The organism is Lentzea roselyniae (assembly GCF_039537795.1).
GTDB classification, from domain to species: domain Bacteria; phylum Actinomycetota; class Actinomycetes; order Mycobacteriales; family Pseudonocardiaceae; genus Lentzea; species Lentzea atacamensis.
The window spans coordinates 1-53,467 of the sequence record NZ_BAABBE010000015.1; the positions used below are offsets into that span (position 1 = coordinate 1).

At 68.1% G+C, this 53,467-nt stretch carries 63 protein-coding genes, 6 tRNA genes and 2 pseudogenes (1 of these 71 cut by a window edge); 42 read left to right on the forward strand and 29 right to left on the reverse strand.

The genetic code is table 11. The annotated features are described in order from the left end of the window. Positions 1-191 precede the first annotated feature (191 nt). From ABFX45_RS25840 to ABFX45_RS25855, 4 genes are all read left to right on the forward strand, one after another. The gene (locus ABFX45_RS25840) at positions 192-419 is read left to right on the forward strand and encodes a hypothetical protein (RefSeq protein WP_346132492.1); all 228 of its coding nucleotides are present in this window, start codon (positions 192-194) and stop codon (positions 417-419) included. Positions 420-590: 171 nt separating this feature from the next. Then, positions 591-941 carry a hypothetical protein gene (locus ABFX45_RS25845; RefSeq protein ID WP_346132494.1) on the forward strand — a complete coding sequence of 117 codons (351 nt, stop codon included), beginning with the start codon at positions 591-593 and terminating at the stop codon, positions 939-941. A 128-nt stretch (positions 942-1,069) separates the two neighbouring features. Beyond that, entirely contained in the window at positions 1,070-1,180 is a 111-nt protein-coding gene (locus ABFX45_RS25850) for a tetratricopeptide repeat protein (protein ID WP_346132496.1), read from the forward strand. A 122-nt stretch (positions 1,181-1,302) separates the two neighbouring features. Further along, positions 1,303-2,096 (forward strand): IS5 family transposase gene (locus ABFX45_RS25855; protein WP_428834191.1). Its coding sequence is split into 2 segments (ribosomal slippage): positions 1,303-1,636 and positions 1,636-2,096, totalling 795 coding nucleotides; the frame shifts between segments, so codons are not numbered across the junction. A gap of 14 nt (positions 2,097-2,110) precedes the next feature. Here ABFX45_RS25855 and ABFX45_RS25860 read toward each other — a convergent pair. The 3 genes from ABFX45_RS25860 to ABFX45_RS25865 are packed head-to-tail and all read right to left on the reverse strand — an operon-like array spanning position 2,111 to position 3,334. After that, the gene (locus ABFX45_RS25860; protein WP_346132500.1) at positions 2,111-2,548 is read right to left on the reverse strand and encodes a DDE-type integrase/transposase/recombinase; all 438 of its coding nucleotides are present in this window, start codon (positions 2,546-2,548) and stop codon (positions 2,111-2,113) included. Then, on the reverse strand, positions 2,440-2,967 hold the full coding sequence (locus tag ABFX45_RS46555; protein ID WP_428834187.1) for an IS3 family transposase: 528 nt from the start codon (positions 2,965-2,967) through the stop codon (positions 2,440-2,442). Before ABFX45_RS46555 ends, ABFX45_RS25860 begins: the two co-directional genes overlap by 109 nt. 43 nt (positions 2,968-3,010) lie before the next feature. Continuing rightward, positions 3,011-3,334, reverse strand: a complete 324-nt coding sequence (locus ABFX45_RS25865; protein ID WP_346132502.1) for a transposase — start codon at positions 3,332-3,334, stop codon at positions 3,011-3,013. A gap of 350 nt (positions 3,335-3,684) precedes the next feature. Here ABFX45_RS25865 and ABFX45_RS25870 point away from each other — a divergent pair, with 350 nt between their 5' ends. Both ABFX45_RS25870 and ABFX45_RS25875 read left to right on the forward strand, forming a co-directional pair. Beyond that, the gene (locus tag ABFX45_RS25870) at positions 3,685-4,761 is read left to right on the forward strand and encodes a tyrosine-type recombinase/integrase (RefSeq protein ID WP_346132504.1); all 1,077 of its coding nucleotides are present in this window, start codon (positions 3,685-3,687) and stop codon (positions 4,759-4,761) included. A gap of 678 nt (positions 4,762-5,439) precedes the next feature. Continuing rightward, positions 5,440-6,003 (forward strand): dihydrofolate reductase family protein, encoded by a 564-nt coding sequence (locus tag ABFX45_RS25875; protein ID WP_346132506.1) that lies wholly within the window; start codon positions 5,440-5,442, stop codon positions 6,001-6,003. Between the two features lie 339 nt (positions 6,004-6,342). On the opposite strand, the gene ABFX45_RS25880 is transcribed toward ABFX45_RS25875, so the two are convergent. Further along, positions 6,343-7,185: an SAM-dependent methyltransferase gene (locus ABFX45_RS25880; protein ID WP_109637742.1), complete on the reverse strand. Its 843-nt coding sequence runs from the start codon at positions 7,183-7,185 to the stop codon at positions 6,343-6,345. 188 nt (positions 7,186-7,373) lie between these two features. On the opposite strand from ABFX45_RS25880, the gene ABFX45_RS25885 reads away from it, so the two are divergent. The 5 genes and pseudogenes from ABFX45_RS25885 to ABFX45_RS25905 all read left to right on the forward strand — a co-directional run bounded on the left by ABFX45_RS25885 (position 7,374) and on the right by ABFX45_RS25905 (position 10,046). Further along, positions 7,374-8,258 carry a helix-turn-helix domain-containing protein gene (locus tag ABFX45_RS25885; RefSeq protein ID WP_109637743.1) on the forward strand — a complete coding sequence of 295 codons (885 nt, stop codon included), beginning with the start codon at positions 7,374-7,376 and terminating at the stop codon, positions 8,256-8,258. Positions 8,259-8,378: 120 nt separating this feature from the next. Next, positions 8,379-8,618 carry a DUF397 domain-containing protein gene (locus ABFX45_RS25890; RefSeq protein ID WP_346132509.1) on the forward strand — a complete coding sequence of 80 codons (240 nt, stop codon included), beginning with the start codon at positions 8,379-8,381 and terminating at the stop codon, positions 8,616-8,618. Continuing rightward, positions 8,602-8,907: a hypothetical protein gene (locus ABFX45_RS25895; protein ID WP_109637745.1), complete on the forward strand. Its 306-nt coding sequence runs from the start codon at positions 8,602-8,604 to the stop codon at positions 8,905-8,907. The genes ABFX45_RS25890 and ABFX45_RS25895 overlap by 17 nt, the downstream gene beginning before the upstream one ends. A gap of 274 nt (positions 8,908-9,181) precedes the next feature. After that, a pseudogene (locus ABFX45_RS25900) lies at positions 9,182-9,377 on the forward strand (transposase); the annotation flags it as partial. A gap of 54 nt (positions 9,378-9,431) precedes the next feature. Then, positions 9,432-10,046: a tyrosine-type recombinase/integrase gene (locus ABFX45_RS25905; protein ID WP_346132743.1), complete on the forward strand. Its 615-nt coding sequence runs from the start codon at positions 9,432-9,434 to the stop codon at positions 10,044-10,046. A 117-nt stretch (positions 10,047-10,163) separates the two neighbouring features. Here ABFX45_RS25905 and ABFX45_RS25910 read toward each other — a convergent pair. The 4 genes from ABFX45_RS25910 to ABFX45_RS25925 all read right to left on the reverse strand — a co-directional run bounded on the left by ABFX45_RS25910 (position 10,164) and on the right by ABFX45_RS25925 (position 12,136). Then, positions 10,164-10,235 (reverse strand) — tRNA-Val (locus ABFX45_RS25910). 56 nt (positions 10,236-10,291) lie between these two features. Continuing rightward, positions 10,292-10,714 (reverse strand): TIGR02611 family protein, encoded by a 423-nt coding sequence (locus tag ABFX45_RS25915; protein ID WP_109637748.1) that lies wholly within the window; start codon positions 10,712-10,714, stop codon positions 10,292-10,294. A 22-nt stretch (positions 10,715-10,736) separates the two neighbouring features. Beyond that, entirely contained in the window at positions 10,737-11,519 is a 783-nt protein-coding gene (locus tag ABFX45_RS25920) for an anti-sigma factor (RefSeq protein ID WP_346132512.1), read from the reverse strand. Then, the gene (locus ABFX45_RS25925) at positions 11,516-12,136 is read right to left on the reverse strand and encodes an RNA polymerase sigma factor (RefSeq protein WP_346132514.1); all 621 of its coding nucleotides are present in this window, start codon (positions 12,134-12,136) and stop codon (positions 11,516-11,518) included. The genes ABFX45_RS25920 and ABFX45_RS25925 overlap by 4 nt, the downstream gene beginning before the upstream one ends. 255 nt (positions 12,137-12,391) lie before the next feature. On the opposite strand from ABFX45_RS25925, the gene ABFX45_RS25930 reads away from it, so the two are divergent. The 6 genes from ABFX45_RS25930 (at position 12,392) to ABFX45_RS25955 (ending at position 13,547) form a co-directional block, all read left to right on the forward strand. Next, positions 12,392-12,817, forward strand: coding sequence for an SsgA family sporulation/cell division regulator (locus tag ABFX45_RS25930; RefSeq protein WP_030466274.1), 426 nt, complete (start codon positions 12,392-12,394; stop codon positions 12,815-12,817). Between the two features lie 107 nt (positions 12,818-12,924). After that, positions 12,925-12,997, forward strand: a tRNA-Gly gene (locus ABFX45_RS25935). 41 nt (positions 12,998-13,038) lie between these two features. Continuing rightward, positions 13,039-13,110 (forward strand) — tRNA-Cys (locus ABFX45_RS25940). Between the two features lies 1 nt (position 13,111). After that, a tRNA-Val gene (locus tag ABFX45_RS25945) sits at positions 13,112-13,183 on the forward strand. Positions 13,184-13,401: 218 nt separating this feature from the next. Beyond that, positions 13,402-13,474 (forward strand) — tRNA-Gly (locus tag ABFX45_RS25950). A 1-nt stretch (position 13,475) separates the two neighbouring features. After that, positions 13,476-13,547, forward strand: a tRNA-Val gene (locus ABFX45_RS25955). 75 nt (positions 13,548-13,622) lie between these two features. Here ABFX45_RS25955 and ABFX45_RS25960 read toward each other — a convergent pair. From ABFX45_RS25960 to ABFX45_RS25970, 3 genes are read right to left on the reverse strand one after another with little or no spacing between them, the layout of a single operon-like run. After that, positions 13,623-14,039 (reverse strand): PPOX class F420-dependent oxidoreductase, encoded by a 417-nt coding sequence (locus ABFX45_RS25960; RefSeq protein ID WP_346132516.1) that lies wholly within the window; start codon positions 14,037-14,039, stop codon positions 13,623-13,625. A gap of 42 nt (positions 14,040-14,081) precedes the next feature. Continuing rightward, positions 14,082-14,585 carry a hypothetical protein gene (locus ABFX45_RS25965; RefSeq protein WP_346132518.1) on the reverse strand — a complete coding sequence of 168 codons (504 nt, stop codon included), beginning with the start codon at positions 14,583-14,585 and terminating at the stop codon, positions 14,082-14,084. Positions 14,586-14,614: 29 nt separating this feature from the next. Beyond that, a complete protein-coding gene (locus ABFX45_RS25970; protein ID WP_346132520.1) occupies positions 14,615-14,950 on the reverse strand; it encodes a hypothetical protein in 336 nt (111 codons plus the stop codon). 17 nt (positions 14,951-14,967) lie between these two features. On the opposite strand from ABFX45_RS25970, the gene ABFX45_RS25975 reads away from it, so the two are divergent. The 8 genes from ABFX45_RS25975 (at position 14,968) to ABFX45_RS26010 (ending at position 22,052) form a co-directional block, all read left to right on the forward strand. Beyond that, on the forward strand, positions 14,968-15,456 hold the full coding sequence (locus tag ABFX45_RS25975) for an HAD domain-containing protein (RefSeq protein WP_112231506.1): 489 nt from the start codon (positions 14,968-14,970) through the stop codon (positions 15,454-15,456). Between the two features lie 89 nt (positions 15,457-15,545). Beyond that, on the forward strand, positions 15,546-16,667 hold the full coding sequence (locus ABFX45_RS25980) for an ABC transporter substrate-binding protein (protein WP_233442518.1): 1,122 nt from the start codon (positions 15,546-15,548) through the stop codon (positions 16,665-16,667). After that, on the forward strand, positions 16,664-17,578 hold the full coding sequence (locus ABFX45_RS25985; RefSeq protein WP_346132523.1) for an ABC transporter permease: 915 nt from the start codon (positions 16,664-16,666) through the stop codon (positions 17,576-17,578). The genes ABFX45_RS25980 and ABFX45_RS25985 overlap by 4 nt, the downstream gene beginning before the upstream one ends. After that, entirely contained in the window at positions 17,566-18,348 is a 783-nt protein-coding gene (locus ABFX45_RS25990; protein WP_233439611.1) for an ABC transporter permease, read from the forward strand. Before ABFX45_RS25985 ends, ABFX45_RS25990 begins: the two co-directional genes overlap by 13 nt. A 6-nt stretch (positions 18,349-18,354) precedes the next feature. Beyond that, entirely contained in the window at positions 18,355-19,386 is a 1,032-nt protein-coding gene (locus ABFX45_RS25995; protein WP_109637756.1) for an ABC transporter ATP-binding protein, read from the forward strand. Further along, entirely contained in the window at positions 19,383-20,492 is a 1,110-nt protein-coding gene (locus ABFX45_RS26000) for a low temperature requirement protein A (RefSeq protein ID WP_346132526.1), read from the forward strand. Before ABFX45_RS25995 ends, ABFX45_RS26000 begins: the two co-directional genes overlap by 4 nt. A gap of 7 nt (positions 20,493-20,499) precedes the next feature. Continuing rightward, complete coding sequence (locus tag ABFX45_RS26005) at positions 20,500-20,895, forward strand: VOC family protein (protein WP_346132528.1); 396 nt, start codon at positions 20,500-20,502, stop codon at positions 20,893-20,895. Continuing rightward, the gene (locus tag ABFX45_RS26010) at positions 20,892-22,052 is read left to right on the forward strand and encodes an MFS transporter (protein ID WP_211337392.1); all 1,161 of its coding nucleotides are present in this window, start codon (positions 20,892-20,894) and stop codon (positions 22,050-22,052) included. The genes ABFX45_RS26005 and ABFX45_RS26010 overlap by 4 nt, the downstream gene beginning before the upstream one ends. A gap of 12 nt (positions 22,053-22,064) precedes the next feature. Here the strand turns inward: ABFX45_RS26010 and ABFX45_RS26015 are convergent, their stop codons facing one another. Further along, positions 22,065-23,546 (reverse strand): LVIVD repeat-containing protein, encoded by a 1,482-nt coding sequence (locus ABFX45_RS26015; protein ID WP_428834188.1) that lies wholly within the window; start codon positions 23,544-23,546, stop codon positions 22,065-22,067. 92 nt (positions 23,547-23,638) lie between these two features. Here ABFX45_RS26015 and ABFX45_RS26020 point away from each other — a divergent pair, with 92 nt between their 5' ends. Continuing rightward, positions 23,639-24,244 (forward strand): DUF305 domain-containing protein, encoded by a 606-nt coding sequence (locus ABFX45_RS26020; protein ID WP_346132531.1) that lies wholly within the window; start codon positions 23,639-23,641, stop codon positions 24,242-24,244. A gap of 23 nt (positions 24,245-24,267) precedes the next feature. Here the strand turns inward: ABFX45_RS26020 and ABFX45_RS26025 are convergent, their stop codons facing one another. Continuing rightward, positions 24,268-24,597 carry an antibiotic biosynthesis monooxygenase family protein gene (locus ABFX45_RS26025; protein ID WP_109637761.1) on the reverse strand — a complete coding sequence of 110 codons (330 nt, stop codon included), beginning with the start codon at positions 24,595-24,597 and terminating at the stop codon, positions 24,268-24,270. A 79-nt stretch (positions 24,598-24,676) separates the two neighbouring features. Here ABFX45_RS26025 and ABFX45_RS26030 point away from each other — a divergent pair, with 79 nt between their 5' ends. Then, positions 24,677-25,267, forward strand: coding sequence for a TetR/AcrR family transcriptional regulator (locus tag ABFX45_RS26030; RefSeq protein ID WP_109637762.1), 591 nt, complete (start codon positions 24,677-24,679; stop codon positions 25,265-25,267). On the opposite strand, the gene ABFX45_RS26035 is transcribed toward ABFX45_RS26030, so the two are convergent. Continuing rightward, entirely contained in the window at positions 25,260-26,081 is an 822-nt protein-coding gene (locus ABFX45_RS26035; protein ID WP_346132533.1) for an SDR family NAD(P)-dependent oxidoreductase, read from the reverse strand. The two genes, ABFX45_RS26030 and ABFX45_RS26035, sit on opposite strands and share 8 nt — an antisense overlap. Before the next feature lie 70 nt (positions 26,082-26,151). Between ABFX45_RS26035 and ABFX45_RS26040 the strand changes: the two genes are divergently transcribed. The 5 genes from ABFX45_RS26040 to ABFX45_RS26060 all read left to right on the forward strand — a co-directional run bounded on the left by ABFX45_RS26040 (position 26,152) and on the right by ABFX45_RS26060 (position 30,522). Next, entirely contained in the window at positions 26,152-27,057 is a 906-nt protein-coding gene (locus tag ABFX45_RS26040) for a LysR family transcriptional regulator (protein WP_346132535.1), read from the forward strand. 78 nt (positions 27,058-27,135) lie between these two features. Next, positions 27,136-28,029 (forward strand): ABC transporter ATP-binding protein, encoded by an 894-nt coding sequence (locus ABFX45_RS26045; protein ID WP_109637765.1) that lies wholly within the window; start codon positions 27,136-27,138, stop codon positions 28,027-28,029. Further along, entirely contained in the window at positions 28,013-28,738 is a 726-nt protein-coding gene (locus ABFX45_RS26050; protein ID WP_109637766.1) for an ABC transporter permease, read from the forward strand. The genes ABFX45_RS26045 and ABFX45_RS26050 overlap by 17 nt, the downstream gene beginning before the upstream one ends. Positions 28,739-28,747: 9 nt before the next feature. After that, complete coding sequence (locus ABFX45_RS26055) at positions 28,748-29,902, forward strand: sensor histidine kinase (protein ID WP_346132538.1); 1,155 nt, start codon at positions 28,748-28,750, stop codon at positions 29,900-29,902. Then, positions 29,899-30,522 (forward strand): response regulator, encoded by a 624-nt coding sequence (locus ABFX45_RS26060; RefSeq protein ID WP_346132540.1) that lies wholly within the window; start codon positions 29,899-29,901, stop codon positions 30,520-30,522. The genes ABFX45_RS26055 and ABFX45_RS26060 overlap by 4 nt, the downstream gene beginning before the upstream one ends. Positions 30,523-30,694: 172 nt before the next feature. Here the strand turns inward: ABFX45_RS26060 and ABFX45_RS26065 are convergent, their stop codons facing one another. The 10 genes from ABFX45_RS26065 to uraH all read right to left on the reverse strand — a co-directional run bounded on the left by ABFX45_RS26065 (position 30,695) and on the right by uraH (position 40,753). Next, complete coding sequence (locus ABFX45_RS26065) at positions 30,695-32,056, reverse strand: hypothetical protein (RefSeq protein WP_346132542.1); 1,362 nt, start codon at positions 32,054-32,056, stop codon at positions 30,695-30,697. A 22-nt stretch (positions 32,057-32,078) separates the two neighbouring features. Then, complete coding sequence (locus tag ABFX45_RS26070) at positions 32,079-32,447, reverse strand: allophanate hydrolase-related protein (protein WP_109637769.1); 369 nt, start codon at positions 32,445-32,447, stop codon at positions 32,079-32,081. 104 nt (positions 32,448-32,551) lie between these two features. Continuing rightward, on the reverse strand, positions 32,552-33,502 hold the full coding sequence (locus ABFX45_RS26075) for an XdhC family protein (RefSeq protein WP_346132544.1): 951 nt from the start codon (positions 33,500-33,502) through the stop codon (positions 32,552-32,554). Positions 33,503-33,590: 88 nt separating this feature from the next. Next, a complete protein-coding gene (locus ABFX45_RS26080; protein ID WP_109637771.1) occupies positions 33,591-34,994 on the reverse strand; it encodes an NCS2 family permease in 1,404 nt (467 codons plus the stop codon). A gap of 102 nt (positions 34,995-35,096) precedes the next feature. Next, positions 35,097-35,558, reverse strand: coding sequence for a nucleoside deaminase (locus ABFX45_RS26085; protein WP_211337394.1), 462 nt, complete (start codon positions 35,556-35,558; stop codon positions 35,097-35,099). Positions 35,559-35,576: 18 nt separating this feature from the next. Continuing rightward, entirely contained in the window at positions 35,577-37,763 is a 2,187-nt protein-coding gene (locus ABFX45_RS26090) for a molybdopterin cofactor-binding domain-containing protein (protein ID WP_109637773.1), read from the reverse strand. Next, a complete protein-coding gene (locus ABFX45_RS26095) occupies positions 37,760-39,112 on the reverse strand; it encodes an 8-oxoguanine deaminase (RefSeq protein WP_109637774.1) in 1,353 nt (450 codons plus the stop codon). The genes ABFX45_RS26090 and ABFX45_RS26095 overlap by 4 nt, the downstream gene beginning before the upstream one ends. After that, positions 39,109-39,570, reverse strand: a complete 462-nt coding sequence (locus ABFX45_RS26100; protein ID WP_109637775.1) for a (2Fe-2S)-binding protein — start codon at positions 39,568-39,570, stop codon at positions 39,109-39,111. Before ABFX45_RS26100 ends, ABFX45_RS26095 begins: the two co-directional genes overlap by 4 nt. Beyond that, a complete protein-coding gene (locus ABFX45_RS26105; protein ID WP_109637776.1) occupies positions 39,561-40,436 on the reverse strand; it encodes an FAD binding domain-containing protein in 876 nt (291 codons plus the stop codon). The genes ABFX45_RS26100 and ABFX45_RS26105 overlap by 10 nt, the downstream gene beginning before the upstream one ends. 2 nt (positions 40,437-40,438) lie before the next feature. Further along, positions 40,439-40,753 carry a hydroxyisourate hydrolase gene (gene uraH / locus ABFX45_RS26110; RefSeq protein ID WP_346132548.1) on the reverse strand — a complete coding sequence of 105 codons (315 nt, stop codon included), beginning with the start codon at positions 40,751-40,753 and terminating at the stop codon, positions 40,439-40,441. Between the two features lie 128 nt (positions 40,754-40,881). Between uraH and ABFX45_RS26115 the strand changes: the two genes are divergently transcribed. The 10 genes from ABFX45_RS26115 (at position 40,882) to ABFX45_RS26160 (ending at position 49,834) form a co-directional block, all read left to right on the forward strand. Further along, complete coding sequence (locus ABFX45_RS26115; RefSeq protein ID WP_346132550.1) at positions 40,882-42,321, forward strand: PucR family transcriptional regulator; 1,440 nt, start codon at positions 40,882-40,884, stop codon at positions 42,319-42,321. A 9-nt stretch (positions 42,322-42,330) separates the two neighbouring features. Next, on the forward strand, positions 42,331-42,708 hold the full coding sequence (locus ABFX45_RS26120) for a hypothetical protein (protein ID WP_109637778.1): 378 nt from the start codon (positions 42,331-42,333) through the stop codon (positions 42,706-42,708). A 66-nt stretch (positions 42,709-42,774) separates the two neighbouring features. After that, positions 42,775-43,098 (forward strand): hypothetical protein, encoded by a 324-nt coding sequence (locus ABFX45_RS26125; protein WP_146231601.1) that lies wholly within the window; start codon positions 42,775-42,777, stop codon positions 43,096-43,098. A gap of 50 nt (positions 43,099-43,148) precedes the next feature. Next, entirely contained in the window at positions 43,149-43,892 is a 744-nt protein-coding gene (locus ABFX45_RS26130; protein ID WP_146231602.1) for a hypothetical protein, read from the forward strand. Positions 43,893-44,012: 120 nt separating this feature from the next. Further along, positions 44,013-44,855, forward strand: a complete 843-nt coding sequence (locus ABFX45_RS26135) for a helix-turn-helix domain-containing protein (protein WP_112231543.1) — start codon at positions 44,013-44,015, stop codon at positions 44,853-44,855. A 171-nt stretch (positions 44,856-45,026) separates the two neighbouring features. After that, positions 45,027-45,944, forward strand: a complete 918-nt coding sequence (locus tag ABFX45_RS26140) for an SMP-30/gluconolactonase/LRE family protein (RefSeq protein ID WP_346132553.1) — start codon at positions 45,027-45,029, stop codon at positions 45,942-45,944. A gap of 345 nt (positions 45,945-46,289) precedes the next feature. Next, positions 46,290-48,476 carry a sensor histidine kinase gene (locus tag ABFX45_RS26145; RefSeq protein ID WP_233439612.1) on the forward strand — a complete coding sequence of 729 codons (2,187 nt, stop codon included), beginning with the start codon at positions 46,290-46,292 and terminating at the stop codon, positions 48,474-48,476. Next, the gene (locus ABFX45_RS26150) at positions 48,473-48,907 is read left to right on the forward strand and encodes a roadblock/LC7 domain-containing protein (protein WP_089913172.1); all 435 of its coding nucleotides are present in this window, start codon (positions 48,473-48,475) and stop codon (positions 48,905-48,907) included. The genes ABFX45_RS26145 and ABFX45_RS26150 overlap by 4 nt, the downstream gene beginning before the upstream one ends. Then, complete coding sequence (locus ABFX45_RS26155) at positions 48,907-49,272, forward strand: DUF742 domain-containing protein (protein ID WP_109637783.1); 366 nt, start codon at positions 48,907-48,909, stop codon at positions 49,270-49,272. Before ABFX45_RS26150 ends, ABFX45_RS26155 begins: the two co-directional genes overlap by 1 nt. After that, complete coding sequence (locus ABFX45_RS26160; RefSeq protein ID WP_109637784.1) at positions 49,253-49,834, forward strand: GTP-binding protein; 582 nt, start codon at positions 49,253-49,255, stop codon at positions 49,832-49,834. Before ABFX45_RS26155 ends, ABFX45_RS26160 begins: the two co-directional genes overlap by 20 nt. Positions 49,835-49,846: 12 nt before the next feature. Here the strand turns inward: ABFX45_RS26160 and ABFX45_RS26165 are convergent, their stop codons facing one another. From ABFX45_RS26165 to eat, 5 genes and pseudogenes are all read right to left on the reverse strand, one after another. Further along, positions 49,847-50,371, reverse strand: coding sequence for a hypothetical protein (locus tag ABFX45_RS26165; RefSeq protein WP_346132556.1), 525 nt, complete (start codon positions 50,369-50,371; stop codon positions 49,847-49,849). Positions 50,372-50,383: 12 nt separating this feature from the next. Then, positions 50,384-51,081, reverse strand: a pseudogene (locus ABFX45_RS26170) (class I SAM-dependent methyltransferase). Positions 51,082-51,140: 59 nt separating this feature from the next. After that, positions 51,141-52,004: a 3-hydroxybutyryl-CoA dehydrogenase gene (locus ABFX45_RS26175; RefSeq protein ID WP_112231552.1), complete on the reverse strand. Its 864-nt coding sequence runs from the start codon at positions 52,002-52,004 to the stop codon at positions 51,141-51,143. After that, on the reverse strand, positions 51,997-52,908 hold the full coding sequence (locus ABFX45_RS26180; RefSeq protein WP_346132559.1) for an NAD-dependent epimerase/dehydratase family protein: 912 nt from the start codon (positions 52,906-52,908) through the stop codon (positions 51,997-51,999). Before ABFX45_RS26180 ends, ABFX45_RS26175 begins: the two co-directional genes overlap by 8 nt. Next, positions 52,905-53,467: the 3' end of an ethanolamine permease gene (gene eat, locus ABFX45_RS26185; protein WP_109637787.1), read on the reverse strand. It continues 862 nt past the right edge of the window; 563 of the gene's 1,425 nt are visible here — the last part of the coding sequence; its start codon lies beyond the right edge, outside the window; the stop codon is at positions 52,905-52,907. Before eat ends, ABFX45_RS26180 begins: the two co-directional genes overlap by 4 nt.

A 53,467-nucleotide genomic window follows, 5' to 3' on the forward strand; every position in this document is an offset into this window, starting at 1 on the left:
ATCGACCATCGGGCCGATCGCCCTGGCGGCGGCATACGGGGACTCGAACTCATCGAGACGCTCAAGGGCCAGGCGCACGGCCTTCTCACGAACCTCGGGCGGGTAACGCTTCGACATGATGACGACCGTCTTCCTCAAGAACGGAAGCGGTCTCAAATCCGTGACGGTTCACCGGCGACCCGACCGACGCCGTGGACGTTCTCGTGGAGCTGTCACAACCTCTCGCGCAGGGCAACGGCCTACCGGTCCGCACCGTCGCCCTGCGCTACCTGCTCGACATCGGCGTGATCGACGATCGCATCCGTTCGACAGCCCAAGCCATCATCGACAACCCGCAGCGGATCGCCTCCTCCGGAGGATGGCGCACCTTCACCGACGACGAGCAAGTCAGAGCCGCCGCGTTCGCGATACTGCGCTAACCACCCGACCGAATACGAACAAACAAGTCGTCATCCTCGATCTCGCGACCGCAAAGATCGACCAAGTGGCCAAGTGGCCCAACGTCCGCTCATGCCGCCGAGCGGGCGGTCCCATGGCGCGGCGCGTCGTGAGGTGGGCTGCCCATGTCGCCGCGCCGCTACGGTTGTCGGGTGGGCGAGCGGCGGACCGAGAACGAGGCCACCAACGTGATCGGAGCAGTGGTAGAGGCCGGTGACGTTCACGGAGATGTCCGGGTCAGGGTGTCGCAGCCGTGGCGACCGGCGGTGCAGACCCCTCGCCAGTTGCCAGCGGATGTCGTGGGTTTCTCTGGGCGTGAAGCCGAGATCGAAGTGCTGGACAGCCTGCTGGAGAATGCGCAGGACACCGGCCCTGTGGTTATCTCGGCGGTGTCCGGGATGCCAGGGGCGGGAAGACAGCGCTGGCCGTGCATTGGGCGCATCGCGTACGCCACCGATTCCCGGACGGTGACCTTTACCTTGACCTGCAGGGTTACGACCTAGGACAACCGGTCTCCGCCGAGGACGCGTTGGCTTCGCTACTGCGAACGGTCGTGGAAGGTGACGAGCCGCTGCCTCCCAGTCTGTCTGAGCGGGCGGCTCGGTTTCGCACCGCGCTGGCGAACCGCCGGATGCTGATCTCGCGGAACAACCTGGCCAGCGCCTACGAGTCGGCGGGTGATCTGGGCCGGGCGATCCCGCTGTACGAGGCAACCCTCACCGACTGCGAGCGGGTGCTGTGAGGTTCACCCCGAACGGTGGACAGGGGCTTAAGAGCTCCTAACAAAATGATCAAGGTGATGGCATCGGTCCGCTCCGATGTGGATCATGTTTGACCGTGAGGAGGGGTGAGCTACCGCCGTGGATCGTCTCGGACGATCTGTGGGAGCGGATCGAGCCATTGCTGCCGGTGGTGCCGCGCAGGCCGCGGAACCCAGGACGTCGGCGGCTGCCCGATCGGCAGGTGCTGTGCGGGATCTTGTTCGTGCTGCACACCGGGATCCAGTGGGAGTTCCTGCCGCAGGAGCTGGGCTTCGGCTCGGGGATGACCTGCTGGCGCCGGCTCGAGGAATGGAACCGCGCTGGGGTGTGGACACGGCTGCACGCGGTGCTGCTGGCCGAGTTGCACGCGGCCGACAGGCTCGACTGGGACCGCTGCGTGATCGACTCCTCGCATGTCCGCGCCGCCCGGCGTGGCCCAAAAGCGGTCCGAGCCCGGTCGACCGCGCCCGACCGGGCTCCAAGCACCACTTCCTGACCGAGGGCGGCGGAATCCCGCTGGCGGCCACGCTCACCGGCGGCAACCGGCACGACGTCACGCAACTCGAGCCGCTGCTCGACGCCGTACCGGACGTACGTGGCCGGCGCGGCCGGCCTCGCCGCCGCCCCGGCGCCGTCTACGGAGATCGCGCCTACGACCACGACAAGTACCGCCGACGCCTGCGCGCCAAGGGAATCGCCACCCAGATCGCCCGCCGTGGAGAACCCCATGGCTCCGGCCTCGGCAAGGTCCGCTGGGTCGTCGAACGCACTATCGCCTGGTACCACGGCATGAAACGGCTACGCATCCGCTGGGAACGCCGCGACGACATCCACGAAGCCTTCCTCGGCCTCGCCACCTGCATCATCTGCTACCGCCACGTCCAGCGATTCTGTTAGGACCTTTAAGAAGTTCAGGCAGCTGCTCGGAGTGACTTCTCGTAGTCGCGGGGACTGCGCATGCCGAGCTTGGAGTGCCGCCGCGTACTGTTGTAGAAACGGATCCAATTGTCAATCGCGGCAACAAGTTCCGTCTTCGTGCCGTAGACGTGCCGGTAGAACTCCTCGTGCTTGAACGTCGACCAGAACGACTCGGCGGGGCTGTTGTCCCAGCAGATCCCGGCCGCGCCCATCGACCGGCGCAGGCCGTGCCGGAAACACGCCTGCGTGGTCAGATTCGCCGTGTACTCGCCGCCGCGGTCGGAATGCAGGACCGTGCCACGACAGTCACCGCCGCGGGCGGTCACCGCGGCCTCGATCGCGGTGGTGACCATCTCGGCATTGATGTGGTCGGCGACGCTGTAGCCGAGAACCGTGCGGGAGTGTCCGTCCCGGATCGCGCACAGGAACACTCGCCCTCACCACAAGACAAATACGTGATGCCGGTCAGCCACACGGCGTCCGGCTGGCCTTGGTCGAACCGGCGGTCGACCAGATCCGGCGGGAACGACGCGGACGGGTCGGTCACGGTTGTTCTGACTTTGAACGTGCGCGGGCTGATGCCTTCGATCCCGATGTCGGCCATGACTTTGGCGACGGTCTTGGCGCTGACCACCTCGCCCTGATCCCGCAACTCGGCGGTGATCCGCGGCGACCCGTAGGTGCCGCGGGAGAGTCCTTGTGCGCCTGGGTGATCTTCACCTCCAGGTCCGCGCGGCGCTGCTGACGAGGTGTCAACGCCGTTGCGGCACACCGTTTCACATGTGCGTAGTAGCCGGAGGTGGACACCTTCAGCAGTCGCGCCATGCGCCGGACCGCGAAGCGTTCGCACTCGGTCACGCCGGCGATGTCGTCGGGGCCGGCGTACTTGGCCATCAGAGCGAACCGGGCCGGTTCTTCTGCATCGCGGCAAAGTACGCCGAGGCTTTTACCAGGAACGCGTTGTCCTTCTCCAGCTCGGCCACCTGTTTGCGCAACCGCAGCAGCTCGGCCCGCTCCGCCACCTCCAGCGGGCTCTCCCCGTGGGCCTCGGCCGCGGCGACCCGGCGCCGCTCGTCCTTGACCCAGACGCTCAACATTCCCGCGTCGATCCCCAGCTCGCGGGCAACCTCGCTGATCGTCCGACCGGAATCGATCACACGATGCGCAGCCTCGACCTTGTACTCCGCCGTGTACGACCGGCGCTTACGAGGAGGCATACGGACATCCTTCCAGCAAGACCCGTGGTCCTGCTAACTCGGTGTCCACTGCCCGGGGTGAACCTCATTCAGCGGATCGCGTCCGACGCCGCGCGACCGGTAGTCGCTGACCGTGGCCGGGCTGATCGCAGGCGCCGTAGTCGGAGCCTCAGATCGAGCCACGCTAGCGGCGGCGCGAACCGCTCTACCTGTGAAGAACACATTTAGTTTGCCCTTCTCCCTAAAACGAGCGTCCATATGCACTGCGTCGATCAGGCGTAGTCATAAAACTCTGTGGAGGGCAAACTGTGGCTTGGGTAGAGAAACACGGATGCGATTGGCGCGTCCGCTACCGGCTTGACGATGGAACCATGTTCTCGGAAAAGGGGTTCGAGACCGAAGCGGCGGCCAACAATCGTGCGGCCGACGTGGAGTCCGACCAGCGGCGCCAGCAGTTCGCTGATCCCCGGCTGGCGAAGACCAGAATCGACGAGTGGATTCGGGAGTGGTCGGATGCACACGGGGGCACCGCGATGACGTGGTCGACCTACAGCTCGCACATCCGCAACCACATCCTGCCCCGCTGGTCCGGCATGGCGATCGGTGACATCGCGCGGATCAAGGTGAAGGGCTGGGTGAACAACACGCTCCGCAAGAACCTCGCGGACAAGAGCGCGAAGGACATCCTCGTGCTCTTCTCGCAGATCCTTGCTGAAGCTGTTGACGAGCAGCTGATCGGCTCGAACCCGTGCCGGAAGTTGAGGATCAACTTCGAGGACGCGCCCGAACGCCCACATGCCAGCACCGACGAGGTGGATGCGTTGGCGGGCAGGATACGGCCCGATGACGGGCTGTTGACCGTCACCGCCGCCTACACGGGCATGCGGTGGGGTGAGCTGGCCGGACTGCAGTGGATCAGGACCTACCTGGACGGGAACCCGAGGCTCGTGGTGGACCCGAAGTTCGGTGCGCTGCACGAAGTTCGTGGGCAGAAGCTGGTGCTCGGTCCGCCGAAGACTCCGGCCAGCGCCCGCGAGGTGCACCTGCCGCCGTTTCTCGTCGAGGAGTTGCTCGCGCACCGCAAGCGCAACCCTGACTCGAGGTTCGTATTCCCTGGGGTCAGAGGTGCGTTGCGTCGGCGGTCCAACTTCAGGCAGCGCGTGTGGTTGCCCGCGCTGGCCGGCAGCGAGGCACTCGGGTGGGCTCCGCTCAATCAGGAGATGCACTTCCACGATCTACGGCACACCCACGAGACTTGGCTCGTCGAGGACGGTGTGCCGCGCGTGCTGCGGCTCGAACGGCTGGGGCACAAGCGCAAGGACGTCGACGACGACTACTCGCACGTGACCGACGTCATGATCAGCAGGATGCTGGAGCAGCTGCAGCGCCGCTGGGAGGAGGACGGTGGCTGGTCCTGGATCATGGAAGGACTCGACGAAGCGGTGTGAACGTTTAGGTATCGCAAATGTGTTCAGGAGCCCGTGCTCCCAATTTGCTCCCAATGCAACGCAAACGGCCCGCCGATGGAATCATCGACAGGCCGTCTGACTAGGTAAAACACACTGTGGGCGATACTGGGATCGAACCAGTGACCTCTTCGGTGTGAACTATGGCAACAAGACTGCGCTGACCTGCGAAAACGAGACGTCTGCAGGTTGGCGAGGGCCGGTTAAGGTCCATTGAGGACCGTTTCAGCGCGCTCAACGCGTGGAGTTGCTTCCAATCTGCTCCCACTCCGTGCTCCCAAGACTCATCGGCTCTGTCTCGTCTGAGGCCGGAGTGCACGGTCGGCGGCATGAGCTGACGGGGACGTGTGGCGGTCCACCCGCTGATCGGGCCATAGCCACGTGCTGGATGTCGTGCAGCGGTGCGCGCGCTTTGACCGGTGAGGTCGTTGTGGACGGTGGTGTGCCGACGCAACCTGATCAAGGGGCTTGGCCATCTGTGGGAGGGGGATCTCGCACCTCGTGTCGAATCCGGCGCCGCGCGATCGACGTACGGGCAAGAGCGGCGGACGGTCAACGGATCGGATTTGTCCAGTGGCCCAGACGCCACACCGGCGGCACCGCCACCGACCAGCCAGAGGAAGGAAATCGAAGATCGGTAGGACACCACTGCGGTTGTACATGTCCATGTCGGTCGACGGGTACATCGCCGGACCGGACGACCGGCCGGGCCAGGAACTCGGCCGCAACGGAGGGCGGCTGTTCAATTGGCTCGACGACCGGATGTCCGAGGGCATCAACGGGCAGGTGTACGCCGAGGCCCTGGCAACCGGTGCCGTGATATCCGGACGCCGCACGTTCGAGCTGGCTGGTCGTTGGCAAGGCGACCACCACGACGGAGTGCCGATCCACGTGCTCACACACCACGTCGACCCGGCCGACGAGCCTCCGGGTAGCGCGAAGTACTACACCGACGTCAACGCGTGTGCCGCTGAGGCCCGAGAAGCAGCGGGAGATCGAGTCGTGCTGGTCCACGGCGCGAGTGCGGCGCAGGCGTTGCTGGCAGCCGGCCAGCTCGACGAACTCGAACTGCACGTTGTTCCCGTACTGCTGGGCGACGGACGGCGGCTGTTCGCGCCGACGGGACTCGACCACATCGAACTGGAGCTCGTCCGCCGGCTCGAAGGCCGCGACGCCACACATCTGCGTTACCGCGTAGTCCATCAAGACGGGAAACAGCCATGACCGTCGCATTGCTGGCACTCGATGCGCTCGACATCAGCGGTTTCGCGAAATGGCCGCACTGTTCGCGGGCGACCGACGCTTGCTGACGGCATGAGCGCGCGATCGCAACCGGCCGTCCGGCAACCGCAGCGGCTCAGACCCCAGCCGGTCGACCAGCTTGCGGTAGGCGACCTTCGGGGCCACCGGCATCGAACGCACTCCTGGGTGGTCTTGCGCCAGTCGAGGAACCGGTTCGCGGCCTGGTCGAACGCGACGGTCTGCCGCCTCGACCGCGCTGCCTTTGCCTGTCGGCGTGCTCAGCGTGCTGCCTGCGGCGCACACGATCCGGTCTTGTCGAGGTCAGGGCTTGCGACCCACAGCGCCTGCGATGCAGTAGGACACGGGAGGAAGTGGCGTGATGCGCGGACCGTCCGGCCACCAGTCCGCGCACAGCGACAGACCGGGATCGACCAGTTCGAGTCCGGCCATCATGCCCTCGATCTCGTCGCGGGTGCGGAAACGCCCGGTGCCCATCGGGCTGTGCAGGAACGTGTCCTCCATGCGACGGGCGAGATCGCTGTGCTCCTCGGTCTGCGGATCGAGGAAGTGGCTGAGCGCCACGTAGGAGCCGGAGGGCAGCGCGTCGATGTACTCGCGCATGATCTCCTGCGGGCTGATCTCACCGTCGTAGTGGTGCAGAGTCCCGAGCTGAAAAAACGCGATCGGCTCGGAAAAGTCGATGTGCTTGCGCACGACCGGGTCCTCAAGGATTTCCTTGGGGTGGAAGATGTTCGCAGCCGAGAAGTGCGTCTGGTCGTTCTCCTCAAGCAATGCCCGGCCGTGCGCGAGCACCACCGGGTCGTTGTCCACGTACACCACGCGCGCTTCCGGCTGAATCCGTTGCGCCACCTGGTGGGTGTTCTCCGCCGTGGGCAGACCCGATCCGCAGTCCAGGTACTGGGTGATGCCGGTCTGGCTCGCGATGAAGCGGGTGGCGCGGATCAGGAAGTTGCGGTTGTCGAACGCCAGGGTCTGTGCTTCCGGCGCGACCTGCTGAACCCGCCGCAGGACCTCACGGTCAATCTCGTAGTTGTCCTTGCCGTTGAGGAAGGCGTCGTAAACCCGGGCGATGCTCGCCTTGGTCGTATCGATGTAGACGGGCACATCGGTGTCGGGCATCACGAACCTCACAATCGTAGACATGGCAGGGCGTTCTGTGTATCAGATCACACCGCGGCGAGCGTCTGCCCATGGGTCGAATGCGTGAACGTGACCCCGGTGCACGTACAGTGATCAACCTTGCGCTGATGGATCTGCAGCAACCGCCTTTCGAGTGGATTGTTCTGTCAGTACTGGCGCGCGTGAGGTCAGAACGCTAAGGAGGAGCCCTGATGGCGACTGCTGACTCCAACTCCTCGGCGAACGTCCGGCCTGGTGGTCCGACGGCGCTGCGGATCGTGCTCGGCGCTCAATTGCGCAGGCTGCGCGAGACCGCGGACATCTCGCGCAGTGAAGCGGGCTTCGCCATCCGCGGGTCCGAGTCGAAGATCAGCAGGCTGGAGCTCGGCCGCGTCGGTCTGAAGGATCGCGACGTCGCCGACCTGCTCACCATGTACGGGGTGACCGACCAGGCGGATCGGGACATGTTCCTTGAGATGGTCGCCCGCTCGAACCAGCCGGGCTGGTGGCATCGCTACACCGACCTGATGCCGGACTGGTTCCACGACTACGTCGGTCTGGAAGAAGCCGCGTCGAGAATTCTCACGTACGAGCTGCAGTTCGTGCCCGGTTTGTTGCAGACCGAGGACTACGCCAGGGCGATCGCGAGCCACGGCCGCCCTGAACTCGCGGACAAAGCGGTCGAACAGCGCGTTGCCCTGCGCATGCACAGGCAGAAGATCCTGGCTCGGCCGGGCGCGCCTCGCCTGTGGGCGGTGATCGACGAGTCGGTGCTGTACCGGCCGATCGGCGGCGTGGCGGTGTTGCGAGGTCAGCTTGAGCACCTGCTCGCCGTCACCAAGCAGAGGCACATCACCCTGCAGGTTCTGCCGTACGCCCTGAGCGGCTACGCGGCCGAGAGCTCGTTCGCCATGCTGCGGTTCGAGGAGCCGGAACTGCCGGACATCGTTTACATCGAGCACGGCGGCGGCGCCCTGTATCTCGACCGGAGCAAGGAGCTTGAGCTGTACGGCCGAATGTTCGACCGGCTGACCATCGATGCCCACACACCGGACCGCACGCGCCAGGTGCTGACCAAGCGTCTCGCTGAGCTGTAGCTTCGCTGCCCACTGATCGCGTGCATCTGCACGTGCATTTACCCGTGCGAGTGCATCTGCTACTGTGCGTGCACAGTCAAATGCACGTGCAGATGCACCGACCTCGGGAGGTGGTGGGCTATGGGAGATGCGATCCACAACGGGATGCCAGCTGTCCTTCTGACTGAGGCTGCGTGGCGGAAAAGCAGGCACAGCGGCGCGACCGGCAACTGCATGGAGCTCGCCCGGCTCGACGGCGGCCACATCGCCGTGCGGAACTCCCGCTTCCCGGAAGATCCCGCGCTGGTGCTCACTCGCGCCGAGGTCGCGGCCTTCCTGGCGGGTGCGAAGGAAGGCGAGTTCGATGACTTCGTCGCATGACGCCATAGCGAGCACCACGGTCCGGCTCAATGCGCTGATCCTGCGTGGCTTCAAGTTTCTCTACCCGCGTAACCACAGAGGTGAGCTCGCCGCCGTGGTGGGTGTCCGCGCTCATGGCAACGTCATCGACATCGTCCGCCTGCATGACGAGAACAACGCGATCGCGACGCGGATGTTTGCGGACGAGATCAACGCCCTGGTACCGAGGCGGTACTCGTGGCAGCGCACCGGCCCCGCCTGCCGCGTGATCGAGGAACTGCTGGAACTGCCCGACGACCGCATCGCCTGACTCCCGAACCGCCGTCAGGTGTTCAGCGACGGGAGACCAGATACCCAGCAGCATTGCGGGCAGCACCAGGACGACACCCACTACCGGCTTGGTCGCGTTGGCGAGCGGGTCTGCTGCACGAGTAGGCGACAGTGGTGACCTGCCCCACCGGAAGGGTTCCAGTGGTCGTGGCTAACTAGCAGCGGTGATGGTCTCGCGGTCAGAGTGACCTGTCCTACTGGATGGGTTCCAGAGTTGGTGGCTAACTGGCGGCCTGTTCGAGAGGCTGTGCACTGTGCCCCGTCCGTACCCCCGCTGAGTTCCGAGCGCGCGCCGTCGCGTTGGTCCGAGCTGGCAAAGAGCAGAAGCAGACCGCGGTGGACCTGGGTATCCATCCGGTGACGTTGTCGAAGTGGGTCAAGCAGGACCGGATTGATCGCGGCGAGATTCCTGGCACTCCGAGCAGCGAGTCCGTCGAGCTGCGCGCCGCTCCGCCCGAACGCCCACACGCCAGCACCGACGAGGTGGACGCGATCGCGGGCCGGATGCGGCCAGACGACGGGCTGCTGACGATCACCGCCGCCTACACGGGCATGCGGTGGGGTGAGTTGGCCGGGTTGCAGTGGGTCAGGACCTACCTGGACGACAATCCGCGCATCGCGGTCGACCCGGAGTTCGGTGCGCTGCACGAGGTTCGCGGGCAGAAGCTGGTGCTCGGTCCGCCGAAGACTCCCGCCAGCGCCCGCGGCATCCACCTGCCGCCCTTTCTTGTGCAGGAGTTGCTCGCGCACCGCGAGCGCAACCCTGACTGCCGATTCGTGTTCCCCGGTGCGCGGGGTGCGTTGCGGCGGCGGTCCAACTTCCGCCAACGCGTCTGGGTGCCGGCTCTCGCGGGCAACGAGGCGCTCGGCTGGGCTCCGCTCAAGGTGGGCATGCACTTTCATGATCTACGCCACACGCACGAGACCTGGCTCATCGAGGACGGTGTGCCGCGCGTGCTGCGGTTCGAGCGGTTGGGGCACAAGCGCAGGGATGTCCACGACAACTACTCGCACGTGACCGAGGCCATGATCGGCAGGATGCTGGAGCAACTGCAGCGCCGCTGGGAATTGGACGGCGGCTGGAGCTGGATCATGGAAGGCATGCCGGAAGCGGTGTGAGCGCTTAGGTATCGCGAATGTGTTCTCCGAGCCGTGCTCCCAAATTGCTCCCACGACAACGCAAACGGCCCGCCGATGAAATCATCGACAGGCCGTCTGACTAGGTAAAACACACTGTGGGCGATACTGGGATCGAACCAGTGACCTCTTCGGTGTGAACGAAGCGCTCTCCCGCTGAGCTAAACGCCCGTGTTCTGTTGTGTTGCTGTCCCGCTCTCGCGGTGTGGCCATAGCCTACAACATCATCAACGAGAACCAAAAATCGGGCTCTGCAACCAGCTCCACTCCAGGCCGAACCAGCCGCCGACCAGCGCGAACACGTTGAGGAAGTAGCAGGTGACGAGCACGATGGCGCAGACGCCGGCCATCACGAGGCCGCGGACCCAGGACGGCTGGCGCTTGAGCCACTCGACCCAGCGGTCGTAGTAGCGCTTGGCGAACTTGAGGACGCGGCCCGCCCACTCGAACTCCGTCGAGAGGATGGCCAGGCCCGCGAAGACCACCAGCCATCCCGGGCCGGGGTACGGGATCATGATGACGCCCGCGACCAGCACCAGGCCGCCGATCACGCCCACGCCGATGCGGTAGGCGAGGTTCAGCGCCGGGTTGCGGCGGAACCAGTGGCGCCAGCCCTTGTGCTCGTCGGGCTTCACGTCGGGCTTCGTCATGTGCCGATCATCCTGTTGGGGCTCAGGCGGGTGCAACCTGGCCTCCCGCCAGCACCTGCGAGGGTTCCGCAGGGGGTTGGCGGCCGGGTTCGAGCGACACCGCGAACGTCGTGTGTTTGTGTGCGTCGGCCGACCAGCTCAGCAGCTGTGGATCGGTCGAGCCCGCGCGCACGTCGAACACCGCCAACGGTACCGGCGCTTTCGTGCTCGCACCCCAAACCACGTAAACGTGACCTGAGTCGTTCGGTTTGAGGTTCAGCGGTATCACGGCGCCCGAGGTCGGGTTCGACAGGACGATCGCAGCCTCGTCCTCGGAGTTCGTGCGCAGGATCGCCCTGTTCGTGGCCGGGTCGGCGGCCAGGGACAGCGCCTTGCTCAGCTCGTTCGTGCGGGCCTGGGAAGCCGCTACCTCGCCCGACAGTTCGTTGACGCGGACGCCCAGGTAGCCGCCGCCGGCCAGAACGGCCAGAGCTGCTGTCGCGGCCAGCACCGCGCGGCCGGTGCCGCGGCGGTGTTGCGGGCGCAGAGGGGTTGGGGCCGCGTGGCGCGGGCGGTGTGGGGCGGGCACTTCCTGCGGGACGTGCTCGATCTGTTCCATCAGCCTCGCGCGCAGGCGGGGCGGTGGCTGCTCCTGGCGGACCGAGCCGCCGATGCCCGCCATAACCTCCTGCGTCGACCTCACCGTGCGCTGGCAGGCGGGGCAGGTCGGCAGGTGGTCGCGGACCACTGATTCTTCGTCCGGCTCCAAGGAGTGCATCGCCCAGCCGGCGGCGAGCTCCTCGTGAGGGCACAACTCGCCGTTCACCGGTTCGCTCCTGTCGTCTCGCCGGTCTCGCCGGCCCACAAGTTCCCCAACGTGCCTCTCAGGCGTCTGATCGCCGCGAACGTGCGCGATTTCACAGTGCCCAGCGGGACGCCTGTCAGCTTCGCGACTTCGCACTGGGTGTAGCCGCCGAGATAGGCCAGCGCGATGACTTGGCGCTGCTCTTCCGGCAACGTCCGCAGTGCCTCCCTGACCTCGGCGCTCACCACGCTCACCAACGCTTCGTGGTCGGAGCCCTGCGCCGGTGGTGAGACGTCGTCGGTGAGGGGAACAGTCCGGCGACGCTGTGTGTTCTCCTTACGGACGGCGTCCACCGCGCGGTGGTGCACCAAAGTCATCAGCCAGGTGCCGAAACTTCCGCGCGTGGGGTCGAACCTGGTGGGATGCCGCCAGAGCCCGAGGAAGGCCTCCTGGACGACGTCCTCGGCCAGTTCGGGGTCTACGCAGATGCGTTTGGCCAGCGAATATGCTGGTGTGCCGTACCTGTCGTACAGCGCACCGAACGCTGACCGATCGCCCTGTGCGAGCCTTTGTACAAGCTCGAAATCGGTCGGCCGGCCGTCGCGTGACGCGGCGGATGGGCCGGGCGAGTCAGCCACCAGAGATGTCCTCACGTCCAACATTCGCGCAACAGCCGGTACCGGGTTCAGGTTAGACCCAGCAAGATGGGGGTCGCTGAACGCGGGCTAACGAGCGAGGAGGCACGGAGCGCGTGCAAACGGTCGCTGTGCGCAGTGAAGCTGACCCGATGGGGTGATCTGCGTCCGAATCGCGAGCGTTCCTCGCCACATGCACGTCACAACTAAGGTGCTCGGTCGTTTCATTGACCGGGAAGGGAGAAGAGGGTAACGACGATGCGCAACGACCACGTGACGCTCCGCTCGACAGCGGTCTTCGACCTGCTGGCGCCGAGGACACCTGCGGTCCCGGTCCAGGTGGAGCTTCGATACGACACGAAGGACCCGTACGCGGTCGTGGCCGCGTTCCGCACCGGCCGTGCCGGTTGGGTCGAGTGGGTGTTCGCCCGCGATCTGCTCGCCGACGGCCTCATCGCCGACGCCGGTGACGGTGACGTCCGGATCCGCCCCGCCGCCGACGACCCCGAGGTCGTCGTGATCGAGCTGAGCTCTCCCTCCGGGCACGCCATGTTCGAGGCCTCCGCGCAGGAACTCGCCGACTTCCTCGACCGGACCTACGACGTCGTCGTGCCGGGCAACGAGCACCTGTGGGTCAACGTCGACGAGGCGCTCACGCACCTCATCTCGAACGACCTGAGCTGAATCATCCGAGGTAGGGGGCCCGTGAAGGCGGTGCGGGTACCCCCGGTGAAACCCGCTTGAACCCCTCGTATAAGGTTTGTTTCAACATCACGAAGTCAGTGATGAACGCGGATGTAGCGCAGTTGGTAGCGCATCACCTTGCCAAGGTGAGGGTCGCGAGTTCGAGTCTCGTCATCCGCTCTGTGGTTCCTCAGTAGGAGTCTGCTGTGGAGTCATGATCCGGCGGAGTGGCCGAGTGGCTTAGGCAAGGGCCTGCAAAGCCCTGTACACGGGTTCGATTCCCGTCTCCGCCTCGGACGATTAGCTCAGCGGGAGAGCACTACCTTGACACGGTAGGGGTCACTGGTTCAATCCCAGTATCGTCCACTCTGGATCAAAGCCGGAAGCTCACGGGCTTCCGGCTTTTCCTGTCTTCAGGCCCGCATGATCTTGCAGGCTCCTGCGGTGCCGTGCGGTGTGGAGATCGCCAGGACACTCGGTGACGCCCGTGTGGACGATGTGAACCGCCCAAGATCAGCCGATTTGGAAGTTGCGGGGAGCGTCGGATAAAGTTCATCCCGCACCACGGGAAACCGGGGAGCAACGCGGATGTAGCGCAGTTGGTAGCGCATCACCTTGCCAAGGTGAGGGTCGCGAGTTCGAGTCTCGTCATCCGCTCGGACGATTAGCTCAGCGGGAGAGCACTACCTTGACACGGTAGGGGTCACTGGTTCAATCCCAGTATCGTCCACTCAGCGGAAAAGCCCTCGATCCTGATGGATCGGGGGCTTTTTGCTGTCACGCCCGGCGCGAATGCCTGGATCAATCACGGATTCCGCCAAACGATTCGGCGCGGTTCGTACCAGGACTCGACCGCCGGTTCGCCCGCCATGTTCCACGCCCACGCCTCGGTCGGCGTGATGCGGCAGTAGATCCCGGGGCCGACCAGTCCGACGCGTTCCACCGGGTCGTCGGCTACGCCGTAGACGCGGATCGCGCGTGCGATGAACGGGTCGAACGACACCAGGTCGTCGATCACCAGCGACACCTTGCGGCGGCCCGCTGTGATGTTGCGGAACTTGCGGGTCTGCAGGACCTGGGTGCCGACGCCGCCGACCCAGAAGCTGGTGCCGTCGTACTCGAAGGACAGCGGGACGACGTCGGGCTGGTTGTCTTCGTTGAGGGTGGCCAGGCGGGCCAGGGGCTGGGAGCGCAGGTAGGTGGTCTCTTCGTCGGTGAACATGCCCTTTATACGAACACGAAGGCGTTGCTTCGACAGGGCGTCCTATGCGGCGGGCGGAGGTCCGGCGGGCCAGCCAAGGTACGGCTGCTGCTGGGCCTTGCGGCGGCGCGAGCGGCGCATCAGCACCACGATGAGGATGATCAGGCCGATGATGAACAGCAGGAACACCACCGCGCCGACGATCAGCCACGTGAAGAGGGACTTCATCACGTCGGTGTCGTCGTCGGGCTTCACGGTGACCTGGCGTTCGCCGAACGCTTCGCGCAGCTCGGCCTCGGAGTAGACCTTCTGGGTGCCGTTGAGGGTGATCGACAGCTGGTCGACGTGCTCCGGATAGGTGTCCCAGACGATCTCCGCCACCTGGTCCGGGTCCGAGCCGGACGCGGTGATCTCCAGCAGGTCGGTGCCGTTGTCGGAGCGGTGGTACAGCGAGACGTTCTGGTAGCCGGCGTCCTGGACGCGGGTCTGCAGCGCCGCCAGGTCGGCGATCGCGGCGCAGCCCACGAGCGTGGCGCACAGCAGGACGAGCAGGGCGAGACGTCTCATGTCTCAGGAGGTTAGGGCCGAGCGACGTCCTACGCCTGGGAAACGGTGTGAGTCACGGCGTGCAGCGCCCACGGCACCAACGGGTCAGGGTGGTCAGCCGATCGCGCAGCCTGGTGTCCGGGACGAGCACGCGGGGCCCGCCGCGACGTCGGGCTGGCGGTCCAGGTACGTCTGGTGCAGGGTGTGTTGCTGAGGCGTTCGTAGTCCTCGCGCCAGTGCCAGCCGACGCCGGTGGGATCGGCCACCAGGTTGTCGCGCCGCATCTCCACCACGCCGAACGAGGGGTCCACCGCGCCGAGAACGTCCTTCAGCGAGACAGAGGAGGAGACCGGCCAGAAGAACTCGTCGGCGTCCGCGTTGATCACGAGGCAGTCTTGGACTCATGAGGCCACTCGTTCTGCTGGACGTCGACGGTCCGCTCAACCCGTGGGCGGCGAAGCACAAGCCGCCGAACTACCGGCCGTTCGACATCAAGGTCGGCTGGTGGCGCAAGCTGCGGATCTGGCTCGACCCCGGGCACGGTGACCAGTTGAGACGGCTGGCCGACGACACCGGGGCCGAGCTCGCGTGGGCCACGAGCTGGCTGCACCGGGCGAACACCGAGATCGGGCCGCGGCTGGGGCTGCCCGCGCTCAAGGTCGTCGAGTTCCACGACGAGCGCGGCTGGAAGTACCCCGCGGTGGCCCGGTACGCCTACGAGCGGCCGCTGGTCTGGTTCGACGACGACTTCGCGCTGCACGCCGCGCGGAGGGACGAGTTCGTCCACAAGCGACGGCATCTGACGACGGCGCTGGTCCATGTGGACCCCGGTACCGGGATCACGGCAGAACACCTGAGTGAAGCTCGTGAAGCATTCAGTGGCAACCCCTAGGGCACTGAGAATTCACCGTTGGAGTCGAGAAGGTCTCAACCGGCGCGGCTGGCTTGACAACGAAAGCGATCCGCGCGAATCCTCCGCCTGTGCTGAAGCGAGGGAACGTCACCACGAAACTCATCGGTGTCGGCGCGTTGGTGCTGGCGGTGGCCGCCTGCGGCGCCCCGCCCGCCAAGGAGACGCAGACCGGTGCTGCCGGGACCGCCAAGTCGGCGAGCGAGCTCGGTGGCATGGACAAGCTGGTCGAGGCCGCCAAGAAGGAGGGCAAGCTCAACGTCATCGCGCTGCCCCCGGACTGGGCGAACTACGGCGAGATCATCAAGGCGTTCGAGGCCAAGTACGGCATCAAGGTCGACTCCGCGCAGCCGGACGCCTCCAGTCAGGAGGAGATCAACGCCGCCAAGCAGCTCAAGGGCAACGACCGCGCGCCCGACGTGTTCGACCTCGGCCTGAACGTGGCGCTGGCCAACAAGGACCTGTTCGCGCCCTACAAGGTCAGCACCTGGGACGACATCCCCGCCGAGCTGAAGGACGCGGACGGCCTCTACTACGGCGACTACGGCGGCTTCATGTCGATCGGGTACGACGCCGCGAAGGTGCCGGCGCCGACGAGCGTGAAGGACCTGCTCAAGCCCGAGTACAAGGGCAAGGTCGCGCTCAACGGCAACCCGACGGAGGCCGGTGCCGCGTTCGCCGGTGTGGTCATGGCGAGCCTCGGCAACGGTGGTTCCGCCGACGACATCGCGCCGGGCGTCGAGTTCTTCAAGCAGCTCAAGCAGGCCGGCAACTTCCAGCCGGTCGACCCGTCGCCCGCGACGATCGAGTCCGGCCAGACGCCGGTCGTCATCGACTGGGACTACACCAACGCCGCCCAGACCGAGAAGCTCAAGGGCAAGCTCGACTGGAAGGTTGTCGTCCCGTCCGAGGCGCAGATCGGTGGCTACTACAACCAGGCCATCAACAAGGACGCGCCGCACCCCGCGGCCGCGCGCCTGTGGCAGGAGTTCCTCTACTCCGACGAGGGCCAGAACCTCTACCTGAAGGGCATGTCCCGCCCGGTTCGCCTGGAGAAGATGGGTGACAAGGCGGACAAGGCGGCGAAGGACAAGCTGCCGAAGACCGAGGGCAAGCAGGTGTTCCAGACGCAGGCCCAGGCCGACAAGGCCAAGGCCGTTCTGACGGCGACCTGGGCGCAGGCAGTCGGATGACCTCTGTCGCTCCCGTAGCGGCGGCTCCCGGCGGTCCCACCAAGAAGGGTGGGGCCGCCGGTCGGCCATCTGTGGCCGCCTGGTTCGTCGCGGTGCCGTTCCTCGCGTTCGTCGGCACCTTCCTCGTCTATCCCACGGTCCTCGTGCTCGTCGGTGCGTTCCAGGACAGCAACGGCGCGTTCACGCTCGACAACCTCACGACCCTGTTCAAGGGCGTCTACTTCGACGCTTTCGTGCGCAGCATCGAGCTTTCCGCCCTCACCGCGCTGATCGGCGCGGTCTTCGGCGCGCTGCTCACGTGGGCGATCGCGGTCGGCAACCCGGACGGGATGCTGCGCAGGACCGTCGTCGCGGCGAGCGGTGTGCTCGCCCAGTTCGGTGGTGTGCCGCTGGCGTTCGCGTTCCTCGCGACGGTCGGCTTCGAAGGCCTGGTCACGAAGTTCCTGCGCGACAACGCTGGCATCGACCTGTTCGCCGGCAGCGCGTGGCTGTTCGAGCTGCCCGGCCTGACGCTCGTCTACACGTTCTTCCAGATCCCGCTGATGGTCATCGTGTTCCTGCCCGCGCTGGACGGCCTGCGTCCACAGTGGCGTGAGGCGAACGCGAGCCTCGGCGGCACCAGCTGGACGTACTGGCGGCACGTCGGCGGCCCGATCCTCACGCCGCCGTTCCTCGGCGCGCTGCTCCTGTTGTTCGCCAACGCTTTCAGCGCCTACGCCACGGCCGCCGCGCTCGTCTCGCAGGGCAGCCCGATCGTGCCGCTGCAGATCCGCGGCTTCCTCACCGGTGAGGTCGTGCTCGGCCAGGAGAACCTGGGCAAGGCGCTCGGCCTCGGTATGGTGATCGTCGTCAGCATCGCGATGGGCGTGAACGTGCTGCTGCAGCGGAGGGTGGCCAAGTGGGTTCGCTAGTGAAGCAACGCGTGCTGCGCACGATCATCCTGCTGGTCCTCGGCGTCTACTTCATCCTGCCGCTGATCGCGATGGCGGAGTTCTCCACGCGGGGCAGGAACAACACGCGCAGCCTCGAGTCCTGGACGGCCATCGTCGACGACGAAGGCCTGATGGAGGCTCTCGTCAACTCGCTGCTGCTGTCCGTCACGAGTGCGGTGCTGATGCTCGTCCTGCTCGTGCCGACGATGGCGTGGATCCGGCTGCGGCTCCCGCAGCTGCAGCGGCTCGTGGAGTTCCTGTGCCTGCTGCCGCTCGCGATCCCCGCGATCGTGCTGGTGGTCGGCATGGCACCGCTCTACGCGTGGGTGAACTACTTCTTCGGCGACTCCGCGCTGACGCTGACCTTCGCCTACACGATCCTGGTGCTGCCGTTCGCCTACCGCGCGGTCGACGCCGGTCTCGCCGCGATCGACCTGAAGACGCTGGCGGAAGCCGCGCGCAGCCTCGGCGCGTCGTGGTTCACGGTGCTGTGGAAGGTCGTCGTGCCGAACATCCGCGTCGCGCTCATCGGTGCGTCGCTGCTGTCGGTGGCCTTGGTGCTCGGCGAGTTCACCATCGCGTCGCTGCTCAACTTCGACACGCTGCAGGTGCAGGTCAACCTGCTCGGCAAGCGCAACGCGGGCGTGTCCATCGCGGTGTCGCTGCTGTGCCTGATCTTCGCGTTCGTCCTCCTGTTCGCACTTTCTTATGTCGGCCAACGGCGCCGTCAGACCGTGGTCGAGGAGTAACAACACATGGGTCACCTGGAACTCAAGGGACTGCGCAAGTCCTTCGGCGGCAACGTCGCGCTCGACGGCCTCGACCTCGACCTGGCCGAGGGCGAGCTGGTGAGCCTGCTGGGGCCGTCCGGCTGCGGCAAGACGACGGCGCTGCGCATCGTCGCGGGCTTCGAGACCGCCGACTCCGGCACGGTCACCGTGGGAGGCAAGGACATCACGAAGGTCCCGGCGAACAAGCGGGACATGGGCATGGTCTTCCAGGCCTACAGCCTCTTCCCGAACATGACGGCGGCGCAGAACGTCGCGTTCGGCCTGAAGATGCGCAAGGCCGACACCAAACGGACCGGCGAGCTGCTGGAGCTGGTGGGGCTCAGCCACCTCGGCGGCCGCTACCCGCACCAGATGTCCGGTGGTCAGCAGCAACGTGTCGCGCTGGCCCGCGCTCTCGCGATCCAGCCGCGCGTGCTGCTGCTGGACGAGCCGCTGTCCGCGTTGGACGCCAAGGTCCGCGTGAACCTGCGCGACGAGATCCGTCGCATCCAGACGGAGCTCGGCATGACGACGCTGTTCGTCACGCACGACCAGGAGGAGGCGCTCGCCGTCTCGGACCGGGTCGGCGTCATGTCGCACGGGCGGCTGGAGCAGCTGGACACGCCGTCCGTGGTGTACCGGGAACCGAAGACGGCGTTCGTGGCCCAGTTCGTCGGCGTCACGAACTCGGTGGAGGGCAAGGCGGAGGGCCAGACCGTCGTGATCAACGGTGTCACGCTCCCCGCTGAGCACGACCAGCCGTCCGGCAGCGCCGTCCGCGTCATCGTGCGGCCGGAGGACATCGGCGTTGCCGCCCACAGCGGCGACGCGAATGGCAAGATCGTCGGCGATGTGCTGACCCAGTCGTTCCTCGGGCCGGTCACGCGGATCTCGGTCAAGGTCGGCGAGCAGGTGCTGCGCGTGGACCAGCCGTCCAACTCCGCGGCCGCCTACCAGCCCGGTACGCGGGTCGCGCTCGACCTCAGCGAGTCACGAATCATGGTGGTGCCTGGATGATCAGAAAGCTCCTCGCGCGTGACACGGCGGAGACCCACCGGGTCGCGACGCCGTTGGAGCTGTTGTTCGACCTGAGCTTCGTGGTGGCGGTCGCCCAGGCCGCCCACGGGCTGCACCACGCCGTCGTCGAGAACCACGCGGGTGCCGGGCTGCTCGCGTTCTCGATGGCGTTCTTCGCACTGTGGCTGCCGTGGCTCAACTTCACCTGGTTCGCCAGCGCGTTCGACAACGACGACACGTTCTACCGGATCGCCACGATGGTCCAGATCAGCGGTGTGCTGGTGGTCGCGGCGGGCATTCCGCGCGTCTTCGAGCACCAGGACTACCGGGTCGTCGTCGGCGGGTACGTGGTCATCCGGCTCGCGATGGTCACGCAGTGGCTGCGCGCGTCGAGGGACAACGACGAGCACCGGGTCTGCGCACGCCGGTACGCCATGGGCATCGGCGGGCTGCAGGTTCTCTGGGTGCTGTGGGTGCTGGCCGTGCCACCGAGCCTGCAGATTCCGCTGTGGGGCGCCGGCATGCTCGCCGAGCTGCTGGTGCCGGTGTGGGCGGAGCGCGCCTCGGCGACGACCTGGCACCCGCACCACATCGCCGAGCGGCACGGGTTGTTCACGCTGATCGTGCTCGGCGAGTCGATCCTCGCGGCGACGCAGGCCTTCCAGAAGGGCTTCGACAGCGGGGTCAACCTGGTCTCGCTCGCAGCGGCGTCGCTGATCATCGTGTTCTCGGTGTGGTGGATCTATTTCGAGGCACCGCCGCGGCTGGACTCGCTGAAGCGCGCGTTCCTGTGGGGCTACGCGCACCTGTTCATCCTCGGCTCGATCGCGGCGCTCGGCGCCGGTCTCGCCGCCTCGGTCGACTACGACCTGCACCTCGCGCACGCGCCGGGGATCGTCATCGCGCCGTTCACGACCGTGCCGCTCGCGATCTTCTTCCTGTGCGTCTGGTACGTGCAGGACTGCCAGGGGCAGGCCGGGTTGCGCAAGTACCTGCTGCCGCTCGGCTCGGCCGCGGTGCTCGCTGCGACGTTCGGTCCTGCCCCGATCCACGTGACGGCGGGGATCACGCTGGTTCTCGTGATCCTCACGCGGGTGGTGCGATGATCGTCGTATGACCGGTGTTCGTGAACTCCGCCTAGTCGTCACCGCAGCCGACTACGACGAGGCCCTGCGCTTCTACCGCGACGTGCTCGGCCTCGAGGAACGGGCGGCGTTCACGTCCGACGGCGGCCGGGTCACGATCCTGGAGGCCGGCCGGGCCACGCTGGAGATCACCGACCCGCCGCACGCGGAGTTCATCGACGAGGTCGAGGTGGGCAGGCGGGTCGCCGGGCACATCCGGGTGGCGTTCGAGGTCGACGACTCCGCCGCGGCCACTCGTGAGCTCGAGGCCGCGGGTGCCGAGGTGATCGCGGAACCCACGCGCACACCGTGGAACTCGCTCAACGCCAGGCTGAAAGCACCGGCCGGGCTGCAGCTGACCCTGTTCCAGGAGCTGGGCGAGTGACGATCTCCGCTGCCGGCTACCGCGATCTCGCCAACCGGGACGTGCTGGCCTGCGCCGTCGTGACCGTGGCGGCGAAGTTACCCATGTCGATGACGCCGCTGATGATGGTGTTCCTGACCAGGAACCTGCCGGGAGGCTACGTGCTCGCGGCGTCGCTGACCGCCGTCTACGTGCTGGGTGAGATCCTCGGCGCGGGGTTGCTGGGCCTGCTCCTCGACCCGTCGCGCATGCGCGGGCAGCTCGCGGCCGGGCTGGTAGTGGGCGCGGGGGCGTTCACGACGCTCGCGTTGACGACGAACGTGACGGTGCTCGTGATCGCGGCGTTCATCGCGGGCGCCGGGCCGTCGACGACACCGGGCGGGCTGCGGGCGATGCTGCTCGGGCTGGTGCCGGACGCGCTGGTGCCCAAGGCGATGGGCTTCGACGCCATGATCACGCAGGTGGTGTGGGCCGTCGCGCCCGCGCTCGTCACCGTGCTGGCGTTGAGCGTCGACCGGCGTGCGCCCGTCGTGGTGTCGGTGTCCTTGGTCGTCGTGGCGGCGTGGCTCGTGTTCATCCTGCCGCGCGGGCACGTGACTTCCCGGTCCGGCACGGCGAAGGCGCGCGTGGTCGCGTCGGCGTGGCCGATCTACCTGGTGAGCGCGGCGGCGCTGGCGCAGCTGGCGGTCGCGGAACTGGTGCTGCCGGCGCTGCTGGAGCACCGGGGGATCGGCATCGGCTGGACCGGGCCGCTGCTCACGGGATTCGCGGCGTGCAGTGCGCTGGGCGCGGTGCTGTACGGGCTGAGGCCGTGGCCGGGATCGTTGCGCACCCAGGGACTCGTGCTCCTGGTGGTGACCGCGACCTGCGTCGGCGCGGTGGCGTTGTTCCCGAACCTGCCGGGCATCGCGGGTGCGTTGCTCGCGGCCGGGTTGTTCCAGTCCGGCGTGCTGGTGACGCGGAGCCTGGCGCTGCGCGAACGGCTTCCGGTCGGTGCGCACGCCGCCGGCTTCTCGATGATGTACGCGGTGACCGGCGCGGGATACGGCCTCACCGCTGTCGTCGCCGCGTGGGCGATGGACGTCGGCTCACCGATCTGGGCGGTTTTCGGTGGTGTCGCGGTGACCTTGGTCCTGACAGCGATCAGCGCGGCTGCCGAGCGTCGGCAGCCGCGCTGATTCGGACAGCCACTACCCGCGGTAGAAGTTGCCCTGGGTCTGCACGTTGAGCTCGTCCGTGCGGAAGAACTTCGCCACGAACGTGCGCGGGTCGCGCATGTCGATCACGTCGAAGCCGCGGCCCATCTCCGAGGAGTAGATGTAGCCGTTGTACCAGTAGGTCGACCACGTGCCGCCGCCCCCGCCGTTCGGCATCGGGCCGCGCTCGAAGAAGCCGATCTCACGCGGCTTGTTCGAGTTCGTGAAGTCCCACACCGAGATGCCGCCCTGGTACCAGGACTGCACCATGATGTCCTTGCCGGGCACCGGGATCAGCGAACCGTTGTGCGCGACGCAGTTCTCCGTGTCGGCCTGCATGCGCGGGATCTTGAAGTAGGACTTGAAGACCAGCTTGCGGTCCTTGCCCTTGCCCACGATGTCGTAGATGCCGTTGGCACCACGCGTCGGGCCGATCTTCTCGTTGCAGGTCGCCGCGCCGCCGCCACCGAGCTCGTCGGTGAAGACGACCTTGGTGCCGTTGTTGTTGAAGGTGGCCGAGTGCCAGAACGCGAAGTTCTTGTCGTCCTGGACCCGGTGGATCTCCTTCAGGTTCTCCCGGTCGGAGATGTCCCACAGGACACCGTCACCCATGCAGGCGCCGGCCGCGAGGTCGAGCTGCGGGTAGACGGTGATGTCGTGGCAACCGGAAGTCGGCACGACGTAGCCGGTCTCGATGGTGCCGGGCTTGCCCTGGTTACCGCCGTCCGGGAAGAGCACCGGCGCCTTCAGCAGGTGCGCCTGGGCCGGGGCCTTCAGCGGCACCTTGACGATCGAGATCTTGTCGTGCGGCGGCTGGCAGTCCGGGAACGTGGAGTTGGGCGAGTAGGACGAGATGTAGAGGTACACGTCCTTCTTGTTCTTGCCCGGCACCAGCGTGTGGGTGTGCGAGCCGCAGTCGGTCTCGACGGCGGCGACGTACTTCGGGGCCGCCTTGTCGGTGATGTCGAAGACCTTGATGCCCTCCCACGACGACTTCTCGGTCGCCGGCTTGGACACGCTGTTGCAGGAGTTGTCGCTGCGCGACGAGTCGGTCGACAGGAACAGCAGGTTCCCGTACACCGAGATGTCGTTCTGCGAGCCGGGGCAGAGGACCTGGCTCTTGATGCTCGGCTTCCTCGGGTTGCGGATGTCGTAGATGACGAAGCCGTCGTAGTTGCCGACGAACGCGTAGTTGCCCTGGAACGCGATGTCGGTCTGCGTCGAGCTGAGCGGAGCCTGCTTGTCCAGGTGGGCGACCGGGACCATGTTGCGGCTGCGGCTGATCTCGTCGACGCCGGGAATGCCGCTGACGCCCTCGGCCTGTGCCTCGAGCTGAGCCTCGCTCAGCCCCTTGCCGTCGGCTGGCAGGTCGGGCTCGGCGTACGCGGGCGCCGTCAAGGTCGACAGCGTCAGCGCGAGCGCCCCCAGAACCGCGAAAGGCGTTCTGCGCCGGCGGGCCGTTTCGCGTGAAGTCACAGCTTTACCCCCTCAGTACGGGTTGGTGAGGGGGAGTATTACCCTTTCGCCTTGCTAAGGGCCAGCGCCTTTCGGAGGGTATTGTCCGCGTCATGCGCTCTGGGGTTGTGGTCATCGTGGCGGCATTCGCCCTGCTGGCAGGTTGTACAGCGGAACCTGATGCAGTTCCGGTCATCGCGCCGGACACGCCTGGCGGCTCCGCTCGGACGTTGGCACCGTCGGAGGCGACCGGCGCGGTCCAGGCTCCGCCGAACGACGCCGACCGCCAGTACGTGGCGATGATGATCGTCCACCACGAGCAGGCGCTCGCGATGACCAGGTTCGCCCCTGATCGTGCGCAGAACGAGACCGTGAAAGGCCTGGCAGACCGCATCCGGTACAGCCAGGAGCCCGAGATCGGCGCCATGAAGCAGTGGCAGCGCACCAACAACGCGATGAGCGCACACAGCGGCGATCACGGCTCGATGCCGGGCATGGCCACGCAGGACCAGTTGAACGCGCTCGGTGCGGCGCGCGGCAAGGACTTCGACCGGATGTTCCTGGAGCTGATGATCAAGCACCACGAGGGTGCGATCACGATGGCGACGGATGTGAAGGCGTCCGGCACCAACGTTCAGGTCGAGGAGATGGCGGACGACGTGATCGCCGTCCAGACCGACGAGATCAACCGGATGAAGGCCCTGCTGCCCACCCTGTGAGACGGTGGCCGTGAGACGGGTGGCTACTGCTCGGTGCGCTGCTGCGGCAGCACCATGTCCTCGGCGTGCTGGAAGGTCTCGACGGCGTTGCCCGTGACGTGCCGGGCGATGCCGCGGTTGCGCTTGTGCGCCTCGCGGAACGAGTCGGAGGCGACCCAGGCGCGGAAGTGCTCCTCGGACTCGAACTCGTTGACCGACACGTACGGCTGGTCCTCGCGGGTCGGCTTGAGCAGCGTGCTGCGCAGCAGGCCGGGCACGCCGGGCAGGAACGTCCGCATGTTGCTGCGGAAGTGGGCCTCGAACTCCTCCGCCCGTTCGGCGGGCACGAACAGCCGGTTCGTCGCGATGAACATGGGCCCTCCTTGATTCCGACGCTCTGTCGGAAACTATTCCAACTCCCCGTCGGGAAATCAAGCGCGATACGATCCCGCTGTGCCGAGGATCAGCGCAGACACCGTGGCCGAGCACCGCGCCAACCGGTTGCGCGCCCTGCTGGACGCCGGGCGGGAGATCGTGGCGACCGAGGGAGCGGAGGCGCTGACGCTCGCGTCGCTGGCGAGACGGGTCGGGCTGTCGCGGCCGAGCCTCTACGAGTACTTCCGGTCGCGTGAGGAACTGGTCGCCGCGATCGTGTCGGACGCGCTGCCGGAGTGGGCGGACAAGCTGGAGGACGCGGTCAACAGCGCCTCGTCCGTGCCGGAGAAGATCGAGGCGTACCTGCGGACCGAGCTCGCGATCATCACCGACGGCAGCCACGGGGCGGTGGTGGCGCTGTCCGCGCACACGTTGCCGGACTCGTCGCGTGAGCAGATCCGGGCCGAGCACGAACGGTTGCTGGCGCCGCTGGTCGGTGTCTTCAAGACCGCCGGGGTGCAGCGCGCGCAGCTGCGGGCGATGCTCGTGCACGCGATGGTCGAGGCAACGTCCCGGATGATCACGCCTGGGCGCACCGAGCACAACGAGGCGGTCATCCAGACGTTGCTCGACCAGGTCGTGCACGGGCTGGACCAGCGCATCAGCTGAACGGGACCACCTCGCCGAAGCGGACCAGCTCGCCGTAGTGCTCCGGTTTGACCGGGTCCAGTGCGAGATCGAGCAACGCGACCGCTGCCTGGGCCGGGGTGGGGGCGGTGCTGACGTTCCACCACAGCGCGGACGTGGGTGTGTTGATCATGCCTGGGCACACGGACGCGATCAGGATGCCGCGGTTGAGGTCGTCCTCCCGTCGTTCGGCGGCGAGGACGCGGACGGCGGCGACCTGGCCGATCTTCGACGGGATGTTGACGAAGGCCGGCCACGCGCCGGTGCGGCGGTCCTTCAGCTCGTCGCGCCAGCGGGCGATCTGCTCGTCGATCTCGTCCAAGGAGGACGGCGTGGTGAACCGGTTGTGCAGAACCGGTGCCAGGTGGTGGAGCGTGCCCAGCGAGCTGGCGACGACGAGCAGCCTTCCGTTGTCGCGCAGCAGGGGTGCGAAGGCGCGCAGGAGCCTAGTGGTGCCGAAGTTGTTCACCTCGGTGTACCGGTCGGCGATCACGCGCGGGTCGTCGTCCGGGCCGACGCGCATGACGGCGTTGCCGAACACGATGTCGATGCCGCCGTGCCGTTCCTGGATCTGGTGGGCGAGTCGTCGCGCTGCTTGGTGATCCGCGACGTCGAGGAGTTCGCCGCGGATCTCGGCGCCGCCGCCGCCGGGCATGGACTCGACGGCGGTCATGACGCGGTTCATGTCCCGGCCGGTGAGGTAGACGGTGTCGGTGGGATCGAGGCGTTGCGCGAGCCCTTCGACCAGAGCGAGGCCGAGGCCCTGGGTGGCGCCGGTGACGAGTGCGACTGTCATGCCCTGACGCTAAGCCGGTGCGAGGTATGCGAGTAGCGAGAGAAGCTCAACCGGGGTATGCGTGGACGTCATGGCCTTCTCCGATGCGTCGCTGGTCGCGCTGCGGGTGTTCCGCGAGGTGGCCGAGCGCGGCACGCTGACTGCGGCGGCCACCGCGCTGGGGTACACGCAGTCCGCGGTGTCGCGGCAGATCGCGGCGCTGGAACGGGCGGCGGGCACCGCGCTGCTGGAGCGGCGGTACGACGGGGTGCGGCTCACCGCGGCCGGGCGGCTCGTGCTGCGCCACGCCGCGGTCGTCGTGGACCAGGTCGACGCCGCGGCGCGGGAGCTCGCCGGGCTGCCGGAGGAGGACGCGAGCACAATCCGGCTCGGCTGGTTCGCCACGGCCGGGGTGTGGCTGGTGCCTCGGGCGTTGATGGCGCTGGAGAGGAGCCATCCGTCCATCACCGTCGTGACGCGTGAGGGCAGCACACCGGCGCTGGTGCGCGCGCTGCGGGCGGGCACGCTGGACATCGCGTTGATCGCGTCGTCGCCGCCGTTCCGGCCGCCTGACGACGAAACCCCCGCGCTGGCAGTGGACACGCTGGTCGAACGCAGTCTGCGGGTCGCGGTACCTGCCGCGCATCCGTTGGCGCGCAACGACTTCATCGACATCGCCGATCTGCGTGGACAGCGGTGGATCGCCGGACCCGGCGACCAGCTGGTGATGGGGGTGTGGCCGGGGCTGGACGAACGGCCGCGGGTCGCGCACACCGCCCGTGACTGGCTCGCGAAGCTGCAGCTGGTCGCCGCGGGGCTGGGGATCACGACGGTGCCGGCGGCGCTCGTGGTGCCCGAGGGCGTGCGGGTACTGCCGGTGCGGGGCGGGCCCGCCGAGACGCGACGGGTTCTGCTCGCGCGGTTGCCGGGGCCGGTGCCGGAACCCGTGGCGCGGTTGGCCGCCGCTCTGCGTGCCGCTGTGCTGGAGACCGAGTAGGGGCATCAACCGATCGGTTGACGAGGGTGTCGCTGCTCGACCGATGATCTCGGGCCCGGGTTCTTCGAGGCTTGTCCCATGGCAATCATCGAAGTGCGCGACCTCGGCAAGAGGTACGGGCCGAAGACCGCGGTTGACTCGGTGTCCTTCGAGGTCGCCGAGGGGGAGATCTTCGGCATTCTGGGGCCGAACGGGGCGGGGAAGACGACGACCGTCGAGTGCGTGTCGGGGCTGCGGACGCCGGACCGGGGGAGCGTGTCCGTGCTGGGGCGGCCTCCCGCCGACGTCCGTCCGGCGATCGGTGTGCAGCTGCAGGAATCTGAGCTGCCCGAACGGATCCGGGTGAGCGAGGCGCTGTCGCTGTTCTCGTCGTTCTACCCGTCTCCGGCCGACTGGTCGGAGCGGCTGGGGCTGTCGCCGCACCTGAAGGCGGAGTTCGGCCAGCTGTCCGGCGGGTTGAAGCAGCGGTTGTCGATCGCGCTGGCGTTGATCGGGTCGCCGCGGGTCGCGATCCTCGACGAGCTCACGACCGGGCTGGATCCGCAGGCGCGGCGGGACACGTGGTCGTTGATCGAGGAGGTGCGCTCGGCCGGGGTGACGATCCTGCTGGTCACGCACTTCATGGAGGAGGCGGAGCGGCTCTGCGACCGGGTGGCGGTGTTCCGCGACGGGCGCATCGTCGCGCTGGACACGCCTTCCGGGCTGGTGTCGAAGGTGGACGGGGCGACGCGGGTGCGGTTCGTGCCTTCCGCCGCCTTGGACGTCGCGTTGTTGCAGGCGCTGCCGGAGGTGACGGCGGTGGACCTCGTGGGGGAGCAGATCGTCGTCAGCGGGTCGGAGAACCTGCTGCACGCGGTGACTTCATTGTTGGCGCGCAAGCAGATCGTGGCGCGCCAGCTCCGTGTCGACCAGGTTTCGCTGGACGACGCCTACGTCGAGCTGACCGGGGGTAGCGGTGCTGAAGATCATTGAGGTGGAAGCGCGGCTGTTCGTCCGCGATCGGCTGAACTCGTTGTTCTCCCTGTTGTTCCCGTGCCTGTTGCTTCTGGTGCTGGGGGCCGTTCCGGCTTTGCGCACGCCCGCGCCGGAGTTCGGCGGGCTTCGGTTCATCGACAGCTACGTGTCGTCGTTGGTGGTGGTCACGTTGGTGTTCATCGGACTGCAACGCTTGCCGGCGGTTGTGGCGACGTACCGGGAGAAGGGTGTGCTGCGTCGGCTGTCCACGACGCCCATGCATCCGGCGCGGTTGCTGCTGGGGCAGCTGGTCGTCAACTTCGCCGCGGCGATCTTGTCGGTGCTGCTCACTATCGTGGTGGCGTACGTCGTTTTCGGCGTCGACCTGCCTCACCATCCACTCGGCCTGGCGGCGGCTGTGGTGCTGGGAGGCGCTGGGACGTTCGCGCTGGGCCTGGTGATCGCCGCACTGGCCCCGAACGCGCGGGCGGCCGGTGGCTGGGCGACGGTGGTGTTCATGCTGCTGATGTTCTTCGGCGGCGTGTACCTGCCGCGGTTCATGCTGCCCTCGGTGGTTCAGGCGATCGGGTCCTACACACCTCCCGGTGTGGAGGCGTTGCAGCAGGCGTGGCTCGGAACCGCGCCGGATTGGAGGCATCTTGCGATCATGGGGCTCGTGAGCCTCGTGGCGGGTACCGTCGCGGCCAGAACGTTCCGCTGGGAGTAGCTCGTGGACATGGCCGCGTTGGACAGCTGGGAGCGCAGGCTCGCTTTCATCGCACACGTGATCCCGTACTTCGTGCTGACCGTGACGACGGTGATGTACTCGATCTTCACGGCGCACACCGGTGCGGAGCTCTGGTTCACGTACGGCGTGGTGGCGTTCGGCTACGCGTGGATGACGTGGTGGCTCACGCTGGATCCCGCGCGGCATGACCGCGTGGAGCTGGTGGCCGTGTTCATCGGTGGCCTGGTCGTGTTCTACGCGGTGCTGGGCATGCGCGAGCACTGGTTCGGCGCGGTGTCGTACGCGGTTTACATCTACGCGAGCGAACTCCTGCGCGGCCGCTGGATGTTCTTCGCGGTGGCGGTGACGGCCGTGCTGGCGACGCTGTCGTTGTTCGGCGGCTATCCACCCGCGGAGGAACGGCCCGCCTTCTGGTTGCTGCTGCTGGTGTTCGTGGGGGTGGCGTGCACCTTCACGTTCGTCGGCCACGTGACAACTGAACAATCCCGGCTGCGCAAGGAACTCCTCGAGGAGAACGAGGGCCTGCACGCCCAGTTGCTCGTGCAGGCGCACGAGGCCGGAGTGCAGGACGAGCGCCACCGCATGGCCGGCGAGATCCACGACACGCTGGCGCAGGGCTTGACGGGCATCATCACGCAGCTGTCGGCGGCCACCGTCTCCGACTGGGAACGCCGCGTGTCGGTCGCCGCCGAGCTGGCGCGGTCGAACCTGGCCGAGGCACGCCGGTCGGTGCACGCGCTGCGCCCGCCCGCGCTCGATTCCGCGGCCCTGCCCGAGGCGATCGACGAGGTGGCCTCCGGCTGGTCCACGGTGTACGGCGTGCCGGTGTCGGTGACACTGACCGGTGCCGCGCGCGTGATCCACCCGGAGGTGGAGGTCGCCTTGCTGCGCACCGCCCAGGAAGCCCTGGCGAACGTGGCGAAGCACGCCTCGGCGTCCCGCGTGGGCCTGACCCTGTCGTACATGGAGGACGTGGTGACGCTGGACGTGCGAGACGACGGCGTGGGCTTCGACCTGACGCACCCGTCGTCCGGCTTCGGGCTGACCGCGATGCGCCATCGCGTGCACCGGCTGTCCGGCGCGCTGGTCGTGGAGTCTGAACCCGGTGCGGGCACGGCGATCTCGGCGCGGGTGCCCGCGTGATCCGGCTGGTGATCGTCGACGACCACCCGGTCGTCCGCGACGGGCTGCGCGGCATGCTCGCGGCAGCGGACTTCGAGGTGGTCGGTGAAGCGGCTTCCGGCGACGAGGCGGTCGCGGTCGTTACGGCCACGTCGCCCGACGTCGTGCTGATGGACCTGCGCATGCCGGGCTCCGACGGGCTGTCCGCGATCGAACGGCTGCGCGACCATCCGTGCCGGGTCCTGGTGCTCACGACCTACGACACGGATCGCGACGTGCTGCCCGCGATCAAGGCGGGCGCCACCGGCTACCTGTTGAAGGACACGCCGCGCGATGATCTGCAACGCGCCATCCATGCCGCGTACGCGGGTGAGGCCGTGCTGTCGCCGGCGGTGGCGACGCGGCTGCTGGGGCAGGTGCGGGAACCCGCGTCGGAGCCGTTGTCCGCGCGGGAGCTGGAAGTGCTCGCGTTGGTGGCGCGCGGATCGACGAACCGCGCGGTGGCAGCGGCGTTGTTCATCAGCGAGGCGACGGTGAAGACGCACCTGCTGCACGTCTACGCGAAGCTCGGTGTCTCGGACCGGGCGGCTGCCGTCGCGGTGGCGTACGAACGCGGACTGCTGCGCGGGCGCGGGCGATGAATGCCGGGCCTGGTGGTGGTCAGGCCCGGTGAGTGGCAGCGTTGCCGGTTCCCCCGCGGCGGGACCACCTCGGTTGGCCCCGCCGCCTGCGGCAACTCCCCCTTGCCACTCCCTCACCCCTCGTGAAGTAAGGAGTCGTGGGTGGCCGCCGAGATACGAGAGACCAACTGGATCACTCGTTCGGAGTAGTCCAGAGCTCGTCGACCAGGTCTTTCGCTGTGTCGGTGAGCTGCTGGCCGCCGAAACGGCCGATGCGCGTCCACGGGCCGAGGCTCACCTCGTAGACGGGTGTGTCCCAGGCCTCGGGGTGGGTGAGGTAGCCGAGGTAGTTGTTGGCGTATCCGACGGGCAGCACCGTGCGGCCGTCGCCGGACATGTCCTTCAACTGGAAGCCGAGCTCCACGAACGGTTCGCCGGGCAGACCGGCGAGCGCGAGTTCGCCGATGCGCAGCACCTGCACCTCGGCGTCGATCGGGTCGGTGCCGCGGTCGATGGCGACGAGGAGCTCCTCGATGTCCTGCACCTCTTGGGTGAGCCCGACGATCTCGGCCTTCGGGGCGTTGCGGTCGATGGCGTCCTGGAGCGCGCGCCGGCGTGCGGCCAGCTCGACTTCGAAGGGGCCTCGGTCGGGCAGGTCGCGGGAGGCGACCTGGATGGTGCGCTGGGCAGCGGTCACCGGACCGGTGAGTTCGGTTTCTTCCGGGACTTCGAGTGCGGTCTGCGCGAGGTACATGCCCATGCGCGTGGTGTGTGCGAACAGGTTCCGGATGACTTCGAAGTCCGGGTTGTTCTCCGCGTCGAAGTGGGGACCGCCGTGCGTGAGCGGGTCGGGTGGCGGCGACTGGTTGCCCATCGCGCCCGGCAGGAACAGCGCGGCCTGGCAGTGCGGTTCGTTGTGTTCGAGCATCGCCGACGTGACGCCGGGGAAGTCGGCTGACACGTACGGCTGCACCTGCACATACACCGGGTGCGTGGTGAAGTGGTAGAAGACGCTGCTCCACGCGTCGCCCTGGAACCGCACAACGGTGACTTCGGGATCCTCCGGCGGCGCACCGATGTAGACGTGGGCGTTGCGGTTGATGGCCAGCGTGCCGCGCAACACCTCGCCGGTGCCGATCGTGGCGGTCACCGGCCGCTGGCTCTCGACGGCTTCGCGGGCGGCCTGGACGATGCGGTCGCGGAACGTCGCCAGCCAGGCCTGGTCGGGAAACGGCCGGAAGTCGGCCGTCTCCGGGCTCGAGTGCGCGTGGGAGCTGGCGATCATCACGTGCGAGGGCGGCACGCCGGTCTGCTGCTGAACGCGCTCGCGGACCTCGGCGGTGAAGTCGCGGCCCGGCCCGAGGATGCTGTTGTTGATGCCGAGCGAGTCGACGGCGATCACGATCACGGTCTCTCCGTTGGTGATCGCCGTGGCCCGTGCGAACAACGGGTCGTGCACTCCGAGGAACAGCGAATGCCGCGGCTGACCACCCAGATAGGGCGCTGACTCGGGCGGCGTGACATCGACTTTTGCTGATCCGGCGCGGAATGGCATGACCCTCACCCCTGTGTGCGAATTACCTGTTCAAGTACAGGTTCCAGTCGCCCAGATGCGAGATGTCGGTGAGATCGCTCGAATGGAGGAAATCGTTTCTGAGCACCGTGGCGAGCGCTGCGCCGCCGTCCTCGAGCTCGATGACCCCGATTTCCAGCTCGGCCGGCTCGGCGGGGACCAGGTGGTCGCGCAGCACCGTGAGCGGAAGGTCGTACAGCTCGCCGACCACCTGCGCCGTGCCGGACGCGTGCATGGCGGGGAACTCGTCGCGGACGGAGAAGTAGCGGTACTTCGGCGCGCTCTTCACGCGGCCGAGCATGGGGGTGCCCTGGAGCTGGCCGTGGAGGGGCCCGCCCTGCATGCCGCCGCCGTTCAGAAAAATCAGTGCCATTTCGTCCTGACCTCGCGTTCTGGTGGGGGCTTCGCTGCGGAACGTGTGCCTGCCTGCGGTTTCTCCGTGCGTGAACGGTCCCTTCACACGCGTCGCCGAAATGATCAGGAACCGATCGGGAGTAGATTTCGTTGCGACAGGAGGAAGCGCGCGGGGGAGCGGTGGATCGGAGAGGTGAGGTTGCTCAGCGGCAGACCGGTGCCGCCGTGCTTGAGGGCCACGAGCTCGGCCGCGATCGACACCGCCGTCTCCGCGGGCGTGCGGCCCCCGAGATCGAGGCCGATCGGTGACCGCAGCCGGGCCAGCGCCGCCTCGGGCACGCCGGCCTCGCGCAGGCGGTCGAGGCGTTCGGCGTGCGTGCGGCGTGAACCCAGCGCCCCCACGAAGGCGAGCGGCCTGGCCAGTGCCTCCGTCAGGACCGGGATGTCGAACTTCGGGTCGTGCGTCAGCACCACCACCGCTGTCTGCTCGTCGGTGTGCGTGGTGGCGAGGTAGCGGTGCGGCCAGTCGACGATGACGTCGTGTGCCGCCGGGAAGCGTTCCGGGGTGGCGAAGATCGGGCGGGCGTCGCACACCGTGACGTGGTAGCCCAGGAAACGGCCGATCTCGGCCACCGCGGCCGCGTGGTCGATGGCGCCGAACACCAGCAGGCGTGGCGCCGATAGCCAGCTCTCGGTGAACACCCGGCCTTCCGCCTCGAAGCGCACCGACACCGGGTGCCCGTCCACAGTGGCCTGAAGGGCGGCGCGCAACGCCGGGGTGTCGCGCTGCACGAGGACGTCCAGCGAACCGCCGCAGGTCAGGCCGACCGCGAACGCCGTGTCGTCGGAGTAGCCGAACGTGGCGAGCTGCGGCTGAGACGTCTCCAGCACCGTGCGTGCCAGGTCGTAGACCTCGGCTTCGACGCAGCCGCCGGACACGCTGCCGATCACCTCGCCGGAGGGGCCGACCGCCATCGCCGCGCCCACGGGGCGGGGTGCGCTGCCGCGCACCGCCACCACCGAGGCGACCGCGAAGCGGTCCCAGGTCAGCAACGTCTCAGCCAGATCGCGCATGGGAGATCTCCGTTCTGTGCGGTCGTGACCGGTGGTGTGCATGTGACCAGTGGCCGCTGGTCACGTGCCGCCGATCAGTGGCTGTTGCTCAGTGGCCGCTGATCAGGTCCACGCCGAAGTACACGGTGAACATCAGGGCGAGGCCCGTCATCAGCCAGCCCGGCCAGCGGCCCTTGCAGATGCGCAGGACCACGTAGGAGACGAGGCCCGCGCCGATGCCGTTGGTGATCGAGTAGGTGAACGGGATGATCGCCACGGTCAGGAACACCGGGATGGTGAAGTCCGTGTCCTGCCAGGGGATTCGGCGGATCTGGGTCATCATCAGGCCGCCGATCACCACCAGCGCCGGTGCCGCCGCCTGGGCCGGCACGACCGTGGCCAGCGGGGTGAAGAGCAGGGCAACCAGGAACAGTCCGCCGGTGACCACCGAGGCCAGGCCGGTCCGGGCGCCTTCGCCAACGCCCGCGGCCGACTCCAGGAACACGGTGTTCGGGGCCGAACCCGTCACGCCACCGGCGATCGCGCCGGCGCCGTCGACCATGAGGATCTTGCCCATGCCCTCGACCTTGCCGTCACGGGTCAGGCCAGCCTCGTCGGACACCGAGGTGATGGTGCCCATGGCGTCGAAGAAACCGGACAGGACCAGGGTGAACAGGAAGATCGTCGCGGCGATCACGCCCGCGGAGACGAAGCCGCCGAAAAGATCGACCCGGCCGAGGAGACCGAAGTCGGGGGAGCCGACGATCGACGAGGGCAGCGTGGGCGTCACGAGGCCCCAGCCGGAGATCGTGAAGATCGAGTTCGCCACGACGGCGACGACCGTGGCGACCACGATGCTGATCAGGACGGCGCCGGGGACACCGCGTGCCATCAGGACGATCATCAGGAGCAGGCCGAGGCAGAAGATCGCGATCGGCCAGCCGCTCAGGTGGCCGTCGATGCCCATGCGGACGGGCACCGTGGACCCGGCGGCGTCGGGGGTGCGGGTCACGAAGCCGGCGGAAACCAGTCCCACCAAAGCGATGTAGAGACCGATGCCGACGGTGATCGCGATCTTCAGCGGCTCGGGGATCGCGTTGATGATGCGTTCGCGGATGCCCGAGGCGGCCATGACCACGATGCACAGGCCTTCCAGCACCACGAGACCGAAGGCCTGGGCCCACGTCATGGCCGGTGCCATCTGGAAGGCGACCACGCCGTTCACGCCGAGGCCCGCGGCGATCGCCAGCGGGGCGTTGCCGACCAGTCCCATGAGGACGGTCATCACCCCCGCGGCCAGCGCGGTCGCCGTGGTGATCTCGGCGATGGTGAGCTTGGCGCCGGTGATGTCGGCGGACGCGCCGAGGATCAGCGGGTTCAGCAGCACGATGTACGACATCGCGACGAACGTCGTGATGCCGCCTCGCACTTCGCGGCCGAGGGTGCTGCCGCGTTCGGTGATGCGGAAGAACTGGTCGAGGGCAGGCGACTGCCGGGTTCGTAACTGAGTCATGGAAGGACGGCCTTTCCCATGCCGGTGGGCGCGTTCCAACGCCGGAACGCAATTAGCGATGCAAGCTCCGGTCAGCAAAAAGAGACTGGCTTTTGGCCGTCGTCAGTAGTCGATACGAGTCGCGAGCGACAACCACGCGGTGAACGGGGCGTTGTCCTCGCCGGTGGAGATCTGGTGCACGGGCAAGTCCCAGTCGACCCGGGGCTTGCTGAACAACTCGTAGAACTCGCGGTCGTCGAAGCCGGCAGCGGCCGCGTCGTGACGGTCGGCGGCGTAGACGACCCTGTCCACCCGCGCCCAGAGCGCGGCGGACAGGCACAGGGGGCACGGCTCGCACGAGGAGATCAGCGTGCAGCCGGTCAGCCGGAAGTCACCGAGGGCCTGGCAGGCCGCGCGGATCGCGACGACCTCGGCGTGCGCGGTGGGGTCGAGCGTCGGCGTCACCTGGTTGACGCCGGTGGCGATCACGGAACCGTCGCGGACGATCATCGCGCCGAACGGGCCGCCGCCGGAGGCCACGTTGCGGGTGGCCAGGTCGATGGTGGCGAGCAGATGTGCGTTCACAGCAGAGAACTCCAGAACTCAGGTACCGGTGAGGTGTTCCGGGCGGACCGGGACGCGGGTGAGCGCCAGGCCGGTCGCCGCGCGGATCGCCGCCACGATCGCCGGGGTCGACGAGATGGTGGGCGGTTCGCCGACGCCGCGAATGCCGTACGGGGCGTGGGGATCGGCGAGCTCGAGCACGTCGATGCTCATCGGCGGCATGTCGAGCACGGTGGGAATCAGGTAGTCGGTGAAGGACGGGTTGCGCACCTTGCCGCCGGAGGTCTGGATCTCCTCCATCACCGCGAGGCCGAGGCCCTGGGCGGAACCGCCCTGGATCTGGCCCACCACGGCCTGCGGGTTCAGCGCCCGGCCGACGTCCTGCGCGCAGTCCAGTGCCACGACCTTCACCAGACCGAGGTCGACGTCCACGTCGACGACGGCACGATGTGCCGCGAAGCCGTACTGCACGTGCGCATTGCCTTGTCCGGTAACGGGATCGAGAGCCTCGGTCGCGCGGTGCCGCCACTCGACGGTCTCGTCGATCACTTCGGAGCCGATGTCCGTGCGTCCGTCCAAACGCGACCGGACCGCAGCGCAGGCGGCCTTCACGGCGCCGCCGGTCACGTACGTCTGGCGCGATGCCGAGGTGGAGCCGCCGTTGCCGATCGTGGTGTCCATCGGCAGCACGGTCACGCGTTCGATGCCCAGCTCGGTCCGCACGATCTGCTGCATGATCGTCACCAGGCCCTGGCCGACCTCGCAGGCGGCGGTGTGCACGGCAGCCGCCAGCTCGCCGTTGACCATCGACACCCGCACACGAGCGGTCGAGTAGTCGTCGTAGCCCTCGGAGAAGCAGATGTTCTTGATGCCGACGGCATAACCGACGCCGCGCACCACACCCTCGCCGTGCGTGGTGTTCGAGACACCGCCGGGCAGCTCACGGATGTCCGACGACGTTCCCGCGGGCAAAGGCTTGTCCTGCACCAGCTTCAGCAGCTGTGCCACGGGCGCGGCCGAGTCGACCACCTGACCGGTCGGCATCACGGAGCCCTCGGTCATCGCGTTGCGCACCCGCACGTCGACCGGCGACATGCCCAGCGCCTCCGCCAGCTTGTCCATCTGGGACTCGTAGGCAAAACCTGCCTGCACAGCACCGAATCCGCGCATCGCACCGCACGGCGGGTTGTTCGTGTAGACGCCGTAACAGTCGACGGTCACGTTGTCGACCTCGTACGGGCCGACGCCGAGCGTCGCCGCGTTGGCCACGACAGCAGGAGTGGAGGAGGCGTAGGCGCCACCGTCGAGGTAGATCTTCGCGCGAACGTAGACCAGCTTGCCGGTGTGGTCGGCGCCGTGCTCGTAGTACAGCACGGCCGGATGCCGGTGCACGTGCCCGTAGAACGACTCTTCGCGGTTGTAGACCATCTTCACCGGCTTGCCGGTGTGCAGCGCCAGCAGACAGGCGTGCACCTGCATCGACAGGTCCTCACGGCCACCGAACGCACCGCCGACACCGGACAGCGTCAGCCGCACCTTGTCGAGGGGCAGTCCCAGCGCCGATGCCACCTGGTCGCGGTCCACGTGCAGCCACTGCGTGGCGATGTACAGGTCGATCGACCCGTCCTCCGCCGGCACCGCGAGCCCGGACTCCGGCCCGAGGAACGCCTGGTCCTGCATGCCGACCTCGTACCGCCCGGTGACCACGACGTCGGCGGTGAGGTCCTGCGCGCCACGCCGGATCGGCACGTGCCGCACCAGGTTCCCGCCGGGGTGCAACGGGGTGTCGTCGACCGCGGTCTCCATGTCCACCACGGGTTCCAGCACGTCGTAGACCACGGCGATCTTCTTCATCGCGCGGAGCGCGGTCTCCGGGTGGTCGGCGCCGACCAGCGCGATCGGCTCACCCTGGTAGCGCACGACGTCGACCGCCAGCACCGGCTGGTCCTTGTGCTCCAACCCGTACAGGTTCCGGCCGGGCACGTCCGAGTGCGTCAGCACCGCGTACACGCCGGGCACCTTCAACGCCTCGGTCAGGTCGACCGACACGATCCGCGCGTACGGATGCGGCGAGCGCAGGGTCGCGCCCCAGATCATGTCCTCGTGCCACAGGTCGGACGCGTAGGCGAACTCGCCGCGCACCTTCAGGTTGCCGTCCGGGCGCTGCGGCGACGTCCCGATGCCACCCGACACCGCGGAGGTGAGTTCGGCGGGAGTGAGGGTCATCGCGCTGCCTCCTGAAGCTTCCGGCTGGCGGCCGAGAGGTCACGCGCCAGCTCGTCGGTCGGCGCCGTCAGCAGAACCCCGTCCCGCACGACGACCTCACCGCCCACGATCAACAGTTTCAACGGCGGGGGAGTGCCCAGCACCAGAGCCGCCACCGGGTCGGCGATCCCCGCGTAGTCCATTCCGGACAGATCCCACACCGCGAGGTCCGCCACCTTGCCCGGCTCGATCGAACCCAGGGCGTCGTCGCGGCCCAGGCACCGCGCGCCACCCATCGTGGCCATCCACAACGCCTGCCGGACGTCCAGCGCCCGCGGCCCGCCCCGCTGCCGGGCCTGGTGCAACGCCGCACGCAGCTCGACGCTCAGCCCACCGTCCTCGTTGGACGCGGCGCCGTCCACCCCGAGACCGACCGGTGCTCCCGCGTCGAGCAGGTCGCGCACCGGCGCGATCCCGGTGCCCAGCCGCCCGTTCGACGTCGGGCAGTGCGCGGAACCCGTGGAAGTCGCGCCGAGCCGCTTCACCGCGTCCTGGGACAGGTGCACTGTGTGCGCGAGCCACACGTCCGGACCCAGCCAGCCGAGCTGCTCGGCGTACTCCGTCGGCGTGCAGCCGTTCTCCGCCAGGCACTGCTCCTCCTCGTCCAGCGTCTCGGCGAGGTGCGTGTGCAGCCGGACGCCGTGCCGCCGCGCCAGTGCAGCGGCTCCGGTCATCAGCTCGCGCGACACCGAGAACGGCGAGCACGGCCCGACCGCCACCCGGACGAGGGCGTCGTCGGCGGTGGAGTGGTAGTCACCGATCGCCTGCTCCGTCGCGACCAACGCGGCCTCGGTGTCCTCGACCAGGTTGTCCGGCGGCAACCCGCCATCGGACTGACCGCGGTCCATCGACCCGCGGATCGCCTCCAGCCGGATCCCGATCCGCCGGCCCGCCGACACCAGCGCGTTGAACACGTCGCCACCGCCGGACGGGAACACGTAGTGGTGGTCAGCGGCCAGCGTGCAGCCGGTCAGCGCCAGCTTCGCCAGACCGGCGGACGCCGCCGCGTGCGTCACCGAGTCGTCGAGCCCGCGCCACACCGGGTACAGCGTGGTCAGCCACTCGAAGAGCGTCGCGTCCTGGGCCAGCCCGCGCGTCGCCCACTGGTAGAGGTGGTGGTGCGTGTTGATCAGGCCGGGCGTCACCAGGCACGACGACGCGTCGACGTAGGTGTGCGACTCGTACGGCCGAGGCGCCGGGCCGGAACCGACGGAGACGATCCGCCCCTCGGACACGACCACGTGCCCCGAGGCGTGCTCGGTCCCGGCCGGATCCACGGTGGACACCGCACAGCGGTCGAGGACGATCATCGGCGCGACGCCGCCAATCGCACGGCGTCCAGGATCTTCTCGTAGCCCGTGCAGCGGCACAGGTTTCCGGCGAGCGCCTCGCGGATCTCCGGATCGGACGGTGACGGCACGCGGTCCAGCAGGTCGTGCGCGGCCACCACGAGACCGGGCGTGCAGAACCCGCACTGCACCGCGCCCGCCTCGACGAACGCCTCCTGCACCGGGTCCAGCGCGTCACCGTCGGCGAGCCCCTCCACGGTGCGCACCTCCCTGTCCTGCGCCTGCCCCGCCGCGACCAGGCACGCGCACACCGGCACGTTGTCCAGGTACACCGTGCAGGAGCCGCACTCGCCCTGCTCGCAGGCGTTCTTCGAACCGGGCAGCCCGAGCCGCTCGCGCAGCATGAACAGCAGCGACTCGCCTTCCCAGACGTCGTCAGCCTGGCGCTGCTCGCCGTTGACCCTCACGTTCACGCGCATGTCCGCTCACCGCCACCATTCTTTTGGCTGAGAAGTTCCTGCCAGGCCCAGCCCAGAGTCCGGCGAGCCATCACTGCCAGTGCGTGCTTGCGATACGCCGCCGACCCGCGCACGTCGTCGATCGGCGACGCGGCCTCGGAGACCAGCTCCCCGAACCGCCGCTTCACCGAGTCCAGCAACGGCTGCGGCGTGGAGAAGTCCAGCTCGGAGGCCAGGAACTCCTCCGCTTCGTGCGCCCGGCGCGGCGTCGGAGCGGCGGAACCGACCGCGGCGCCGACCCTGTTCTCCGCGGGGAACAGCGAGATCGCGAACGAGCACACCGCGATCACCATGGCGTTGCGCGTGCCGACCTTGGAGAACTGCTGTGGCCCCTTGGCAGGTGCCAGGTGCACGGCCACGATCAGTTCGTCCGGCTCCAGGGCGTTCCGCTTCACCCCGAGGTAGAAGTCGGCAGCCGGGATCATCCGCGTGCCGCGCACGGAGGCGACCTCGATGACCGCGTCGGACGCCAGCAGCACCGGGTGCGTGTCTCCCGCGGGGGAGGCCGCGCCGAGGTTGCCGCCGACCGTGCCCCGGTTGCGGATCTGCGGCGACCCGACGGTGCGCGCGGCCATCGCGAGGCCGGGCAGCTGGGAGCCCAGCTCGTCGATGATCCGCACGTACGGCACGCCAGAGCCGACCCGCAGCCCGTCGGTCCACTCACGCAGCTCGGCGATCCGCGTCAGGTCGAGCAGCGCGGCGGGCCTGCGGTGGTCGAAGTTGAGCTCCACCATGACGTCGGTGCCACCGGCGATCGGCACCGCGTCAGGCCGGGAGGCCTTGAGTTCCAACGCCTCCGCAAGCGTTTCCGGTCGAAGGAAGTCCATCGTCAGCTACCTCGGTAGGTGGAGTAGGCGAACGGCGACAACAGCAGCGGCACGTGGTAGTGCTGCTCCGGATCGGAGTAGTCGAACGTGAGCACGACCTCGGGGAAGAACGGCGCCGCCTCCGCGGTGTCGAAGACGAGCCGGTACACCCCCGCCTCCAGGCCATCACCCCATCCGGTGATCCGGCCGTCGGCGTTCGTCTCAGCGGAACTCACCTCGGTCCCGTCGCGGCGCTGCAGCGACACGGTGATGCCCGCGAACGGCCTGCCTCGTGCCGCGTCCAGCACGTGCGTGGAGATCGTCACTCGCCCTCCCATCTGGTTGTGAGCCAGTACACAGACCTGCCCCACCGCGCTGCTACGGCCGGGACACATGAATCAGCAGGCTCCTACACGTAACGAATTTGTGCTTTCCTACAAACACGAATGGACGAAAGTGACCTCCCATGTTGTTGCTGCGGACGTTGCTGCAGATGCCGGAACTGCGCCTGAGCCTGCACACCGGTGAGGACCAGCTCGACCGTACGGTCACGCGTGTGTACGGAACGGAGCTGCCCGACCCCAGCCGGTACCTGTCCGGCGGCGAGCTCGTGCTGTCCGGCCTGCTCTGGCACCACGGCCCGCAGGACTCCGAGAGGTTCGTCAGCTCCCTCGCCTCGGCCCGGGTCGCCGGCCTGGCCGCCTCCGAGACCGAGAACCGCGCCCTGCCGGTCGACCTGGTCGCCGCCTGCGAACGCCACCACGTGCCGCTGCTGGAGGTGCCGGTCGACCTGTCGTTCGCGACGATCACCGAGCGCCTGTCGATGGAACTGGTCGGCCTCTCGAGACATCGCCGCCTGCTGAACGTCGTCGCGGAGGGCTCCGGCCTGCCCGCGTTGCTGCTGGCGGGCGGCCACGAGCTGAGCGCGCCGTGCTGGGTCCTGTCGACGACCGGCCGGGTGGTCGCGGGCGGGGAGCTGCAGGACCGGGTCGCGCTGGTGAAGGAGTTCCTGCAGGCCGACCGGCTCCCGAAGACGGTCAGGGGCATGACGCTCGTGCCCGTCTCCGAGCGCGGCGGCAACCGGCTCACCAGCTGGATCCTCGTCGTGGGCGGGGAGCCGCAGCAAGAGGCCGCAGCCGAGCTCGCTTCCCTGGTCGCGCTGGAACGGCTGCGGCAGGCACAGGGCCGTCAGATCGAGAACCGGACCGCGGCACCCCTGCTCTCCGCGGTGCTGAGCGGCTCCTCCGACGTCGAGTCACGGCTGACGGCGGCAGGGCTCGAGAACGTCCGGCTGCGGGTCATCAGCGCGATGACGTCGGACCAGCGCGCCGATCTCGCAGCCGCCGTGCTGGAGGAGGCGCTGCCCCAGGCGCTCGTCACTCCCGTCGGCGACACCGTCTACTGCATCGCCAAGGCCGACGACTCGGTGCCGGACGACGTGCGTGAGGCGATGCGCGTGATGGAGCCGGGCCTCGGCTCGTCACGCGTGCTCGTCGGCATCAGCTCGCCGGTCATGTCCCGCGGACTGCGCGGCGCGGCGGAGGAGGCAACGCACGCGCGTCGTCTGGGCGAACGGCGCGGCGGCCGCACGTGTGTGGTGGCGGGCGAGGAGATCGCACTGCACCAGCTGCTGCTCGCGGGCGTGCCGGAGGAGCTGCGGACGTCGTTGCGCCGCCGCCTGCTCGGCCCGGTGCTCGACTACGACGCCGAGCACGGCTCGGACCTCGTCGGCACGTTGAAGGTGTTCCTCGACTGCTCCGGCTCCTGGACGACGGCGGCCGCGAAGCTGCACGTCCACGTGAACACGCTGCGGTACCGGGTCGGGCGCGTGGAGGAACTGCTCGGCGTCGACCTCGCCGAGTTCGAGGCGCGCGTGGACCTCTTCCTGGCGCTGCAAGCGGGGTAACGTGGACGCATGCCCCAATCCGTTGCGGGCAACGTGGTCTTGTTCGCCATCGCCGCGGTAGCGCCCAGTGCGTTGTTCTGGGCGGTGGTCAACCTGCCGCGCGCTCTGCGCAAGCTGCGCCGCCCCGCCCTCGTCGCCGGGAACCCGCCGATCGAGTGCATCGCGGCCGACCTTCGCCGCGTGCGCCGCGTGCTGTCGTGCTTCCCGCCGGGGACGTCGGCGATCAAACGGATCGGGGCTCGTCAGGCGTACGACGAGCTGCTGATCCAGGCTTGTGCGGCGTTGGACGTCGAGCACCGGTTGCGTTCTCTGCCCGAAGGTGTGGATCGCGATATCGAACGGCTGCGTCTGGAAGAGTGTTTGCGCAATCTCGGGTTGTCAGTCTGATGGCTGATACCGCTTGAGCCTTAAGGCTGATGCCCGCGCACTGTCGCGTTTCCTACCGTCACCGCCATGAAGACCGCCGCCTTACTAATGGGCCTGTTGCTCGCCGGCAGCACCGGTTGCGCGACGGCGCCCCACATCCGCGTGGTGGTCGAGGGAACGGGCACCACGGACCACCTGACCTACACGTTTCCCGGTGAGGAGGAAAGAACCCTGCGCAATCCCGCCCTGCCCTTCGAACGCATGGGGGCGCGCAAGGGGCGGGTGGCGATCAGGCTCGAGGGCGTGCAGGGCGAGCTCACGTGCAAGATCATCATCAACGGGCGGCAGGTGAGGACGGCGACTTCCAGCACGGGTGCCGCACTCGCGTGCGATCACTCGATGGCCGTCTGACGCAGGAAGGCGAAAGCCCGTAACTTCAACGTGTTGGGGAGGTACGGGTGATGAGTGACGTTTTGACGGGGACCACCACGGGGGCGGTCCGGCACCGCGGGAGGAACGGCGTGCCACCGCAGTTCCGGCCGCCTGTCGCGCCGCGGCACTTCGTCGGCAGGGCCGAGGAACTGGCGCGGATCAGGGCCGGTGGGGTGACGGTGCTGAGCGGGCCGTGCGGAGTGGGGAAGACCGCGCTGGCGCTGAAGTGGTTGCAGGACAAGGGGTGCGGTGATCCGCTGTACGTGGATCTGGCCGTGCGCGAGCGGCTCGGGGATCTGCTGTGCGCGTTCGGGCTGAGCGATGTGGCCGCTGACGAGAGGGCGGCGGTGTTCCGCAGCCTCGTCGTGCGGCGGCAGTTCACCCTGTTGCTGGACAACGCGGACTCCGCCGAGCAGGTGACGCGGCTGCTGCCCGCGTCCGGGACTGTCGTCGTGACCAGCCGCAGGAAGCTGAACATCCCGCAGGCACAGGAGATCGAGCTCGGACCGCTCGCGGACGACGGGCGCATCCAGCACCTGCTGGATCAGTCCTATGTGGAGCTTCCGGAACGGCAGGCGCGTCTCTACCGGTTGTGCGCGTGGCAGCCGGAGACGTTCGACGTGCCGGTGGCGGCGGCGATCGCGGGGGAGCACGAGTGCGACGTCGAGGACGCGCTGGACGACCTGGTCGAGAAGTCGTTGCTGACCGAGGTCGGCGATGACGCGTTCCGGTTCCATGAGCTCGTGCGTGCTCATGCGCGCACGAAACGCTAACAATGCGATAAGCGCATTCAACGCCATAGGTGCCCGATTAACGGGGTGCGTCCCCGTTAAAGGGTTGTCCACACCGGGTGGTCCCATTCGGTAATCCGAATTGGTCATATCCTTCGCGTCATGCCGAAGGATTTCCGGGCCACGACGCTCGAACGCGCCATCGGGCGGCAGCTGGCCGGGTGGCGCAACGAGCGGCAGCTCAGCCTCACCGAGGCCGGGCAGCGCGTGGGCTTCAGCAGCGCCAAGCTGTCCATGATGGAGAACGCGGTGCAGCCCTCGGCGCCGGTGGACGTGATGGCGCTCGGTTACGTCTACAAGGTGCCCACTCCGGAATGGCAGGCCGTGGTGTTGCAGGCGCAGTACGCGGAACAGGTGCGGATGCGCGCGCTCAACAACACGGTGCCGTTTGATCCGGCCGCGGACTTCGCGAATCTCGTGTTCGAGTCGACCTCGCTGCGCGTGTTCACGACGGATCTCGTGCCCGCGGTTCTTCAGCTCTCCGGCTACACGCACGCCGCGCTGGAGACCGACGACCCGGTCCGCACGGCGCGGCTCGCGACGGCGCGGGAAGCGTGGTCCATGCGCCTGAACGACAAGGATCCGCTCGTCGTGCAGGCGGTCTTCCCGGAAGCGGTGCTGCGGCAGGTGGTCGGCGGGCCGCGCGTGATGAAAGCCCAGCTGCTGCACCTGATGGAGGTCAGCGAACACCCGGCGGTGAGCGTCCAGGTGGTGCCGCGCGGCGCCGGGGCGTATCCGGCGATGGGCTCGCCGTTCACGTTGCTGAGCTTCCCGCACCGCCAGCACAACGACGTGGTGTACCTGGAGACGTTCATCAAGGGCGAGTACGTCGAGGATCCGGGCCTGACCGAGCAGTGTGCCCATCGGTTCGCGGAACTGCAGCGGCTCGCCCTCGATCCCGGCGAGTCGCTGGAGCTCATCGCCGAGGCCGCCGCCGAGCTGTGAGGCCGTCGGTGCGCTGAACAACCTCAAGGGAAGATCTGGTTCACCGCCTTCGAGGCACTCGCCACCTGGGCGCATGTCGGGTTCCTGAGAAAACTCCGGTTCGCCCGCCTCGGGGGAGAAAGATCGGGGGCGCACCCCAATCCGAGACAGGTCCTCTGGCAAGGAGGCGGCATGTACCGCAGATTCGGTGTCCTGCTCGCGGCGGTCCTGGGCGTCACGCTCACCGCGGCCGCGCCGGCCACCGCAGACGCGTCCAAACCATTCCCGACGGAGTTCTCCCTGCCCAACGGGTGGCAACCGGAAGGCATCGCGATCAGCGGCGTCACGGCCTACTTCGGCTCGCGGGCCGACGGGTCGATCTACGCGGCGGATCTGCGGACCGGCAAGGGCAAGGTGCTCGCCAAGGGGCCGGGCACGCCGTCGCTCGGCATGAAGGTCGACGACAAGCGCAGGTTGTGGGTCGCTGGTGGTGTTGGTGGCGACGCACGCGTCTACGACACCCGCACAGGCGCGTTGCTGGCCAAGTTCCAGTTCGCGACCACGGACACGTTCGTCAACGACGTGGTGCTGACGGACAGGTCGGCGTGGTTCACCGACTCGCGCAAGGCGGTGCTCTACGAGGTGCCGCTCAACCTGAAGCCGCACCGGACCCTGCAGCTGACCGGCGATCTGGTCATCACGCCCGGCGCGGTCAACCTGAACGGCATCGTCACCGGTCTCCACGGCGGCTTGATCGTCGTGCAGAGCAACACCGGAAAGCTGTTCCACGTCGACACCAGGACCGGCAAATCCATCAACATCAATTTGAGCGGTCAAACACTCACCAATGGTGACGGTCTGTTGCGTGAGGGACGGCAGTTGTACGTGGTGCAAAACAGGCTGAACAAACTCGCGCGCTACACGCTCAGCCGCGATGGAGCCACGCTCGCCGCGGAACTCGAGGACACGAGGTTCGACGTTCCGACGACGGTCGCCGCGTTCGGCAAGCGCCTCTACCTGCCGAATGCCCGGTTCACGACGCCGCCGACGCCCGGCACGACCTACAACGTCGTCGCGGTCGAGCGGCCCCGGAACAGGCACGGGAACTAGCCCGTACGGGGGTTCTTGCCTTGTGAGAACCCCCGTACCGGGTGTTGCGCCGCTCACTCGACTGGGTAGCCTGCCACCGCGTAGTGCGTGTGATCGCTGTCATTGGGTAACGATGATCTCGACTTGTTACCTTATTGCAGCCGATGGAGTGACTCGGGTTACCCGCAGCGCTAGCCGTGGGACACAGGAGACCGTGAGAGCGCTGTGAACGAGAAGAGCGGTTACACACCGACCAACTACCGGACCATTCGGTCGCGGTTGGCCGGCGTAGTCGTCGTACCAAGCGTTGTCTTGCTCGTGATGTGGGCGGTTTTCTCCTCTTACACCGTTTTCGACGGTTTCTACATGCGTTCGATCGCGTCGAACGTGCGCGAAGCCGCGATTCCGTCAGCGGACGCCTTCGCGGGGCTGCAGAAGGAACGGCAGCTGAGTCTCGTCGCGCTGAGCAGGGCCGCCGGGGTGGACGCCGCGGCGCTGAGCAGGCAGCAGGGGCAGACCGACGAGTCGCTGCGCCGGATGAAAGAGGTCTTCGCCGACCTTTCGGGCAATTCACCGCAGGACGTCGTCGACCGGATCAACGCCCTGAACGCGCAGCTGGACGAGCTGCCGCAGCAACGCGCGCAGGTCAAGGCCGGCACCGCGAACCCGCAGGCGGTGTACGACTACTACAACGGCCTCATGGACGCCGGTGTGTCGCTCTTCGGCCACCAGGCGCGGCTCGTGCCGGACGCGGAAGCCGGCCAGGCGAGCCTCCAGGCCGTGACGATCTTCCAGGCCGCCGACTGGATGTCCCGCGGCGCCACCATCGGCTCGCGCGGGCTGCTCAACGGCAAGTTCGCCCCGGCAGAGCGCGTCGAGTTCGTGCGCCTCATCGGCGCCTACCACTCCAGCGTCGACGCCACGATCCCGTTCGCGCTGCAGCAGCCGCGCGGCCAGTACGACTCGCTGCGCACCAGCTCGGAGTACCGGACGCTGCTCGACCTCGAAAGCCGGATCATCAACGGCGACACCGCGGTCACCGAGCAGCAGTGGCGCGCGGCCGCCGGTCCCGTGCACGAGAAGCTCGTGCAGATCGCGGCCCAGCAGGCGGAGGACGGCGCCAACCTGGGCCTCGACAAGGCCAACAGCAGGCTCACCGCCGTGCTGGTCGGCAGCCTCGTCGCGTTGCTCGCCGTCGTCGTCGGCATCGTGCTCGCGTTGCGCATCTCCAACCGCCTGGTCAGCCGGGCGCTGGTGACGCGGCTCGCGTCGCTGCGGGAGGACACGCTGCGGCTCGCGCAGGAACGGCTGCCGCACATCGTGGCGCGCCTGCGCGGCGGTGAGCAGGTGGACGTCCACCGCGACATGCCGCCGCTCGACTACGGCAACGACGAGATCGGCCAGGTCGCCGACGCGTTCAACACCGCCCAGTACACGGCCGTCGCGGCCGCGGTGAAGGAGACGCAGGCCCGTGAGGGTGTGAACCGGGTCTTCCTCGACATCGCGCACCGCAACCAGGGCCTCGTCCACCGGCAGCTCAAGATCCTCGACAAGCTGGAACGCGAAGAGGAGAACCCCGAGCAGCTGGACTCGCTCTTCCAGCTCGACCACCTGGCGACGCGGGCCCGCCGCAACGCGGAGAACCTGATCATCCTCGCCGGAGAGCAGCCGGGCAGGCAGTGGCGCAAGCCGGTGCGGCTGAGCGACGTCATCCGCGCCGCGGTCGCCGAGACCGAACAGTACGTCCGGGTCAGGGTCAACCCGGTGCCGGACCGCGCGCTGGTCGGTGTCGCCGTCGCCGACACCATCCACCTGCTCGCGGAGCTCGTCGACAACGCGACGGCGTTCTCGTCGCCGCGGTCCGAGGTGATCGTCCACTCCAGCGCGGTGCCGCACGGGATCGTGATCGAGATCGAGGATCACGGACTCGGCATGACGCAGGAGGAACGCCTCCAGGCCAACGCGAAGCTCTCCAACCCGCCGGACTTCGAGACGATGGCGTTCCGGGGGGAGTCCCGGCTGGGACTGTTCGTCGTCGCCCGGCTGGCCGCGCGGCGCGGCATCAAGGTGGAGCTGCGCGACTCACCCTACGGCGGCACGGTCGCGCTGTGCGTGCTGCCGCCGAACATCGTCGCCCCGCACAGCGCCGCGGGCGACATCACCGAGACCACGCAGATGCCGGTGCGGTCGTTCCACGACCACCGCCACGGCCATCTCGAGGAACACCCGAGCTTCCCCGTGACGCTCGCCCCCGAGGTGCAGGCAGCACTGAACGCTGGGGTCGTCCCAGCCGTTTCCGCAACTGATGCATCCGTGGACGAAGAGAACCCCGTGGTAGCCCCGCCGGACGGGAAGCCCGCGCTTCCCCGCAGGAAGAAGCGGCAGAACCTCGCGCCGCAGCTCATGCAGCCGGAGGAGTTGCCGCACGCCGAGCCGGTGACCGGCGAAAGGTCGGCCGAGCGGACCCGAGACGGGCTCGCCGCGTTCCAGCGCGGCACCCGTGACGCGCGGCTGACCGACGACTGGAGATCAGAAGGAGCCCCCTCGTCATGAAGGACAACACCAGCCAGCACGGCGAACTGAACTGGTTGCTGGAGGACCTCATCCAGCGCGTGGTCGGCGCCCGTCACGCGGTCGTGCTGTCGGCGGACGGACTCCTGCTCGGCCGCTCGGCCGGGCTGTCCCGCGACGACTCCGAGCACCTGTCCGCGATGGCGTCGGCGTTCCAGTCGCTCGCCCGCGGCACCGGACGCCACTTCGGCGGCGGCGCGGTGCGGCAGACCATCGTCGAGATGGAGCACGCCTACCTGTTCGTGACCGCGGCCGGCCACGGCGCCTGCCTGGCCGTACTGGGCGAAGAGGACGCCGACATGGGCATGATCGCCTACGAGATGAACATGCTGGTCAAGCGCGTGGGCACGTACCTCTCGTCGGCACCGCGCGCCGAGACCGCCACAGTCCCCTCGGCGCGTGAGTCGCGCTGATGACCGCGCGGGAGGACTGGTGGTACGACGAGGCCGCGGGGCCGCTGGTGCGGCCTTACGCCATGGTGCGCGGCCGCACCCGGCCGAACGCGCCTGATCTCCACCTGGTGACGCAGGTCCGAGCCTCCGCGTTTGCGTCCGACCAGACGTCGCTGACGGTCGAGCATCGCGAGATCATGGCCCTGTGCACACGCCCGCTCTCGGTCGCCGAGGTCGCCGCCTACCTCGACGTGCCGCTCATCGTGGTGAAGATCCTGCTGTCGGACCTCATCGAGCGCGGTGACGTGATCGTGCAGAACTCCTCCCCCCAGATTCCCGACAGGGATCTCCTGCAGGCCGTACTGGATGGTGTTCGTGGGATCTGATGGCCAGCTGACCGTGCCCACCGCGGTCAAGATCGTCATCGCAGGCGGGTTCGGCACCGGCAAGACCACCATGGTCGGGTCGGTCTCCGAGATCCCGCCGTTGAAGACCGAGGAGCTGCTCACCGAGGCCGGCGTGCACGTCGACGACCTCGCGGGCATCGAGGGCAAGGACACCACGACCGTCGCCCTGGACTTCGGGCGCATCACCATCAACACGAAGGTGGTGCTGTACCTGTTCGGGACGCCGGGGCAGAACCGGTTCTGGTTCATGTGGGACGAACTGGCGACCGGGGCCATCGGCGCGGTCGTCCTGGTGGACACGCGGCGGCTGGACTCGTCGTTCCCCTCGATCGACTTCTTCGAGCACAGGGGAATCCCGTTCGTCGTCGCGGTGAACTGCTTCGACGGGGCGCAGCTGTACACGGTGGACGAGGTGCGGCACGCGCTGGACCTCGACGACGCGATCCCGGTGGTGCTGTGCGACGCGCGGGACCGGGAGTCGTCGAAGACCGTGCTGGTCGGGCTGATCGAGCACTCGATGAACCGGCTCGCGGCGGTCTGAGCGCGGCCGTCCTCAGCCGGGCCAGCCGATCGAGTCGAGGAACTCCTCCACGGCGGCGACCGCCCGGCTGAGCCCCTCGTCCGAGCCGGGCAGGCGCAGGTCGTGGTCGGCGTCCTGGACCTCCAGCACGTGCGGCGACAACCGGCGCGCCAGCGTGCCGTCCCACCACCTGTCGGCAGTTCCGCCGACCAGCAGGAACGGGACGCTCGCGCGGCCCAGCGCGGCCACGACCCAAGGCTCGGTCAGCAGCGGCGTGAGCCACACCGACGGCAACGAGCGCTCGGCGGCCACGGCTGCCGCGGCGTTGCCCAGCGACTTGCCGATGAGCAGCGGCCTGCCGCCGACAGCGCCGAGCACGGCGGTCGCCTCACCGCACGCCCACTGTTCGACCTGCGGCCCCCACGGCATCGGCGGCTTTCCCGACCACACATGCCGGTGCACGCGCGCGCCGCGCCGTTCGGCGACCTCGCCCGCACGCATGGTCAGCGGCGACGTCGGGCCAGACCTTCCGCCCGGAAACACCACGGCATCGGCCACACGGATCACCGTCTAGGCGGTCAGCACGAAGAACAGGAAGCTCGGGCTCGTCGTCAGTGCGGCGTAGTGCTCGGGGAACTTCGCCTGGGCCTCCGGCACCGGAAACGGTTCGGCGATCTCGGCGACGGTGAACCCGGCCGCGGTGAACGCGTTCGTCATGGCGTGCAGCGGCCGGTTCCAGAACGACATCTCGACCGGCTCACCGCTGTAGTCCCAGGTCTCGGTGTAGTTGTAGGTCTCGAAGTAGTTGGTGCGGCGGCCTTCGGCACGGTGGATCATGTGCATGGCGAACGGGTGGTCGACCGAGATCAGCAGGCGGCCGCCGGGGCGCAGCACGCGCCGCAGCTCGGCGAGCGACGGGACCCAGTCCTCCAGGTGGTGCAGGACCAGCGACACGACGACGTCGTCGAACGCCGCGTCGGCGTAGGGGAGCGGGGCGGCCAGGTCGGCGACGCGCAGGTCGGCGTCCGGGACGCGGCGGCGGGCCAGGTCCGGCATCCCCCGGCTCAGGTCGAAGCCGCTCACGTCGGCGCCTCGTGCCCGCAGTTCGGCGAGGAGGGGGCCGGCGCCGCAGCCCGCGTCGAGGATCTTGCGTCCTACTACGAACGCCCGGCGAGTGCGAGCATCGCCGGGCGTTCGTAGTAGGCGTTGAAGATGGCGGTCTCGTTCGACTCGCTGTACGACTCGGCGAGGCGGTCGTAGTCGTTCATCACCCCAGGCATGTGATCCATACAAGCAGAAGGCCCGCTCAAGGAGCGGGCCTCTCGCGTCACTTGGCGTAGTTGTGGAAGCCGCGGCCCGACTTCTTGCCCAGCAGGCCCGCGTCCACCATGCGCAGCAGCAGCGGCGGCGGCGAGTACAGCGGCTCCTTGAACTCGTCGTACATCGACTCGGCGATGGCCTTCGTGGTGTCGAGGCCGATCAGGTCGGTGAGGCGCAGCGGGCCCATCGGGTGGGCGCAGCCGAGCACCATGCCGTTGTCGATGTCGTCGGCGGAGGCGAAGCCGGACTCCAGCATGCGGATCGCCGAGAGCAGGTACGGGATCAGCAGCGCGTTGACCACGAAGCCCGCGCGGTCCTGCGAGCGGATGACCTCCTTGCCCAGGGTGGCGCGCACGAAGGCCTCCGCGCGGACCTGGGTGGTGGAGCCGGTGAGCAGGGACGGCACGATCTCGACGAGCTTCAGCACGGGCACCGGGTTGAAGAAGTGCACGCCGATGACCTGCTCGGGGCGGCCGGTGGCCATGCCCAGCTTCATGATCGGGATGGACGACGTGTTGGACGCGAAGATGGCGTCCTCGTCCTTCACGACCTTGTCGAGGGTGGCGAAGACCTCGGTCTTGACCTGCTCGTTCTCGGCGACGGCCTCGACCACGAACTGCCGGTCGGCGAACTCGCCGATGTCGGTGGTGAACCGGATGCGGCCGAGCGCGGCATCGCGGTCGGCCTCGCTCAGCTTGCCCGCCTTGACGCCCCTGGCCAGCGACGAGGCGATCCGCCCCTGCGCTGCCTCGGCCGCGCTCGCGTTGACCTCGGCGACGATGACGTCGAGGCCGGCGCGGGCGCTCACCTCGGCGATTCCGGAGCCCATGAGGCCGGAACCGACGACTCCCACACGTTGAATGTCACTCACCCGACCGATCCTGCCATGGCGCGCTCGAACGTGAGTTGCCGCTGAGCCGGTCCAGCGTCTCGGCGACCGTGGTGGCGTAGTCGCCCACGGGCTCGTAGCCGAGCGCCGAAGCCGCGGTGGTGTCGAGGACGAACGGCGGCACGCGGTGCCACGGGTGGCGGCCGGACTGGTCGTGGTCCAGCAGGATCTCGCGCCAGTGGTGGCCGAAGTGGCGGGCGATGATCCGGGAGATCTCCAGGCCGTTCGGCGCGTCCGGGTCGGCGGCGTTGAGGATCCGGCGGCCCGGGCGTGCGGCGGCGGTCTCGATCAGCGCGGCGATGTTGGCAGCGGCGGACGGGTGGTCGGTGCCCTCACCGCGGCTGGCCAGCACCACCACGGGGTGGCGCGCGAGGACTCGTTCGACGAAGTACCACTCCAGCGGGCGCTTGTTGCCCACGCCGTGCACTTTGGACGGCCGCAGCACGGTGATGGGCAGGCCGCTGTCGAGCAACGTCTGCTCGGCGGCGACCTTGTTGGCGCCGTAGCCCTCGCGGGTGCGGAAGTCCGAACAGCCAGGAGCCATCGTCGGCTGGTCCTCGGTCACGGGTCCCGCGAACCGCGGCGGTGAGGGCGAGTTGACGTGCCGGCCCTCGTCGTCCACGTAGACGGCCTTGGCGGAGATCATCACCGTGGAGGTCGCGTCGTGGACCAGCGGCAGCAGCGATCGGGCGTGCTCGGCGGTGTAGCAGAGGCAGTCGACCAGGAGGTCGGCGCCGTCGCCCAGCGCGCGGGCGATCGCCGCCGGGTCCTCGCGGTCCACCTCGCGGCCGGGCGCGTCGACGGTCCAGCCGTGCGCCCGCAGATGCCGGGCGGCGGCACGGCCGATGAGGCCCGTGCCGCCGAGGATCAACGCACGCTTGCTCAATCGAGTTCGGCCTCCGCCTTCGCGATGGCCGCGAACTCCTCCTCCGGCGCGTTCGCCACCAGGTGGTGACGGCTGTAGAACCAGTAGTAGGCAACGGCGATCAACACGATCCCCGCCGTGACGGCCGCCGCGATCTCGTCGACGAAGAACGTCGCGATAACAGCGGCAACGGCCAGCACCAGCGCAACGCTCGTGGTCACCACACCGCCAGGAGTGCGGTACGGACGCGGCAGGTCCGGTGCGGTCTTACGCAGGACGATGTGCGACACCATCATCAGCACGTACGAGAGAGCGGCGCCGAACACGGCGATGTTGATGAGCCGTGCGCCACCCGTCACCGGGTCGGCCGTCTTCATGATCGTGGCCAGCGCGAAGCCGATGGTGCCCGGCACGATCAGCGCGAGGTACGGCGTCTTGCGCTTGCCGGTCTTCGACAGCCAGCGCGGCAGGTAGCCCGCGCGGGACAGGGCGAAGAGCTGGCGCGAGTAGGCGTAGATGATCGAGAAGAACGACGCGACCAGGCCCGCCAGGCCGACGTAGTTCACCAGCTGCGCCAGGA

Excerpts from the sequence above, each read along its gene's own strand:
- ABFX45_RS26090 (WP_109637773.1), bottom strand. The coding sequence starts at position 37,763 with ATGACCCTCACTCCCGCCGAACTCACCTCCGCGGTGTCGGGTGGCATC.
- ABFX45_RS26020 (WP_346132531.1), top strand. The coding sequence starts at position 23,639 with ATGCGCTCTGGGGTTGTGGTCATCGTGGCGGCATTCGCCCTGCTGGCA.
- ABFX45_RS26140 (WP_346132553.1), top strand. The coding sequence starts at position 45,027 with ATGTACCGCAGATTCGGTGTCCTGCTCGCGGCGGTCCTGGGCGTCACG.
- ABFX45_RS25870 (WP_346132504.1), top strand. The coding sequence starts at position 3,685 with ATGTTCTCGGAAAAGGGGTTCGAGACCGAAGCGGCGGCCAACAATCGT.
- ABFX45_RS26095 (WP_109637774.1), bottom strand. The coding sequence starts at position 39,112 with ATGATCGTCCTCGACCGCTGTGCGGTGTCCACCGTGGATCCGGCCGGG.
- ABFX45_RS26120 (WP_109637778.1), top strand. The coding sequence starts at position 42,331 with ATGCCCCAATCCGTTGCGGGCAACGTGGTCTTGTTCGCCATCGCCGCG.
- ABFX45_RS26045 (WP_109637765.1), top strand. The coding sequence starts at position 27,136 with ATGGCAATCATCGAAGTGCGCGACCTCGGCAAGAGGTACGGGCCGAAG.
- ABFX45_RS25915 (WP_109637748.1), bottom strand. The coding sequence starts at position 10,714 with ATGACGAAGCCCGACGTGAAGCCCGACGAGCACAAGGGCTGGCGCCAC.
- ABFX45_RS26145 (WP_233439612.1), top strand. The coding sequence starts at position 46,290 with ATGCGTTCGATCGCGTCGAACGTGCGCGAAGCCGCGATTCCGTCAGCG.
- ABFX45_RS25905 (WP_346132743.1), top strand. The coding sequence starts at position 9,432 with ATGCGGCCAGACGACGGGCTGCTGACGATCACCGCCGCCTACACGGGC.
- ABFX45_RS26040 (WP_346132535.1), top strand. The coding sequence starts at position 26,152 with ATGGCCTTCTCCGATGCGTCGCTGGTCGCGCTGCGGGTGTTCCGCGAG.
- ABFX45_RS26155 (WP_109637783.1), top strand. The coding sequence starts at position 48,907 with ATGACCGCGCGGGAGGACTGGTGGTACGACGAGGCCGCGGGGCCGCTG.
- ABFX45_RS25965 (WP_346132518.1), bottom strand. The coding sequence starts at position 14,585 with ATGAGACGTCTCGCCCTGCTCGTCCTGCTGTGCGCCACGCTCGTGGGC.
- ABFX45_RS25875 (WP_346132506.1), top strand. The coding sequence starts at position 5,440 with ATGTCCATGTCGGTCGACGGGTACATCGCCGGACCGGACGACCGGCCG.
- ABFX45_RS26125 (WP_146231601.1), top strand. The coding sequence starts at position 42,775 with ATGAAGACCGCCGCCTTACTAATGGGCCTGTTGCTCGCCGGCAGCACC.
- ABFX45_RS26070 (WP_109637769.1), bottom strand. The coding sequence starts at position 32,447 with ATGGCACTGATTTTTCTGAACGGCGGCGGCATGCAGGGCGGGCCCCTC.
- ABFX45_RS26150 (WP_089913172.1), top strand. The coding sequence starts at position 48,473 with ATGAAGGACAACACCAGCCAGCACGGCGAACTGAACTGGTTGCTGGAG.
- ABFX45_RS26080 (WP_109637771.1), bottom strand. The coding sequence starts at position 34,994 with ATGACTCAGTTACGAACCCGGCAGTCGCCTGCCCTCGACCAGTTCTTC.
- ABFX45_RS26055 (WP_346132538.1), top strand. The coding sequence starts at position 28,748 with ATGGCCGCGTTGGACAGCTGGGAGCGCAGGCTCGCTTTCATCGCACAC.
- ABFX45_RS26000 (WP_346132526.1), top strand. The coding sequence starts at position 19,383 with ATGATCAGAAAGCTCCTCGCGCGTGACACGGCGGAGACCCACCGGGTC.
- ABFX45_RS25880 (WP_109637742.1), bottom strand. The coding sequence starts at position 7,185 with ATGTCTACGATTGTGAGGTTCGTGATGCCCGACACCGATGTGCCCGTC.
- ABFX45_RS26005 (WP_346132528.1), top strand. The coding sequence starts at position 20,500 with ATGACCGGTGTTCGTGAACTCCGCCTAGTCGTCACCGCAGCCGACTAC.
- ABFX45_RS26035 (WP_346132533.1), bottom strand. The coding sequence starts at position 26,081 with ATGACAGTCGCACTCGTCACCGGCGCCACCCAGGGCCTCGGCCTCGCT.
- ABFX45_RS26105 (WP_109637776.1), bottom strand. The coding sequence starts at position 40,436 with ATGGACTTCCTTCGACCGGAAACGCTTGCGGAGGCGTTGGAACTCAAG.
- ABFX45_RS25985 (WP_346132523.1), top strand. The coding sequence starts at position 16,664 with ATGACCTCTGTCGCTCCCGTAGCGGCGGCTCCCGGCGGTCCCACCAAG.
- ABFX45_RS26065 (WP_346132542.1), bottom strand. The coding sequence starts at position 32,056 with ATGCCATTCCGCGCCGGATCAGCAAAAGTCGATGTCACGCCGCCCGAG.
- ABFX45_RS26075 (WP_346132544.1), bottom strand. The coding sequence starts at position 33,502 with ATGCGCGATCTGGCTGAGACGTTGCTGACCTGGGACCGCTTCGCGGTC.
- ABFX45_RS25895 (WP_109637745.1), top strand. The coding sequence starts at position 8,602 with ATGACTTCGTCGCATGACGCCATAGCGAGCACCACGGTCCGGCTCAAT.
- ABFX45_RS25930 (WP_030466274.1), top strand. The coding sequence starts at position 12,392 with ATGCGCAACGACCACGTGACGCTCCGCTCGACAGCGGTCTTCGACCTG.
- uraH (WP_346132548.1), bottom strand. The coding sequence starts at position 40,753 with ATGGGAGGGCGAGTGACGATCTCCACGCACGTGCTGGACGCGGCACGA.
- ABFX45_RS26025 (WP_109637761.1), bottom strand. The coding sequence starts at position 24,597 with ATGTTCATCGCGACGAACCGGCTGTTCGTGCCCGCCGAACGGGCGGAG.
- ABFX45_RS25850 (WP_346132496.1), top strand. The coding sequence starts at position 1,070 with ATGCTGATCTCGCGGAACAACCTGGCCAGCGCCTACGAGTCGGCGGGT.
- ABFX45_RS25975 (WP_112231506.1), top strand. The coding sequence starts at position 14,968 with ATGAGGCCACTCGTTCTGCTGGACGTCGACGGTCCGCTCAACCCGTGG.
- ABFX45_RS25995 (WP_109637756.1), top strand. The coding sequence starts at position 18,355 with ATGGGTCACCTGGAACTCAAGGGACTGCGCAAGTCCTTCGGCGGCAAC.
- ABFX45_RS26160 (WP_109637784.1), top strand. The coding sequence starts at position 49,253 with ATGGTGTTCGTGGGATCTGATGGCCAGCTGACCGTGCCCACCGCGGTC.
- ABFX45_RS25890 (WP_346132509.1), top strand. The coding sequence starts at position 8,379 with ATGGGAGATGCGATCCACAACGGGATGCCAGCTGTCCTTCTGACTGAG.
- ABFX45_RS26130 (WP_146231602.1), top strand. The coding sequence starts at position 43,149 with ATGAGTGACGTTTTGACGGGGACCACCACGGGGGCGGTCCGGCACCGC.
- ABFX45_RS26100 (WP_109637775.1), bottom strand. The coding sequence starts at position 39,570 with ATGCGCGTGAACGTGAGGGTCAACGGCGAGCAGCGCCAGGCTGACGAC.
- ABFX45_RS26135 (WP_112231543.1), top strand. The coding sequence starts at position 44,013 with ATGCCGAAGGATTTCCGGGCCACGACGCTCGAACGCGCCATCGGGCGG.
- ABFX45_RS25865 (WP_346132502.1), bottom strand. The coding sequence starts at position 3,334 with ATGCCTCCTCGTAAGCGCCGGTCGTACACGGCGGAGTACAAGGTCGAG.
- ABFX45_RS25885 (WP_109637743.1), top strand. The coding sequence starts at position 7,374 with ATGGCGACTGCTGACTCCAACTCCTCGGCGAACGTCCGGCCTGGTGGT.
- ABFX45_RS25960 (WP_346132516.1), bottom strand. The coding sequence starts at position 14,039 with ATGTTCACCGACGAAGAGACCACCTACCTGCGCTCCCAGCCCCTGGCC.
- ABFX45_RS26115 (WP_346132550.1), top strand. The coding sequence starts at position 40,882 with ATGTTGTTGCTGCGGACGTTGCTGCAGATGCCGGAACTGCGCCTGAGC.